Consider the following 57,671-nt stretch of genomic DNA (forward strand, 5'->3'; position numbering starts at 1 on the left):
TTTGCTCATTAAATTAAACAAAGCTCAATTTCAATAAGGCCACCGAAGGAATCGGCGACCTAATTATCGATGATTTAACTATCGTACTCGTTAGCGTATCTCTCTTAATTCCGGTCTCTTTTCGATGAAAACATAGGTTGGGGCGAAGTTGAACAAGAACGTTATTTCAGAAGCCTTCTACTAGTAATATTGTGAGTATAGCTCAAGCATATCATCAGCACAGCCAGCTATGATCGTATTTGCTTGTTCAGCATGTTTTACCGCCTCAGCGTAAAGTTGTAGATTAAAACTAACAGAAGCCATTATTAAATGCCATTCAGCGTCCGTAATTCCCGTATCAGAAACAGTTTGTAGCAGCTCATATGCTTGCTCAAATGGATTGGTCTGGTCGGAATAATCTTGCAGATAATTCAGCGCCCTTGCATATGCTAAAATCATTTCATATGACCACTGTTCCTGAGGGTACTGCTGCAGGATTGATTTTATTTCATTATAATTATCTACAAGCTTCATTATATCCATCTCTGCCTCAAGATCGTATATATACTGCATGTCAATCATTCAGCATCACCTCTGGTTACAGTATACTAACAAACTAGACTATACGTTTTACCGGATTTAAGTGAACCATTAAGAAGTACAAGCATCATACTGCTCTTTTTATATTCATGTGCCAATTTTACCAGTTGTTGATCTTGATGTAAAAGAGGATTTCTTCCGATTTTTTGCACTCTGCCCGTTAGCGCAACAAGATCCTTGCCACATTCTTTGAGCGGGAAAGGCGAAATTTCGCCCTACTTATGATACGGTTCAGCTTAACGGATCTATCGGCGAAATCAAAGGGTACCATCGAGAGTTCCATGGAGTCTCGTGGACGCAACAAAGTCTCAACCGTGTGGTCTCATCGTATCCTCTATGACATCGACCGGATAACGATCTTTGGAAATCCGTTATGGCCACGAAAATATCAATAATGGATGCTTCATTTAGTTCGCTTTTTTCGGAGTGGGTAGTCGTCCGTTTGAAGCCGAGGTACCGAATCACCTCATGTGGAATATAACTGTATTCAAACACTGTTAGTTGTTACCGAATACAAAAAAACTGGCGACTGTTGAATACAGGCGCCAGCAACTTTTTACATATACCCTAGCTTGCCGAGCAAACGGCTCAGCATAAGTGCCATTTCAGCACGGGTCGCGGTTTGGTGCGGCTTAAAATTGCCTACATGGTCGCCTTTAACGATGCCGTAAGCAAGCATTTGCTGCACTGCCTCGGCAGCCCATTTCGACACCTCGCTCGAGTCGTTCAGCAGCGCCGACCCATTTTCCAGGGCATTGGAGGCGGAGACGCTATCGTATGCGATCGCTCTCGCAAGGATGACCGCCAGTTCTTCCCTTGTAACAGAATCATTCGGGCGGAAGCTTCTGTCCTCGTATCCGGTCACCAGCCCGGCCGCTGCTGCGGAAGAAACCGCCGTTTCGTACCATTTCCCCGCAATATCGGATAAAGCTGCGGACTGAGCCGCCGCGGGGATACCTAGCGCCCTGACCAGCAGCGCTGCTGTCTCCGCTCGCGTTAAGCGTGCATTCGGATCGAAGATGCCCTCTCCTTTTCCTTCAAAGATGAGCATGGAAGCCAGCTTCTCCGCTTCGTATCTCGCCCAGTGTCCTTGCATATCGGCAAAAGCTTTCCGGTTAACAATATTCACGTACAAGCCGTCGCTGCTGACGGGAAGCAACGCATAGGCCTTCCCCCCAACATTTTCATATCGGACCGGAACATATTGCAGCTGCCGAAGCTGCTCGTTCCATACCGTTACAATTGTATCTGCGTCGGTATTTGGAACCGCAATGCGTCTTTCTACTTTGCTGCCTAATTGGATAATGGCAATTTCAGCCCCGTCGCCATTGCTCATAACAATCTTAAACTGAACAGGACCAGACAATAATTCTGCACCCCGGGATTTCAACTCTGTCATTAAAGAAGCATCAGCCTCAATCTCTCCAGCATATATCGCAAAGTTGAGTTTATCGCCGTCCTTGCCTGCATATTGCTTATCTGCGGCAGCAGCCAGCTCGGAGACAGGCAGCCTCATTGTGCCGCCGGCCGTTGACACTTGAAACGCAAACGAAGGATTCAACCGGAGCAGTTTGGTTGCCGTTTCTGCGCTCAGCTCGAAATATCCCTTTGCTGTATTCTTAACGACTTCAATCAATCCGGCTTTCACTTGAGACTGCGTAAGTTTAATTCGTTCCTTCTTATTATTCTCGGCGATGAAATCGATATAAAAGTCCGATTGCGGCTGCTCTGGTTGCTTAGGTTGCTCGGGCTCTTTAGGCTGTTCAGGCCCCACAACAATTGGATTATTCCTTAAAACAATCAATTGAAACTGGCGGCTGTCCGATTCCAACCCTTTCGTTACTGTAGCCGTTAACGTAACCGTTTGGTCTCCGGCCCCATAAGATGGCCGTGATACCGAACCATTAGCGGGATTAATCAGCTCCGTTCGACTTGAGGCCCATGTAATGGCAGAGCCGTTCAACCCTACAGCCGGGAGCGTCAGTCCATTGCGCACTTGCGTTTCGTCATCTCCGGCTGCGTAACCGATCGCAAGCAGCGCCATATCTCTTGTTATCGCCTCTTTGTCCGTCATATCGGCAGCGATGATCGTTAAATTGTATTGGACGTTATAGGTTGTCTGATTCGCATCAACCTCTGCTTCCAGCGTTACGGCTGAATCGCCCGCCGAGTAAGCCGGCCGATGCACGGCTCCTGTTGTTGCATCAAGCAAGCTGTTGTCCGAGGACGTCCAGCGGATCGGACGGCCTGCTGCATCTGTGCCCGGCAGCCCAACATTCGATTTCACCTCGCCAGCCGTCTCTCCTGCGGCAAAGACCGGCTGCGGAGTGGCATAGACAGTTAACTTGCCTGTGTCGGTTATGAGCTCATAATTGGACAAACGGTTCAACGGATCGAGAAGCTGTGCAGTAATATCATAAACACCTTCAGCGCTAACTACCGTAGCCGCCGATTCATACTGTGCAGAGATGGCGTCGCCGGCAACAACGCCTGTAAGGTTGCCGGTTAACTGCGGATTCGCTTTGCCGACCCATCGCGATACCGAATCCGTCGCAACGCGAAGCTCGGCTTTCGTAACCGTCAGCTCGCCTTCCTCAAGGGAAACATGATAGTTACTCAGCATGCCTCCCGGATCGGATAAGGCCGGAACGATCGGATACAATCCCACCGGGCTTAATACGGCTGCTGCTGTCGAATAGGACGCCAGAATAGCATCTCCATTAACAAGACCGGTGATCGAACCGGATAGAGATGGATTGCTTTGCCCATATGCCCGTGATTGATCCGCAGCAGTTACGGTTAAGGGCGCTGGCGTCACAGTTAAAGTGCCCGGCGAGTAGATGATTGTGTACTTCGTTGATGTCAAACCGCTGGCTGTTAGGTCATAATTGCCGATTGGGCTGGATGCGTCGGCGTGAGTCGAATACACCGGCTGCCCAAGCGAGGAGGCCGTGTCCCATGCCATCAGTCCGCCAAAGCTCATTGTGAAATTGCCATTAGACGTTCCATAGGGTCTAGTCGCATTGTTAGGCGTTACAGTGAGCGTGGCTTTGTTGACCGTAAGCGTCGTTGTCTGCTCCGCCGCAGGGTAAGGGTACGAAGCTGCTGTCGCTACTTTCAGTTCATAGCTGCCCGCAGCTTGTCTATTTGAATAGCTACCTGAACCATAACCGGCTGCATTCGTCGTTAAGAATCCTACCGAGTTTCCATCAAGGTAGACATTAACTCTCTTTCCTGCAAGCGGCCCTTCCGGAGTTGTCAGCGTCGCCGATATAGTTACCGTTTGGCCGTATGTACCGGTTATAGGAGAAACGGCCAGCGTAGTCGTATAATCCCTTGGAGAATCACCGACATAAGTGATAAAGCCCATGTCATAATCAGACCAACTGGAAGAAGTATAAGCTCTTCCTCCTGCATATACGTCGGTCGCATAGAGCTTCCATGTTGTTTGCGGCGTATCACCGATGGAAGACGTTAAGTGCATCGTATACTGCTGTCCTGCCTGCACCTGTGCCGGCTGATCGAACAAAACGGACAGCCAGCCTCCCGGATTGTACGGAATATTGCTACTGCCAAAAGTCGCTGAAGCAAGCGCCGTTCCGGACACGCTTTGTCCTCCATAGATACTGAGCGTAAACACAATTCCCGAGCTCCCGTAATCCGCCATATACAAGTCAATTTGATTCAAATAGCCGGACTTACCTGCCGTAAAGCTTTGAGCAAGTCCGTTCGCCCGATACGAGCTCCCCGGATCCCCTGCTCCGGATGTTTGGTCAAGCGCATCGGCAGCCACTGCCGATGCAGGCAGCACGGCAAGTATCGGCACAAGCGTAAGTATCAATGCCAGTAAAAAGCGGACCATACAAGACGTCGTCCGACCGTAAACTAATTTCTTATTCTCCGTATGTCCCCAATCCATTGTTCTTCTCATTTCCTCTCTCTCAATGGTTTTCAGTTTATTCTATCGTTACTGCTACTGCGTCAAGTAGCCTATTAAAGATTAATTCCTGAGGGAATTGTAGAATATAGCAAAGCGACAACTAACACAAGCACACCTCCACTTTTCATTGTTCAACTCCTTTGTGTTTAAATCATTATAGTTCGACCCCTAAGAGACTGTAATCCTTCTAAAAATGTACTGCTGATTAAATTTCGCCCTATTTATGGTAGGGTTCACCGTATCATCTATAGGGCGAAATCGAAGGCGCCCGACTGGGTGCCCTCTTTTGCGTAACTATATAACCAATCAGGGCCTAGATGCCGGGTGCTCCGTTTCGATTGGCACCCATTTGCATTGCTTCATGAGTTCAATCGCCCTATGTGTCTCTTCGAAGACTTCCTCGCGCTTCCCATCCGGTACAGGCACTGCCAGCAAGCCTCTGGAGAGCTCCTCCAGTTCGCTCATTCCCTCGAACAGTCGCTTGTCTCGCATGTCATGTCCCTCCTTCTTCGAAGTAGGTATCCACCAGTTGCTTCGCCCTTGGCGTCGCAATGAATAGCCGATTTGCTCCCATCGCCTCTGCGCGAAGCGCACGAACGTAATAATCCACCAATCCCGTGTTCGCGTCGAAGGCAACGCAACCTTCGCATCCCGCCTCGAAGCTACGCTTGCACGCAATGGCAAACAGGTGGGCTCCGACACCTATGAATTCCTGCCGTTCACTTCCAATATTCCACGGCGCGTTCTCGACCAGGTACACTTCCACCCAGCTCACCCTTACGCCGAGGCATACGATCCCTTGCAAGAAAACACCCCAACCAAATAGAATAGAAGCGCAATAGGAAAGCTGCGATTCGACGAAAACACTCTTCTCCACAACCAGCCGGTTATGGGCCGGCTGGCTCGAAGGAACGCGATGAATGATTACATTGTCACTTAAGCGAATCCAACAGCGCCTTCAATTGCGGATTCATCTCCAGCACGTTCAAGATGATCTGCAGCGCTTCCGCGCGGGTGGCCTTGCCTCCGGGATCGAATTTCCCGTTCCCTTTGCCATTAATGACTCCCGCCTGTGCCTCAGCCATGATCTCTTCGGCCGCGTAAGAATCCTTCAGATCATTGAAGTTTCCTTTTGTCGTATCCTTCCTCACGTCGGTCAGATTAATGATCCGAGACAGCATGATGACCATTTCCTCGCGCGTAATCGTGTGATCCGGTCTGAACGTGCCGTCCTTGTAGCCCGTGATTATCCCTGCATAAGCAAGCTTCTTAATAGAGCTGTTCGCCCAATGATTCCCGATATCGCTTAATGCTGCGCTCGTCGTGCCGCTGCCTGGCTGGAAGTCGAATACACGGTTCAGCAGCTCTGCAAATTCGGCACGTGTGATCGTACCATCCGCTCTAAACTTGCCATCCTCGTAGCCTTTCATGAAATGCAGCTTGACGAATAGATGGATCGTCTTCTCCGCCCAGTGCCCTTGGATTTCGGCTAGATCAGCGTTAAGATTTGCTCGCTTAGCCTCCGCGGCTGCGGCCTCGAACCTTGCGATTAATTCGACTAAGTTAATCATGCTGTCGTTATAGGGATTCACTTCCGGCTCCGTAGGCACAGGCCCTGTAGGCGCAGGTTCCGGATCAGGCGTTGCGCTTGGCGTTGGCGTCCATGTCCCCCCGCCGCCGGAAGGCGCGCTTGGCGTTACCGCATTGGAGGCCACGGAAGCCGCGCTGCTGCCCGCTCCATTAATAGCCTTCACCGTGAACGTATACGCGACTCCGTTGGATAGCCCGGTTACCGTGATCGGGCTTGATGTCCCCGTTACGGACCTATTCCCCGGCGAGGCCGTCACCTCGTAGTTCATAATCGCGCTCCCTCCATTCGCCGGAGCCGTGAAGCTGACGGTTGCTTGTCCATTGCCTGCCGTTGCAGTCACGCCCGTTGGCGCCTCCGGAACGGTCCGGGGCGTTGCGCTTACTTCATTGGAAGCTGCGCTATCTCCGGATGGATTCATCGCCTTGACGACAAAATAATAGGTAGTCCCATTCGTTAAACCGACGACATCGTACACCGACCCGCTCACCGTAGCCACCGCATCTTTGTAACTGTCTGAAGCCGTCCGCTGATATACGGCGTAGCTGACTGACCCATATACCTCGCTCCAGGTCAACCGCACGTGGCTGTCCCCAGCTGTAACCGAATCCACAGTTGGCGCAGCAGTGCCAGGCCAAGGAAGCGTGACCGTCGCTCCCGTGATCGGCGACAATCCCGGCGCATCGAAGGCGAGCTGCGCGCCCGTTACCTCGGCTGCGTTCGTGGCGCCGAGGCCCGTGAAGGTAGCGACGCCCGCGCTTGCCGTCGCCGTTGCCGCTCCCGTTAGCGTCCATCCGCCTGCATCTTTCTTGGATGCCGTCACAACCGTGCTGCTGTCACCCGTGCTAACATTGCCGTAAGCATCGAGAAGCTTCACAGCGGGCTGTTGCGCGAATGCGCCCCCATTGACGGTTGGTGCCGCCGCATCTGTAACTATCGCCATCGAAGCCGCGATACCCGCTACCGGCGTGAGGGTTACCATGTTCGTCGCCGGCGTGGCCACGTCAGCCACGCTGAACCCGATCGTCTGCAGTGCCGCCTTATTTAACTGCAAATTCGGCGTAGCTACCCCATTCGTGAACGTGACGCTGATCGTGTTCGGACCCGCCGTCAAGGCCGTCCCGTTAAAGCTGCCGTAAGAGCCGTCCGGCGCTTGTGCGTAGCCGAAGATCGTCACCTCGTGCGCTCCGTTAAACATTGTATTCGTAAGCCCCTCCGAGTTCTTCACCGTCAGCGTAACCGCATCATCCACTCCGACTCCCGGTGTTGGGTCGGCGATGGCTGCGCTCACGGTATATGGACCAGCGCCAGGATAGCTCATTACGGTTGCCTTACCGTTGTGTCCACCATCCATATAGACGACATAAGGGGTGCCGCTGCGGTCTATCGCTATCGATGTATAATTAGACTCAGCTGCCGAAAAGCCCGCTCCGCCTACAGTCACCCAACTATTGGAGGTTCCATCGTATTTCTTCACCGTTGCTCTACTACCGGCAACTGCTTGATCCCGATAGACAATATAGAGAGTTCCACTGCTGTCTATCGCTATCGATGTTTGAGTGGAACTGTAGAAGCTGCCTGCACCGCCTAGGGTCTCCCATTCGCGGGTGGTTCCATTGTATTTCCTCACGATTGGTGCATAGGAGCCTGCGTATCCGATATAGACTACATAAGGAGTGCCGTTTGCGTCTATTACCATTTTTGACGAAAGACCCTTAAGTGTTGAATTAGCCACATTGCCCACGGTCTCCCATTGGCTAGTCGCTCCATTGTATTTAACCACCGATGGATTAGGCTGATCTTGTTGGTGTGCAAGAACATCATTGACAACATAAGGGGTTCCGTTGCGGTCTATCGCTATCGATGTATTTTTAGCGCCAACTCCTGCGTAGCCCGCACTGCCTACCGGTTCCCATTCATTAGTGGTTTTATTGTATTTCATCACAATTAACTTATCGTCGTGTTCAACATCCGCATAGGCAATATAAGGGGTGTCGCTGCGGTCTATTGCTATGGATGTCCCAGAAGCCATACTTGGTGAAAAGCCCACACCGCCTACAGGTTCCCATTTTCTAGAGGTATCATTGTATTTCATCACCGTTGTCTTAATGCCGTTTGCATCATCCACATAGCCAACATAAGGGGTGCCGCTGCCGTCTATCGCTATCGACGAAGAATAAACCATACCATCCGAAAAGCTCGCATCGCCTACAGTCACCCAACTGTTGGAGGTTCTATCGTATTTCTTCACCGTTACTCTGCCGCCGGTTGTATCCTCCTCATAGACAACATAAGGGGTGCCACTGGGGTCTATCGCTATCGATGTGTTGAGAGCCCCTCCATCCGAGAAGCCCTCATCCCCTACGGCCTGCCAATCCACCGCTGCGGCCGCCTTAACTACCGGCTGCTCCATAGGAAGCAGCTGAATGAACAACCCGAAGATCAGCATCCCGATCCAAAGTCTACGATGACGCTTTGCTGCTTTCATTGTTATTCCTCCCTCGTTAGGTCTATATGACATACAAAAATCTCCTATATTTCGCTCTTTGCCATTAGCATAGAGCGAAATATAGGAGATTGTAGTCCTACGAAAGTCGTACGTCCGAAAAAAATAAATGATTACAGCAAGTCTAACGCTTTTGCACGGGCGACGGCTTGCCCGCGCCGCTTCACGCCCAGCTTGCCGAATATCCGGGTCGTATGCGTCTTCACCGTCGTCTCGGCAATGTCGAATTGCTCCGCGATCTCCCGGTTGGATAGACCCGCCGCGATGGCGGACAAGATTGCGGATTCCCGCGCCGTTAGCGGTTCTATGAGAGCATCCGACTCCGATCTTGCCTCTTGAGCAACGTACTCCTCGCTTCTGCCCGCATGTTTATTCGCCACCAGGCTCCGATAGATCTCTCGGGTCGCCAACCACTCCAGCACGCTTACGTCCCGGCTTGCAAACACGTTCGACACATGCCGATTTTCTAAATAGAGAGCGAAGGCTGCCTGCTCCCCTGGCACAGTAAGCGGCATGCTAAGCACCGATCGAGGACCCTTCTCCGTGAAATAGGCATCTTTCGCAAAATAACTCAAATACGCATCGGCAAGCACGACCGGTTCCTTCGTCCCCATCGTGTGTCGCAGTACGCTCTCCGCATACAACGCAGACGCCCCCAACGTCGACATCGCTTCCAGTCGCGCCTCGATTGCGAAGCCATCCTTGCTGAAGCTTACGACCAGCCCCCGCTCTGCCCCCGTCTGGCGCAGCGCCGCCTCCAGAAGACGAGCCGCCCATTCGCCCTCGCTTGCGTCGTTACCTATAACGACCTGTCGCAGCCCTGCATTCTCGCCCGCCGCGATCCCTTGTGCGACCCAATCGTCCGGCTGCGGCAAGCTTAGGCTTGCACGGTCATCTACTCCCCATCCCAACGCATCATGAATCTTGGAAGCGCTAGACGTCAGATCGGGACGTTCCCGCCGAATCTGCGTTACTTTGTGCGTAATGCCCCACTGGGAATAGGCCGCGCAAGCATCCAGCATCGCAATCATGGCTCCCGATCGGCTAAGCAGCTCCTCTTCATAGTAGATGGCCAGCCGTTCGCAAGCGATGCCTTCCAAGAGCCCGTTCTTCTCCACTCTCGCCTGCTTGGCCGCCGACCAGTATTCGCTTAGCACATCGCTAGACTTACCGGCGATCCTCTCCCACTCCGCCCGTAACAGCTTATGCGCGGAGGAGTTCGCTCCGAGGTATCCTTCCCATTTCGTCATCTTGCGTAATTGCTTGCGAAGCGCTTGCCTAATGCGCCTCTGTTCGCGCGAATCCGCGTAAGGATAGGAAGCAGCTAAGGCCAACGTCTCGTGCACGCGATGTTTGCGAATTCTTACCCAGTCCGCCCCCATCTCATTGCCCCGGGCCCGCTTCGCCCAATAGAGGGCCTCCCGGTAACGACCGGACACGACGGCCGCTTCCAGCTTGCAGCAATAACTGAAGTTGTCGTCGGACTGCCATTCGCTTGGCGTGATCACCGAATTAGGAATCGCGATGAACCGCTCCAACTCCGTTTCCTCTCGAAGGGCGGCCGCATAGCCGCTGGCAATGAGGGCGATCTCCGTCGTTTTCTCATTCGCTTTAGGTCGCACGCGCTTGGCGAAGTAATCCAGTAACGCTTCGAGCTTGTACACGTCGCCGGTGTGCGTAATGAAGCAAGTCACGACGGCCATGTTAACGAAGCCGTTATCCCCGGATTCCAATCCCCTGCGCAACGCTTGCTCCAGATAGGACGAGCCTTCTGCGGGATTGTCCATTTGGACGGACATTCCTTTGATGTACGCCAGCCGATACCCGTAGTGTGAAGTCGATAGATTCAGCTCCGGCAGATTCACCAACTCGTTGAACAAGGAGCCCCGCATGAACCCTGGAATCGCCCTTTGCAGGAGAACCTCGTACATCCCGATGAGACAGACCAGCGCCTCGTTAATTCCCTCGCCGATCCCATAACGAATGAATCGGGCGTACAACACCATGGAGGCTGCCGGACTGTACACGATCATGGGAAAAGCAAGCTCCAGCATAAGCCCGCACAGCGCTTCGAATTCCGAATCCGGATGAGCGCGGCGAGACGGAAGTTGACGAAGCTTGCGGGATAATACAAACCGGGTCTGCAGCAATTCCTTGATGGTCAACGGAACGGAAGGATGACCGTTCATCTTCCATCCATATTCTCTTAACGCGTCGCCGACATACCGAATGACGGACCCGTCGTTCTCGAACACATGGAGTTGAATGAGCACCGCCCAAATCTGATCACGTTCGACCCGGCTTAACCTCTCGCCGCGACTCTTCAAGTCCAGCAACAAATCCCGTGCTTGTACCCTCTCGCCGCGCATATACAATGCCCGAGATTGCATGAGCTTCAGACCGAAATAAGCCGATCCCGACTCGATTTCCTTCGGTTCGCCCAACAGCCGAAGTCCGGTTTCGGCATATCGTATCGTCAATGCATAATCGGCATGCTCCAGAACCATCGATCCGGCTTGCAGATTATCCGCCGCCAATTGCCTGGCTTCCCGCTCCGGCATCGCCGCGACGCCCAGATTCAGATGGTCGATCGCCGCTAGCAGCGAGGCGCCTTCTCCCTCCTGCAGATCGCTTCTTAATAACTGACCGATCCGCCAATGCCGCTGCGCGTTGCGCTCTGCATCGTAGGCATAGGCCAATCCCCGTAGATGGTCATGCAAGAATACATACGAGCGATCCCGATCGTTGCCCGGATGCGTCTTCTGATCTTCGCATCCAACGATTCCTTCCGTCTCCGCGACGCGGAGCCCGACCATTGCCTCGTCGGGCAGACACCCGCATGCTTCGGCGAGAAGCAATAACCCAAAAGAGGAGCCGATCGCCGCCCCCATCGCTAACAGTGCCTTCGAATCCTCCGAAAGCTTGGCGTAATTCTCGTTCATCCGCTGCAGATCGGCCTGTGCATCATGCACGCTTCGCACGGCGTCCTCATCCCACGTCCATTGCCGATTCCGATCATCGAAAGCCAGCTTCTTCTCCAGAAACCAGTCTTCCAGCATACGGCGTAGCTCTCTTGGCGAACCTCCTGTACGATTATACGCCGCCCTGGCCAACAAGCGGGTACGGAGGGAGCGATCGTGCAGCGCATCCGCAATGTAACGCCAGACTTCCTCGTAGCCAAGCGGCAGCAACGCTACCCGCTCCTCCGGGTAGTCGTTCATCCGATCCGTAAGCCAAGACGCCGCCGTAGCGTTAGCATCCCGGCGCGCTAGCGCGGTGCCGCAAGCGCCTATAATCAGGAGCCCCGATACGGCCTTCCCATGCGCTAACTCGCGCAAGACTTCAAGCGTGCCTGCATCGGCATGCTCCAAGTGATCGATGAACAGCACAAGGGCAGGAACACATTCCGTCAAGCAACGAAGAAGTCTAGGGAGTATGACACCAAAGCGTCTATTCGCCTCCGCCGCATCTGCGACGACGGATATCGTCTCTGTCGTGCGGAACAGCGGCATGGCTTCGGGCAATAGAACTGCGATTGTCCGCAGTTCCCCGCCGAAATCGGTCTGCAGTCTTTCCTTCGCCCTCTCCAAGACTTCGGCAGGTTCGCTCCACAGTTGCTGAATCCACTGACGCAAGGCTTGAATCAACGGTTCGTAGATATCGGACTGCCGCGATGCCGAAGATAAGCCCCCTTCCACGAAGCGTACCCCATGCCGTATTGCCGTGTGCCGCAAGTCATGAACAAGCGTCGTTATGCCGCTCCCCGCCTCGCCGACGATCCAGCGCAGCGATTGGCCTCCGCCTATGGCCTGCTCCAACCCGGATTCCAGTTGTCTCATGGCATCTTCCCGGCCGTACCGGGCTTCCGAGAAGCGTAACGTACGCCGTGCGTCCAATCGGCCGAGCTCGAATGAAGACAACTTGCCGTCTGCAGTCAACAGCTTCCGGCACTGCTGCAGATCGTCAAGCAACCCGTAAGCGCTCTGATAGCGATCATCGGGCGATTTGGCGAGCAGCTTCGCAATGATCATCTCTATCGATCCGGCCGCATCCGGCCGGAGCTCGGACAGCGGATGCGGCATTTTCGCAATATGCGCGGTTTCCCAATCGTCTTGGTTATCGGGCAAGAATGGCAATCGACCGGTTAACGCCTCGTAATACATAACTCCCAATGCATACAGATCGCTGCGTCCATCCGGAACGCGGCCTAATCTACCGGATTGCTCAGGGGCAAGATACGGCCGTTGCCATTCTAAACTTTCAGCCAAGCGTGCCGAACCGCCGTCCTGCGTCACCATTATATTAGCGGGATTCAAACAGCCGATGATCGGGGTCTGTTGGTGCTCGCGTCGCACCATCTCCGCTAGCCCATTCGCCAGTTGTATAAAATTCGCGATTTCTAATCGTGCGCCACCGAGATAAGAATACAACCGCTCATCGTGTCTTATGATCATGCAATCCTATCTATATAGATATAGAAGTATTCCCTATCCTAATTTAATCACAATAATCTTTTATTTGAAACATTCTCAGAGTTAACCTGAATTACATAAACCTCGCCTGAGCAGCAGAAAGGGACCCTTCCTTTATCTAGAAGAGCCCCTTTCTCTACTATATTCAATACGCAGCACAAGATCATCATGACGATTTTTTGCAGTTACAACAACAGTAACTGAATGCTAGCAGCAATTGTACTGATGGGCATGAATAAACTTATAGATTGTAGTGATTCTAAGGTTATGGCCAACAACGCTACAAATTTCGCTCTATAGATGATACGGTTCAGCTTAATGGGTCTATCGACGAAAAATGCGAAAGGAGCTGCCGTAGGCAGGATCGAACCCCCATAGTTATTGATTGAACATTCATAATAATATACAGAAGGCCACCAAAGTAATCGGCAGCCTTACAATGATGATTGAACTATCGTAACCGTTAGGGTAACCTCTATTTTAAGTGAAAGAGCTTGCAGTTCTAACTGGCGTAATCAAAAACAGGGAAGCAGAAGTGTCCTCCACAGGAAGAATCATGATCGGACTCATGCTTCCCGAATAACTTATCTTGATCGATTCTTTATCGATGCATCGGAGGATATCCATCAATAACTTGCCGTTCAGCGAGACAATGAATTTGTCGCCACTCAAGGTCTGGAGCTGTACCTCCTCCTCCGTTTCTCCGAGCTCCGCCGTTTTGGATGTCAGTTCAACGCTTTCGGGGGTCACCGACAATCTAATGATGTTATCGCCGGCAAGCACACAGGCTCTCTCGACCGCATGAAGCAAACTTGATTTCTCCATGACAACCTGTGATATACAACGCTGCGGAATGATGTTTTTGACGGATGGAAATGCGCCCTCGATTAGCGCAGAATGAATTTGCAAGTTGTTCATGGCAAAACCTATTTGTCGGAGACCTGTTTCGATCTCGATAAGCCCCTCTTCGGCACTGAACATTTTGGCAACTTCCTTGAGGTTATTCGCAGGGATGATTACATTCGATATGTCTGTAGCTTGACCGTTGATCGGAATCGTCAAGGCTGCTAATCGAATGCCGTCCGTAGCCATTAGATGGAGCAACTCATTGCCAAAAACCAGGGAAACGCCAGTTATCACTGGTCTTGTCTCCGACGTAGACGCGGCAAAAGCTGTCTGCTTCACGGCTTTTAGGAAGGACCCGTTTGCAAGACGCAACTTACGTACGGGATCTGGGGATAACGAATGGTTGAAAGACGGAAACTCTACAGGATCCATTCCGCATAAGCGAATTTGGGATTTCCCCGACTCAATGGTTAGAAACCACCTTTCCTTCGCTTCTAATAAGATTGGACCTACACTCAGCTTGCGAATAATCTCGTAAAAATACCGTCCGGGAACGACGATAGCCCCTGCCTTTTGCACAGTAGCCGAGCTATCACCTAACGGAATACGATATTGGATAGCCAAACTTGTGTTGCTTGCCGTCATAATAATTCCATCCTCATTGGTGTGTATTCTCACTCCCGAGAGAATGGGAATTGGATTATTAGCCGATACCGCACGTAAAACGTGCTGTAGCGCGAGCAGAAGCGCATCATGCGCGACTTGGACGAGCATGCATCTCACCTGCACTTTATTTAAAGTTCGCTTCCACTAATCGACGGAGTGCTTCGGAACGGGATACTCTATGCTTCTCACAATGCATATCTAGTCTCTCCCACATTTCATCCGTCAAAGTAAGAGAAACTTTCTTCGTTACGCCGATGCTCTTCCTTCCTGCTCCCTCCCGATGTCCGCCTTTAGTGAACATAAAACCAAGCTGACCTTCTTTATTAGAAACTCCGACTTTAATCGTATTGGCGTTCACACAATTCACGCCCCTTTATTGATTTTGGTAACTAAAATCATACGACGTCAATCTAATTTTAGCATAAAAAAGCCAATCTGCAATATGGCTTCAGAATGGCTTTGGATACAGATATTATCTTAGAGAAGCTTTTATTGTTTTTACTATTGTTCCTCGTTAACGTAACACAATACCCATTAATTCGTTATTGGTTACTGTATACGCTGCGATCAAGCAGATTCACTACTTCCTCTCGCGTAAGTGACATTTGTTTCATCATTGACTCAATCAGTTCTTCCGTGAAAACCATCTTCACATCCCCCCCGAAACGAGCTATATGCTCCGAATAAGCTTGCAGCGCCTCCCCCCTGTCGGTCGGCTCAATAAATGAAATATGATCAGTCTCTAGCTCAAGATATTCGCAGCTAATTCCCCTGATACATGCTTCTATGACAGCTTCATCAATACCTTCACTCGGATACCATACTTCCAATATAAAATCCTTGTTTAAAATCATAGTAAGGTGCTTCAACTTTCGAACGTCTTAAATAATTTTCAAAGTCCAGTGCTAGTGTTCCGGAGCTTCTAATTGGATGTTATGACTGTATTAGTCCAATAGTTGAATTTATGTTTCTCACACGATTCTCTGGGACGATATGATGCGAACCACTAGTAATCTTTGATGCAAGGTTATGCACACTAGTTAATATTGCTTGGTAATCATGAGGCACCTTACTTTCATTCACCACCAAGTGGAAACATGCCGAAAAGAAATTAAATACTAAAGATCTACGGTAGATGATGGATGTAGAAATAATGGATTGCCTGCACTGACAGTATGACGCGTTGGCTGTTAAAGTGGCACACCTTAAATCGTAAAGGTTTATGGGCTATGAGCGTATTTTATCAACTGTGAATCGAGCTCTTAGTGTTCTTAATATTCCTACTAAATACAAACTCCATAAATCTTCTAACGTACTCATAGATCTCCAACATATTTTCGTAAGTTAATATTATAGCTCCATCGATCACAAACACATTTAGTTCTTCTTCATATTTCCGTTTTTTATCTTCTCTCCCTACCATCCCGCAGCGATGTATAAAATCATTTCTTAAATCACTTATTACAGTCATCTTTCCCCATAAAAAGTCTGATTTTATTGTTTCGACATTAACTATATTCTCTAGATATTTTATGCTCCGTCTGATCCCTTTGTCCTTTTCAGAAGTAAAGTCGGAGAATTTACTTGTTAAACTCAAATGATCTTCACAGATATTACAATATCTATCTAAAGAGGCTTCTAATATTGAGAACAATGTCAACAAATAAGATTGATACGCTAAGGGAGTAATTCTATGATAGCTTTGAACAATTTGCATGGATTTATCATACTCTTTCCAATCACTAATATTATCTTGGGCAATTTTTATATTTTTGCTAATAATATCACGAATACTATAATTCGTACTTTCAATTAATTCTTTAAGTCCAAATAATTCGAAATGCCATGCATAGAGAATTAAACTTCGGAAATCTTTAGTGTCATAGTCCTCAAGATTAGGGAAAATAAAACTCACTCCTTGCTTTATTATTTATTTCGAATTTCCGATAACTTCTTATTCATGAACTTCGTGAATACCTATGTTATAAGCCTTGTATCTGAAAACAATTACTAATACCTATCATACTACGATATGGAAAATAGTGGACAATTTCCTGGTCAAAATAAACTAAAAACCCCTAAAACCAAAGGTCTTAGAGGCTCGAAATCTCACTATTCCACACGCCCCACCAACATTCCAAAGCATTTCCCCATGTAAAAATTTCGCCGTCACTTATGGCCCTGCTTCCCGATTAATCTAATCGCCTGATACACCTGCTTCAGCAGAGCACATGCCAGGAAGCTGTCGGCCGCGTCGAACTCACTTTTAACGATGAGACCGAAAAGCCTTTTTTTAACGCAGCCCCTTACTCCGATAGCATGTCGGAAGGAACTTTTCCTTTGGAAGCCCCTGCAATTGACAAGGTATTTTCCATAACAATATAAAAGGTCTCGACCTTAAAAGTCGAAACCGAGTTCGTTTAATCAATATAACAAAAAGATTGAGGCGCTCGAAAACTGCTATCCTGAATAGTGGGATCGTAAGGATGTTCATATTGTACTACCTTTGAGATCTTTATCGCGTAACCTTCCGTTCGATCTCCAAAATAATCCTGAAAATAACTGTAACTAATGCCAGAATCTTTTTGTGTGGATGACCAAATGGACTCAGGAGAATCGTTTAAAATATATTCTATAAATAGTTCCCCTACAATCTTTCCCTCAGGTTTGGTTGAGTACACTACTATTGATTCAACATCTTTTTTGAAAATCGTACGGCGGTACTCGTACTTCTTCTCTCCTGCGAATATCTTTTCAACAAATTCCGGCCTAATCGATAACAAGACTTTCATGTGCATCACCTACCTGCAAGATGGAATCGAACTGATTGTCGGTCAGCTCAAAAAATGTCCAACGATCACTCTCAATCCCAAGTTGTTCTATAAGCTGCCCTCGAGTCAGCTTCTTCCTAAGAGCAATATTATACACCATCTTTATCACGTGATGGCGCTGGTTTTCGAAATAAATACCTTGCAATTCCTCTTTGGTGTACACACTATATTTTTCACAATAATCAAGGAATGCTCCAACATCAATAAAGTTCTTTTTATATTTAACCTCTTCTACAACACAAATAGAAGTGGCCACAGACCTGAATCTCGCTTGACCTGGCCTGTCACTAGTTCTATAAATCACTATTATATCACCAGGTCTAAGCCCAGAAACTGGTGCCGCAGAAATAAAGACTTTATGGATACTGTTTGTGTGTGAAACATCCTCAAGAATGTCAAAGCGCTCATTATTAAGAATTGAGTCTGGAAAAAGTCTGGTGTGGAATTCCGGATAAATGGAGAGAATATGCTTCCTTTTTCCTCTTTGACTTATTCTTGGATAGTCCAAGAGTATACTATTCTTTGTTTCGGTTAAGGGTTTCCACAACACAAGTTCTACACCCATTGCAGACTCCTTAGTAGAACGCTGCGTAAAGCCATATTTCAGAAATAGATTAACCAATCCTTCATGTTTTTCAAATACAGTAACATAAATACCTTCTACACCTGTATTAATCGCAACGTCTATGGCCCTCTTTATAAATCGTTCTCCTAGCCTTGTTCCGTGTGGATTTACTTTCATTGTACCTATTTTCAATACAGATTTCGCTTCTATAGATGGCGTGACATCCTCGATTGGACCCTTCTCTACCTTTAGGTAAAGAAATGCCTCCAATTTTCCCCCAGAATTATACAGCACATATGCCCTTTCTTGAGCTTTCTTTGCAAACCAATTTTCGAAACCCGGATAGTCTCCTTTAAGACTATCGAAAAAGGGGTCTGTAAGTTCGATTTCAGAGAAAAGTTTATGCTGGATATATCCTTCCAAGATAGTCACATCCTTATTGAGTCTGAATCCCCTTCCATGTTACCATATTTTTGAATCATTGGTAGTATTGATTTTGGTATAGTTCATATAAGCCGATCGGGGGATTGAACTTGTGAGAAAAATGATTTTTATTGGAGGCATTCATGGCGTAGGTAAAACCTCTTTATGCAAGGATGTCGCTAAGCAATACGAAATCCCTCACTTTTCGGCGAGCAAGTTAATTTCTAATGAAAAAGAAGAAATCTATTCGCACAATAAATTGATTCCCGATATAGAGCTGAACCAAGATTTCCTCTCAAATTCATTAAATCGCCTTACTGTTAATGGCTGGTTTTTGCTAGACGGTCACTTCTGCCTTCTTAATCAGTCCAGTGAAATTACACGAATCCCTTTAACTACATTTAGTAAATTATCACCTACCTCAATCATTGTACTAGCTGATTTAGTAAGCTCTATTCAAGAAAGATTTTCTCAAAGAGATGGCTACAAATTCAATTCTATCCTCCTTGAAGCCTTTCAAACTGCAGAGATTGAGTATGCTCGTGAAATCAGCAATAGTCTCAATATCCCCTTATTTGTGGCTCAGTCTGGAGACATCAAGAGCATTCATGTATTTATAGATAGGATTATGCAATAAACCAAGTCCCAGCCGAATTTTTCGCCGTCACTTATGGTACATTTTAGCGTCCCCTTTGTCTGCAACATTTATATATATCTTTATGTTATATCCAGATATGCCATCCACCTAAAATATGTTAATATTTACGAATAGATTTGAATTCATAAACAGTGAGGTCGAGAAATGACAGTCGGAATGGGTATACGCGTGGGATCTTCGGCAGTACATTTTGCCGTTTTTAACGTTTTGCCAGACGGCACAGTTGAACCATTTCTTATCGATAAAATTACCGTACCGGAAGCGACGGATAACCCGCATAAACTTTCTTATATCAGGACAAACCTACTTTCAATCATTATGCGCTTTAACGTGACAAATGCCGGGATCAGGATTTCTGAGAATACAGCTCAAACAATCAGTAACTTTAGGTTATATCTCGAAGGCGTCATTCAGGAACTGTTTGTTGATAGCTCCGTTGAAAAGTACTTTTTAGGTAATAAAGCCACTCTCGCTAGACTTCTCGGAGTAACAACTGCCGACATCACAGGTTACATCGACGGCGTTAATGACATCGCCAACATACCAGATATCCCAAAAAGTCATTTGGAGAAACGAGAAAGTATTTTAACAGGACTTGGCTCTTTAGAACTCTAGGAGTGTGAGATCAATGGATATGAGGGTCAGCGAGATATACTTTGAATTAATATCGGAAATTGGCCAGGAAGGCTTAAACTCGAAAACACATATCGCAAGAGATATTCAATTGGATGCAACTCTTGTTATCAAAGAAATTAATAAATCCGATATTCCTAAGGGAACACCTTATTTTACTGAAGCACGTTTTCTTTATGAATCTAGGCACCCAAATGTAATGGAAATTCATTATGCAAGCCAAGATGCGGATAAACTTTACCTTGCAATGCCATACTATAAAAAAGGGTCTTTAAATTCCGTCATTAATAATAAATTCCTTTCAATCCCAGAAATCATACATTTCGGATTGGATTTTTTAAGTGCCCTCCATTTCATTCATTCAAAAGGGTTGATCCACTTTGATGTGAAACCCAGTAACATCATTATCAATGACGCAGGAAAGGCATTATTAACCGATTTTGGATTAGCTGGTCTTACCAACCGTTACGGCTTCGCAACTGTCCAAGCGGCCTACCCAACTCATCTAACACCCGAAATTTTTCAAGCGGGAGCCTTTACAGTACAATACGATGTTTTTCAGGCAGGGCTTACATTATACAGAATGTGCAATGGTAATGCCGACTTTGACTTAAAGCTCCAAATGGGTGGTGTAACTCAAGAAGAAGTTTTACGCGGAACATTCCCCGATAGGAATACGTTTTTACCGCATATCCCTGACTCACTCAGAGCCGTAGTCAAAAAGGCGTTAAAAGTTCACCCTGATCAACGCTATAAAAGCATTATTCACATGATGAATGATTTAGCCTCGCTAAAAGAAAACCTTAATTGGAGTTATAGTTACGATCCAGGAACCGGTCGCCATCAATGGGTGGAAGATACGGAACGAAGTACCAGAACATTGGTTCTGTTCGAAGATAACAGGACTTGGAAAACTGAGGGTTCAAAGTATACCAAAGCATCACAAAATGTGACAAGGGTTCCTGCGTGGTTTACTCGAAGCGCAACAATGGCAGAGGCATTCAACAAGGTGAAACAAGCAATTGACGATTCAAATTAGGGAAAAGAACACTTGTTCTTATTGACAAATAGTTATACAATAAAGTTAGGAGGTGCTTTATCATGAGAAAAATACGTGTTATTGTAAAGGATTTATCTCATGAAGCAACTGCTAACCCCCTTTTTTCTGAAAATATTATGGACAGATACACCAAAGCCAAAGTGGTCGATATGCGAAACAACCACATACTTGAAAGGACTAAAAGTGGTTATGTTTCGATTAAACCAATTGATCCCAATAAAATTTATTAGCTCAAAGGGTTCGGTTGCATCCTTTTCCTTAGGGACTCTATTGAGTCCCTTTTCTAACTCCTTCAACACCTAAGAATAAAAATAACCTAGCGGCATAATTAGGAAATAGATGCTTTTCATAAGTTCCAGAGTCTTTTTCCAACAAGTATTTTTTAAGTAAATTTATATTTTCTTCAGATGGTGATGCAATAAGATCATTCATATTCTTCATTTCACCTTCATAAAAATGCATGTTCCACCTCTGTTTGAAGATTTTACTTACTACTCTTGCATCCGTGAAACCAAGAGCCTTAAGACGCACCAGCGCGGGTCCATCAGGACTTAGGCTCGCAGTGGTTGTCTGTCGGACTCCACTTCCCCGAATTATCTTCCGGCAGACCAAGGTCGGTTTCAACTGGCCGAGAATACGGGTGTTAGCTGATGTTCGGCTCTTCTATGAAGCTACTTATATACGCACCACAATCATACCATAAAATTGGAAATTATTTTCTTTTCAGATCACAAAAAATCCCCCCTAGGGCTCTCTCTGCTAGGGGGAAAAACATCTCTATAGCACCTTACCCCATAACACCTACAAAGCCTCTACACCCTCCTTGTTAACATTATTTTCCGCCGTCACTTATGGTACGGTTCAGCTTAATGGGTCTATCGACGAAAAATGCGAAAGGAGCTACCGCGGTACATAGTTTCGAACCTTTCAATATCCGTTTCTGGCATTCTTAAATCTACACAGAAGGCCGCTTAAGTAAATCGGCGGCCTTATATTGATGATTCAACTATAGTTCCCCCAGTTAGTTTAGCCGATAGCCAAAACGCGTACCGTTACCGAATTAATTCATCCAAACCGAGCCGATCTACCAGAATGTCCCCATCTTGGAGTTTGAGCACAGCGCGTTCAGATTTATAGTCCCAGCCACTGCTAATGGCGTAATGAATTAACTTAGCACAAACCATTGGTTGGCAAAGATTCGTTGCCCAATTGATTTTCCAAGAGAAGAAAATCAAGAAATATGATGTTTTCGTATCGGATGGATAAATCTTAAAACTAATGTGCTCGTTTTCAGACCTTTGGTCGATTACACAAAGAAATGGATAATCGTCGACTAAAATTTTCTTGAATTCCTTTGTAAAAAGCTTCAATAGTATTAATTCTCCAAGTTACATATTAAATTCAGTTGGACTAAGCTGACTGGCCTGCTGCCGTTATCTCGTTTTGGAACTATCCTCTCCCATTATTTCAACGATAACAGCTTGTTTTCTGATTGTTTGAAACTTAATAACGCACCTTTCTCCCTAGGTTTCCAACCTTGTATGATTGCCTCCGAAATAATTAAAGCTATTTGAGCAGGCATCACAATTTTATTATTGAGTGATTCAACATTCGGAAACCCCACCCAGAATTCGTTGATGTCTGACTCTATATCAACTCGGAGCAATTGCCCTTTCACTTCATCATGCTGAACGGTTAACGTAATAATACCTCTTGCTGATGGAGTGATTACCCATCTGAATGGCTCTTGCCCGACAATAATCTTTCTTGACCCTTTTTTGCTAATTGTCATTACTCCAACTCCAAATTATAGTCCCACTCATCTTAACACATATTGGAACTAAACTACCCGTTAGCTTAATTTAGAATTTGATTGGTTATTTTCTTTAAGACTGCCGAAGAAGGAGCTTCAATACTCTTTGAGAAATAGTCTTCAACTACAGTTGTTATTGCACCTGTTATAAGTTTTAAGTCGTAATACCCATTTAAGTTGGCCACATTATGCGTTCCTTTTTGTTTTAGCATTCCTTGGTGCTTGTCATAAACCCAGACACTCGGTTCTCGTGGAGGATTCACCCTCTGATCCAAAAATTCCTTTAGGTAGAACTGTGGTATGTAATGATTATTACGCTTTTCCATCTTTATACTCCTTCCCTTATTTGTCACTTGGGAATTGTAGGGACAGGTATTGGCTATACTTCATTGCGGTTAGGTCGTGCGAGTGTGTCCACCTGAATCCACTTCCTCAAATTGCCTCGGGTGGACCAGGGTTGACAAAATGTCGGCCTGCTGCGCGAATACCGGTGCCATCCGATGCTTCGGCATCCTGAAATACTTTCAATAAATTTCATTATTCATTCTCAATAAATTCGCTTGTAAAGTGGGACAGATTCTTCATTAAGTTCTCTATAACGTTATTAAATTCCTCGGTTTCTACAACACCATGAGAATGATGATTGTGAATAAGCTCTAACTCACTAATTAAGTCTGATGCCCTTTCAATCCCAGCTAACTTTATTTTTAATAGGTAATAATTTTTCACAGACAAACTTCTTATATAATCATCTTTTTTATGTCGACTTGCGTAATAATACCCTGATATATCCGCAATGTATTCCGAAACAATGCGTGCAATATCATCTGTAAAAGCTCTACGCTGACTTTGCCGCTGGAACCTTCTGTCATTCTCAATGTTATCTTGTGTTTTATTTTGAATGGCTCTTGTTTCTTTCGTTGTTACCCAAACAGCTAGTATGGTTCCAATACCACTAATAATTCCGCCTAAATAACTCCCCAAAAATCCTCCCCATTCTCCGTTGGAGAGTGAGGAATATATTTTATTTCTGAAAATAAAGAACTCCAATATAATAGGGAGTAAAACTACCACCATAAAAGCAACAATGAGTATTGCTGTATATTTCTTTGCATCTGTACTATTCTTTTTTGAAATTTCATACATATATTGGAACCCCTTTTTAAATCATAAATAATAGAAAATTCTGTATTGTACTTCTCATAAATCGGAGTTTTCGGATAACGTTTAAGTGTTCTCGACATCATACCACGAATATGGAAAACATTGTCGTATTGAGTCACACAAAAATCCCCCTAGATTTCATTTCCAGAGGGACAAGCATATTTCAATTCCATTCGAATCTTTAGGATTCCCTCTTTTCACGTCCGATACTTATCGGATGTGATCATCTACTTCTAATTTCGTTAAGTTCACCGAACAACAACAGAATTAACTTAAGCATAAACATGATGTCAGCCAAAGTTACAGACTTCAAAAATTCCTTGGGTAATCAATCGTTTAAATAGTAATCATTGCATCCATCGCACAAATAATCACCATCCTCATGCACCTGCACGCCTTCCCAGTCAGCGTCAAACTCATGTCCACATCTTTCGCAAGCCTGTATATTGTATTGTTCCTCACAAAAAACGCATTTTCCATAAGGATAAAAATCTTCAGCAATGCTTATTCCTTCTCTCCCACAATTTCCACATGGAGCATCAAGAACCGCAGAGTACATTCCCTTGGTGGAGTAACTATAAGCATAAATATCTGCTTCAATTGCATCTACATATCGTTCTTCAATAATCTCTCCGAATGGAAGGTCTTTCAACACTCGTCTACATCTTTGATAGTTATCATTAGATATTAATTCTTCTATTTCCATATCAAGTTCTGTTTCTATAAAACGCAAACATAAATGAATTAAAAGGCTGATATTTTTAATATTGTCGTCACCGAAAGAAAATTCATAATGAACTGCGTTATTCCTAAGTCTTTTCAAGATGGCGTATGCCTTAAATTCCCAATCCTCTATTTCTTCATTTAATTCATTCTTGATCCTTTTGTACGCTTCTTCAGCTTTTAATGTGTTTGATTTACTTTTATTTTCGAAAATAGCTTCTTCATCTAAAGATCTCAGTTTCTCAAGAATCAATAAGTCTAAGCCATTGATTAAATTCATTATTGATTGTTTTGCATCAGATAAGGACAGTTCATCAGGATAGTCAGATAAGTGTTGTAAACCATGGTCTATAGAATCAATAGCATTTTCAAATAAATTAAATGTCTGCATTTTTGAACAACCCCCAATAATCGTTTCACCTAACGACTATTCATGATCTTCGTTTCATAAGTAAAAATCTTCCTATCGGTTCATCATATCACAATCACAATTTGAAAATTAATGGCCATGTGTTTATTGTTAGTTCTCATGAAGAGAGCTCCCTAAATCTATCAGTATTAGCGGTAAGAAATCACACTATTTCCTCACGCCTACTAACAGTCCAAAGCATTTCCCCATGTATATTTTTCGCCGTCACTTGTGATATGGTTCCCCCCGAATAATCTTAAACCCCCGATAAACCTGCTCCAGCAACATCACCCGCATCATCTGATGAGGGTAAGTCATCCGCCCGAACGACAGCTTCTTGTCGGCGCGGGCCAGTACGGCTGGCGAGAGGCCCAGCGAGCCGCCGATGACAAAGGAAACAGAGCCGCCGCCATAGACGGCCTGCTTGTCCAGGTGGGCGGCGAGCTGCTCGCTTGTCCAAGTTTCGCCATCGATGGCGAGAGCGACGACGTGAGAACCCTCTCGCAACGCAGCCAAAATGCGCTCGCCCTCCCGGGCGCGAACCTGCTCCTCCTCTGCCGGGCTTAACGAGTCCGGCGTTTTCTCATCCGTCAGTTCCCGAATGTCCAAGCGTGCGTATGCGCCCAGTCGTTTGGCGTATTCCTCGACCGCACCCGTCCAATATTTTTCCTTCAGCTTCCCTACGCATACGATCTGAATTTGCATGATGCTCTTTTCCCTCCGTACGAATCTCTGTTACTTCTCAGCTTATCCTATTTCTGCCGCCAGACGCAAAGGTAGAGCGCACCGTGAGCCGCCCCCACCCCACCCCCCAGAAACTTTTTTATCACTCCCGCTCCATCCCTGACACGCAGATGTCAACAAGGAACCCTTATGATGGTCTCAGATGATTGCACACCAATCAATTCAGGTACGAGAAGGGAATGGGGCTTTGTGGAAAAAATGCACAACAAACTATCTGTCATCGTTGGAGGTCTATTGCTCGCCATACTGATGGCATCGATGGACAACACAATTGTGTCAACGGCGATGGGAACCATCGTCGGGGAGATGGGAGGACTCGACAAGTTCGTATGGGTCACATCTGCGTATATGGTGACGGAAATGGCGTGCATGCCGATTTTCGGCAAGCTGTCCGATATGTATGGTCGCAAGCGTTTCTTTATTTTCGGGATCTTCGTGTTCATGATCGGCTCCGCATTGTGCGGGATGGCGCAGTCCATCGTCGAGCTTAGTCTATACCGCGCCGTTCAAGGCGTCGGGGCCGGGGCGATGGTATCCATCGCGTTCACGATTTTGTTCGATGTCGTGTCTCCTAAGGATCGCGGCAAAATGATGGGGGCGTTCGGCGCGGTGTTCGGACTATCGAGCGTTCTTGGGCCGCTGCTGGGCGGGTATATCACCGATCACGCCAACTGGTCGTGGATCTTCTATATCAATCTGCCGCTAGGCTTTATTGCCCTGTTCCTGATTGCAGCGTTTTACAAGGAGTCGGCAGAGCACTCGAAGCAAAAGATCGATTGGGCCGGAGCCGTTTTGCTCGTCGGGGCTGTCGTCTGCTTCATCTTCGGACTTGAGCTTGGCGGCAAAACTTATGCGTGGGACTCCCCGCAAATTATCGGCCTGTTCGCCGGTTTCGCGGTCCTCGCCCTACTGCTCGTCATCGTGGAGAAGAAAGCGGCAGAGCCGATCATCTCCTTCGGCTTGTTCCGCAGCAGACTATACACAACGAGCAACCTGGTCGCCATGCTCAGCGGCGCAGCGTACATGACGGCAGCCATTTTCATCCCGATCTATGTGCAGGGCGTGCTTGGCGGATCGGCATCCAATTCGGGTCTGACGCTATTGCCGATGATGATCGGCTCGGTCGTCACCGCGACGCTTGGCGGATTTCTGATGACCAAGCTGCAATATCGCACGATCATGATCGGAACGCTAACGATACTACTGACCGGCCTTGCTCTCCTGTCGCAAATTACTGTAGAATCTTCTCGACTTCTCATTACCGTGATTATGATTCTAATCGGCCTGGGGATCGGCGCCACCTTCTCGGTGCTAAGCACTGCCGTGCTTCATTCGTTCCCGCCGAATCAGCGCGGAGCCGCAAGCGCGACCTTGAATTTCAACCGCTCGCTCGGCATGGCGCTCGGCATCACCGTCTTCGGAATCGTACAAAGCCATAGCTTGATCTCGAAGCTCACGCAGTCTCTTGGAGCTGGTAATTCCACAGCCGCGGCCGGCTTGGATTTAAGCGACCCTCATGCGCTGCTGATTCCGGAGTTCCGTCAATCCGTCGACACGCAGCTGCTTGAGACCATTACGAACGGGCTGTCCAATTCCATTGGAACAACCTTCGCATGGAGTCTGATTCCCGCTGCCTTGGCCCTGATCGCCGCCTTCCTGATGACGAAGGATAAGATGGATCCGGTTGCCGAAGGGGAAGGACTCGCAACAGCGCATTAATGAATATTATCGGCTAGCGCCAGCCATGCCGGTCTAGGAGAGATAACGATGAAGCTTGAACGACTGATGACCATTACCATTCTGCTGCTCAATCGGAAGAGAATCCAGGCGCAGGAATTGGCGGATCGCCTGGAGGTGTCTCTGCGCACTGTATATCGCGATCTGGATACGCTTGGTCAAGCCGGTATTCCCATCGTTTCCTATACCGGCATGGAGGGCGGCTACGAAATTATGGACAGCTTCCGGCTGGACCGGCAGCTGCTGTCCTTCGATGAACTGACCGCCCTATCCACCGCGCTCCGCGGCCTTGAATCGACGAAAGCCTATGACGACTCGAATATGGATTTGCTGCTCAGCAAAGTAGGCGCGATGGTGGCGCAAGCCGAGCAAGGACGAGCAGGCGCAGGAGAAGGCGAACGCATCCACATTGATTTTACCCCTTGGAAAAACAGCAATGAGGACCGAACCCGCTACGACTCGCTGCGCCAAGCGGTGAACGACCGGAAGCTTCTTCGCTTCAAGTACACGAGCAGAAAAGGAGAGGAGCAGGAACGCGAGGTCGAACCGATGACGCTTGTGCTCAAAACCTACTCCTGGTACCTCCATGGCTATTGCCGCCTGCGCGGGGACTATCGGATCTTCAAGCTATCTCGAATCCGCGAGTTGGCCGTACAGTCCGAAACCTTCGTTCGTCGAGCGGAGCCGCTTGCGCAGATAAAGGACCAATGGGTTAATCCTCAAGAGAGCGACAAACAGGAAGTGATTTCGGTTGTCTTTCGGTTTAAGGCATCCGCCGCCGTGTCCGTGATGGATCGTTTTGACGAAAGCGAAATTGAACGGCTGCCGGACGGAACGTTGATTGTGCGATCCATCTACCCGAACGAGAAATGGCTGATCACAAGCGTGCTTCATTATGCGACAGACGTCATTGTGCTCGAGCCAGCCGATATTGCCGCGAAGATCAGACAAGCTGCGCTGGATATCGCTGCACAGTATGCCGCACCCGATCCAATCTAAGGGAGGAGAAACCATCATGTCCTTAAGCGGAAAAGTAACCATCGTGACCGGAGGAGCTAATGGAGTAGGAAGAGCGACATGTATGCAGTTGGCGAAACGGGGCGCGAAGGTCGTTGTCGTCGACTTGGGGAACGATGCGGCAGCCGAATCCGTCGTGTCCGAGATTGCAGCCGCCGGTGGAGAGGCCGTATCGATTCAAGCGGATGTTCGCAGCGCGGAGCAGATGAACAGACTCGTCGAAAACGTAAGAGAAATCTACGGACGCATAGATGTGCTCGTATGCAATGCCTGCACGGATGCGGAAGCCTCAGCCTTCGCCGAGCTCTCTTGGGAGCGATTCGAACGACAGCTGACAGAGGAATTGAAGGCAGCCTTCGAGCCGACGAAGGCGGTCATTCCGACGATGACGGAGCAGCACTTCGGCCGGATCGTGTACCTGTCCAGTACCGAGGGCCGGGATCCCACGCCGCTGCACATTGCATTCGGCACAGCCAAAGGAGGGCTCGACACCTTCTCCCGCTATATTGCCCAGGAATTCGGCCCCTGCGGCATCTCGGCGAACGTCGTCGCTCCCGGTTTCGTTAAATTGCATGAGCCTCTGACGATCTCCGACGACGAGAGCCGCGTGATCGGCAGCTTCACGCCGCTTGGCCGGATCGCCGAGCCGGAGGATGTGGCGGGAGTCATTTCTTTTCTCGCCGGGGATGATGCGCGATTCCTAACCGGAACCTACACGCCTGTTACCGGCGGGCTGGTTATGGAATAGCTATGGTCGGAGCCAATGTCTCGGGCATGCCGTCACCCTCCAGGTGCCCGAGACGAGCGGCGAGTAGCCTCTAACGATTGGAATGAATAACGGGAATTCGCAGGGTAAAAGCAGTGCCTTCCGAACTGCTATGGGACAGAATCAAATCCCCGCCCAGCGAGCTTGCAATCAATTTGCTGAAGGGCAGCCCAATGCCAAGCCCGTGTACATGCGTCCGCTTTTTTTGCCCTCGATAGAAGGCTTCAAACACCGCCTCCTGCTCTTCCGGAGGAATTCCCTCGCCGGTATCTTGAACTTCAATCCGATAATGCGACGGACCGGCAAACAAGCGAATGGTGATGCTGCCTCTCTCGTCTATCGCCTCTGCGGCATTGTTGAGCAGATTAACCATAATTTGTTCCAGGCGGGCCGGATCGGTGAACGCCTGCCAGTCGTCCCGCTCTCCCGCCGTTTCAACGATGGGATAGACATCTCTTTTCTCCTGCGCCCGCATCCAGCGGACGACCATCTCGTTCAACTCTGTTCGCAGATCCACCTGCTGATGGGCCACGGTTACCGTCTTTGCCGCAAAACGGTTGAAATCCAACAAATCCTCTACCATCTTCTGAAGTCGACCGGTTTCCTTCAGGCTCATTTCGAGGAATTCCTTCGCCTCTTCATCGGCCACTATTTCATCCCTTACCGCTTGAACCAGACCGCTGATCGCTGCAATGGGCGTTTTCAACTCGTGCGTCACTCCGAGAAACAGCTGGTTGCGAAGCGATTCCAGATGTTCCAATCGTTCGGCCATTTCCTTAAAGGCCACCATCAGTTCATAGATTTCTTTCTCGTCGTGATTATTATTGAACTCGATCCGATAGTTGCCCGCCACGATTTGTTTGGCGGCGTCCGCCGTCTCCTGAATCGGTTGCAGCAACCGGCGGGTCAGCAAGAACAGAATGCCCCAACCGATCACAAACGCGACGGCCACGATACTGAAACGCATAATCCGATGCTGCATCGGCGTCGTCTTGACAACCGTTTGTTTTTGCACCAGATACACCACATAGCCTGTAGTCTCCGCGGGATTCCCGATCGGTCGAACCGCCGCCAAATACGATAAATGGTCTTGATCCGATTGGAGCTCCGTTATGTCGAGACCGCCTGCTATCATGTCCGGCAGCCGCTCGGCCAACTGCTCCTCCTCGAACGGCGCATACAGAGGAAACTGTCGCACTAGGCGACGATCCGCATCGAACACAAAAACAAACGACCGATCCCACAAGTCGTTTTGGCGCGCGTATTGATCCAGCAGGCGTCCAAGCTCAGCTCCCTCCGGCAGTTTTCCTCCCCGATTGGTCGCTTCGGCGGCTACATCGTGAATCGTATTCTCCAGCCCAAGCCGCTGCTTCCCTTTGGCATCCCAATAGATCAAAAAAATAGTGGCAGCGCTTGCAATTACAATGCTGATAAGGAGCACGATGAAATATCGAATCGACCAATAGTAAAGCAAGCTTTTTCGCTGTTTATTTGACACGGAATTGATACCCCAGTCCTCGAATAGTCGCAATCTCTCCTTCTTCTTCAGACCAGTCGCTTAATAGATGGCGTACGCGCTTCACGGACAAGTCGACGGCTCTGTCGCTGCCCTCGTAATCTATTCCCCAGACCGAATCGATGAGCTGTTCGCGGCTAATGGATTGATTGGGATGCTGAGAGAAAAAGATCAGAAGATCCAGATCCCGCGGAGTCAGGGCTACGGCTCGGCCCTTCACGGAGACTTTCCGGGAAGCGTAGTTGATCTTGAGCTGACCGAATATCGCGGCGTCTTCCGTTACGACATGGGATTGTCGCCTTAGCACGGCTTGTACGCGCGCAACCACTTCTTCTCCGACGAAGGGCTTGCACAGGTAGTCGTCAGCCCCCTCCCGCAGTCCCTTCAAGCGCTGCTCCACATTGTCCAGGGCCGTCAGCATAATGATCGGACAAGCGCTGCTTTGCCTGATTGTTCTAAGAATCATCCAACCGTCCCGGTTCGGCAAGAGCACGTCCAGAAGGACAAGCGATGGCTTCCACTGTTCAAACACCCGAATAGCCGCCCCTCCATCGTAGACCTGTTCGACTTCGTACCCAGCCTTGACGAGATACGCCTTCAGCACTCTGGAGATGATGCGATCATCCTCGACAATCAGTATTTTGCTCATGGCTAACCCTGCCTTCGACGATATAGTACCTCTTGCACTCTCCCCACGACCTCTTCTCCGAAAAAAGGTTTGCACATGTATTCATCGGCCCCGGCGTCTATCCCCTTCGCTCTGTGGTCGTCGCTGTTAAGAGCCGACAGGATGACTACCGGGCAATCGCTTTGCCGTCTGATCCACTTCAAGAGGGACATTCCGTCTATGCCGGGAAGCATGAGGTCCAGAAGGACAAGCGAAGGCCGTTCCTGTTCGAATAAAGCCACTGCGCTGTAGCCGTCATAGGCTTGCTCTACGGAATAGCCTGCTTTTCTGAGATACGCCTTGAGCACCATAGAGATGCTTTTTTCATCTTCGACGATTAATATCTTCTCCATCGCCTTCTCCTGGTCGACACGCCGATGTGATTGCTAATCCTTTATCACAAACCTGGCTTTTAACTTATAGTATACGGCTCAATCGTGTCGAGGTTATGTCGGGAGACTGCAATTTCTTTCCCGGGGGAATGAGGGGACAACCCCTTCCATTCTACTCCGTCACAATATTCTGTACGCGCCCAACCTGTCCATCCTGAAGCCGTACTTTAATTCCATGGGGGTGCTGAGGCGAGTTCGTCAACAGCTCTTTCACAATCCCCCTCGTCAGTTTGCCTGTTCTCTGATCCTGCTTCAGCACGATGTCGACTTGCAATCCCGGTTTCACGTCGCTGCGCAGCTTTCCGTTGCCTGCCATTTCTATTCGCTCCTGCCGTAATTCGATGTTTTCCCTATTGTACTATAAACCTCATTCAGAGCCTAAATTGAAAACAGAATGATGCTTCTATTCAGCCTCGACCCCCGTTGCGAACAAGCTCCTGACACTCCCCCAAATTCCGTCCATCCAAAACTGACAAAAAATCCATTGCTCCCCGCTGCCGAACGGAGTAAGATGTAAAGCGATTATCTAAATGAGAATCATTATCAACTCAAGGGGAGATTCATCTATGCCAGCCTCGTTTCTTAGAAAAACAGCTATCCCGCTTCTGATCCTATTGCTGACGGCAGTGTTGCTACCCGCTTGCGGACCGAGCGACAACGCTGCTTCCCCCTCGCCTTCCGCCCCGTCCTCCACGTCCGATTCGTCTCCAGCCCAGTCGCCCGCCGCGACCGAATCGGCTTCTCCCGCGGTAAGCGAGCCGACGATGCGCACCTACAAGGACGCGGTCGATAGAACCGTCGAAGTCCCTGTCGCGCCGAAGCGAATTATCGCGCATTATTATGCCGCCGAGATGCAGGCGCTGGGCGTGCCGATCGTCGGAACGAACTTCATCAACGCTAAGCTGGCGCTGACAGAGGAGCAGCTTCAGGGCGTAGAAGATATCGCGGGCGACGGCCTCGTGCCGAATCTGGAGAAAACGTTAAACCTCCAGCCCGATTTGATCGTTGTCCCGGACTTCCTCCAGGCGGCCGATCTCGATGCGCTATCTAAAATTGCTCCGACGGTTGTCATCGGCTACGGCGCCGACGCTCTTACCCGGCTGAGCGTACTGGCCGAACTTGTCGGGCAGCCGGAGAAAGCGACGGACTGGATCGCCCGCTACGAAGCGAAAGCAGCGGAAAAACGCGCACTCGTGCAATCGTCCATTAAAGAAGGCGAGACGGCCTCGGCCTTCATCCTCTATTCCGACGATCAGTTCTATGTATACAACAAACAGAGACTCGGGCCGACTCTTTACGACGCGTTCGGGTTCGCGATTCCTCCCAAGGTGGCCGAGCTGTTCGCGAACAACCCGGACGAGCTGTGGGCAACAATCTCCCTGGAGAAGCTGCCGGACTATGCGGGAGACCGCCTCTTCCTTATTGCCCAGAACGGCACGGAGGAAGGCAAGAAAGCGGCCGAGGAGCTGCTGCAAGGTCCAATCTGGAAAAGCCTGCCGGCCGTCCAAAACGGCAAAGCCTATGTCGTAGAGGACCGCTGGGCGATGAACGACCCGCTGACGCTTGACTGGCTGCTCGACGAGATGGCCGCTCTGCTCTCCAAGTAGTGCCGATTCTGACAAGAAGCCCCCACGGAAACTCTCCGTTGCGGGCTTCTTTTTCGTTTCGCGCGCCTTTATAATGGAAATATATATTGATAACGATTCTCATTGGAGGCTGGACGCCCATGTCGCAGCTTGAACATACGCCCCCGATTCTCGTGCTGAATGAGATCGAACGCCGTACAACGATCGATCGCGAAGCTTCGTACTGGCTCGATCTGCACGCGCTCCTGTTCATCTCCGGCGGCAACGGCGAGGTGACGCTCGACGGCTGGCGTCAGCACGCCTCCCGCGGCAAGTGCTTCTTGCTTCGAGCGAATCAGACCCTGCATCTGCATAATGGAGAAACCGAGCCTCTCGCCTACTTCTTGGTCCTCTTCTCCATTCAACAGGACACCGCCGAATTGTTAGCACGCAACGAGACGTTGGTCTTCGAGCCTTGTTCTCGCTTGGAGGACCAACTGGAGGAGCTGCTTGTTTCCTCACGTCGCCGGAATGACAGCGACGAAGGCCGGTTGAACGACTTTCAGCTCCATATCCGCTTTCAGACGATGCTTTACGAGGTGCTGCATAAGCTGCATTCCGACAAGCAAGGCGCAGAGAACGCCCGACAATCCGTTGAGCGCACGATCGACTACCTTCACCGCGCTTATCGGGAGGAGATCGAGATTGGCCGGCTCGCTCATGAAGCTAACATGAGCCGCTGGCAGTACGGAAGCCTCTTCAAGTCTCTGACCGGACAGACGCCGGCCCGTTACTTGAACTCCCTGCGAATCGAGCAGGCCAAGACGCTGCTTGCGACTTCGTCCGCCCGAATCCACGATATCGCGGCCCGAGTCGGCTTTCGCGACGAATACTACTTCAGCCGGCGCTTCAAGCAGACGACCGGGATGTCGCCGACCCAATTCGCTCATAGCCGCGGACGATCGCCGCGCATCTTCTCGATTCAGTACTTGGGAGAGCTGCTGGCGCTCGGCATTCGCCCGATCGGAACGAACCGCTCCATGCTGTCCGCCCTGCCGGAAGCGTGTACGGACGTCCTCCCTGTCGACGAGCCGCTTGACATCGGACAGCTTACGGAACTCAATCCCGACCTGATCCTCTACCCTAGCTTCGTGCCCGACGAGCTCGCCCGGCAGCTCAAAAACGTAGCGCCGGCCATCGAGATCGACTGGAATGCCGATGTCTATACCCGGCTTCAGCAGCTAGGATTACTGCTGGACAGAGCCAAGGAAGCCGACGAGTGGATCGACCGCTATAAAGCAAAAGCCCTCCGAGCCAAGCGGCTGCTGAAAGACACCGTGCGCGAAGGAGAGACGGCCTCCGCGTTTATCGTTCATGCGGACGGGTTATTCGTATATGCGGGGCATCATTTCGGCCATACGCTTTACCAAGGTCTTGGATTCGAGCCTTCTCCGGGTGTCTTTGCGCTCATGGAGCGCAACCGCAACGTCAAGTGGCAGGAGATTAGACTGGAGGACATCCCTTACTATGCGGGAGATCGTATTTTCTTCGCCCTGCCCGGCCAAGGCGGCGATGCTCGCAAAGGTCGGGAAATGCTGCGTCATCCCATCTGGAGAAATCTGACCGCTGTCCGCGAAGGAAAAAGCTACATCGTAAAGGACTACTGGGCCAACTACAATCCCGTTACGCTGGACAAGCATCTAGACGACACGGTTCGGCGTCTGCTTCGCAGTCCTTGATATGGACCGATCGTTTCTTCCGGAATAAGAGCCGCCCGCGCGGCTAATCGACCGAAAATGACAACTTTCTCCGTTTTCCGATAACAATCTTAACAATTATAGCTTAAACTGGTTGTATCGCTACTAACATGGATCGCATCCGGGGTGACCTAGCTCATGTTCAACACCATCTCCGCAACCGAACGATTTACCGCCATACCGGCGAAGATTTGGCTCACCCTGGCATGCGTAACGCTGGTTTTGGGCAGTCTGGTCGCTTATGTATCCGACATCTATCGGAGCAATCTCCACCGGGAAATCAATCGCGATACCGCATACGAGCTGTCCGCCAACGCCTCGGCCTTGACCGCCGCTATCCAAAGCAGACTGCTGCTTACCAATGGAGTCCAGGCTTTCGTCGTCAATGAACTTACACATGCCGGCGCCATATCCCAGCCACGATTTCGGACCTTTGCCGAGAATTTCATGAACCATATTCCCGGCATTCGAAATCTCTCCATCTATCCGGATGGAATTGCCCAATTTGTATATCCCTATGAGGGCAACGAGAACATTATGGGTCTGGATGTATTTCATCATGAGGACCCGGAAGTCCGAGACAACGCAGAACGAGCCAGACAATCCGGCGAAATGACGATTCTCGGTCCGCGCGTGCTGACCCAGAACGGCCTGGGTCTGCTCTCCAGACAAGCTATCTTTCGTAACGGCCATTTCTGGGGCTTCGTATCCGTCGTGCTCGATATCGCTCCGATGCTTCAAGAAGCCAATCTGTACAATGGAGATAAAGGCATCGATTTCGCCATTAAAGGCAACTCCCTTCGTCTGATGGGCGATCCCGATCTGTTCGCAGAGGCCGCTGTCGTCAAAACGATCAAAATCGGCGACGGAGTCTGGGAGATGGCAGCCGTCCCTAACCGCGAGAAGCTCGAGTCCGTGGCGTTCAAGGTACGCGTTTTCCAGTCCATCTGCGGCGGCTCGCTGCTCCTGGTTATCTACTTTCTCTATGTGCAGCTGACGCAGAAAGCCCGACTGCAGCAGTTGGTGACGGAGCGCACGCACAATCTCGAGATTGCCAACGAAAAGCTGGAAGCCACCTTCGAACAGCTAACGGAGGCCGCATACCGGGACGCCGTTACAGGGCTGCACAACCGAACTTATTTTAACGAACAGTTAGTGGAAAAAATCGAGCAGTGCCGCTTGGCCGGGGAAACCTTGGCTCTTCTGTACCTCGACCTCGACCATTTTAAAATGATCAACGATACGTTAGGCCATATTCACGGGGATATGATGCTCAAGGAGACGGGAGAGCGGTTGGCCGAGCTCTCTCTTCCCGAAGCGGAGATTTCGCGCATCGGCGGCGATGAATTCACGATCATCATTCCCCGCATCGAGAACATGGATCAGATTCGCCGGATCGCGCATCAGGTTCAAGAGCTGTTCCAGTCGCCGTTTATCCTTCGGGGCGCAGAGCATTTTATGACTACCAGCATCGGCGTAGCTCTCTTCCCTTTGCATGCCCAAGACAGCGCTTCGCTGATCCGCAATGCGGATCTAGCCATGTATCGGGCCAAGGACGAAGGCAAAAACCAATTCCGCGTCTATGACGTGACGCTTAACCCGAATGCCGAAGAAACCATAGAGATCAAGAACAGCCTTCGGGTAGCGCTGGCGAATGACGAATTTATCGTCTATTACCAGCCCCAGATCGCCGTTGACACCGGCCAAGTCGTAGGCTTGGAAGCGCTGGTGCGCTGGGTGCATCCGACGCGAGGGCTCATCCCGCCCAACGATTTCATTCCGATCGCGGAAGAGACCGGGCTGATCGTCCCCATCGGAGAACGGATATTGCAACTGGTGTGCAATCAGAGCAGAGCCTGGCAGGATGCCGGATTTCCCCCGATTCGCATCGCGGTTAACCTATCGGCCAGACAGTTCGCGCAGAAGGACCTTTCCCAGCGAATCTCTTCGATCGTCGGGAAGCATCGGCTTGACCCGCAATACATAGAGCTGGAAATTACCGAAAGCCTGGTCATGAAAGAAGGCATGCAGCCTGCGTTGCATTCGTTGCGAGAGAAAGGCTTCACCATTTCGATCGACGACTTCGGCACCCAGTACTCCTCCTTGAATTATTTGAAGCTTCTGCCCGTGGACAAGATCAAAATCGATCGGTCCTTCGTCAAAGGCATCGCACGAGATCGCAAAGACGAAGCCATCATCGTCGCCATGCTGCTTATCGCCAGCAGGCTTAATCTGACCGTCATCGCGGAAGGTGTAGAGACCGTCGAACAGCTGTCATTCCTTCAGCAGAACAATTGCCACGAAATCCAAGGCTTCATCTTCCATAAGCCCAAGCCCGCAGAGCAGATTACGGAGCTTCTGGCGTCGCAATCGCATCGCAAAGGGACTGTCTCCTAAGCAAAAAGAGTCGTACAAGATATTCGATTATCTTGTGCGACTCTGCTTTTGAGACAGCTTTTTTTATGTTATCTTCCTCGTTGTGGGTCTGTTTACCCGCCTATCTGCGCTGCCGCTCTATATGCTGCGATAAGCTCAGTCAGTGCATCGATATACTCCTGTCCAGTCGAAGCCGGGTTCGATTGCACGCTTTCAGCGTCGGCGATTTTGGCAGCCAAAGCGGCATTGTTTACCGTTGCCTGCCGCGACCCTGCAAACAACAACATATCCTCCAATGCGCTCTCAACCGTCGGGATCGTCACGCTGACCGTCTTAGTTGTCTTATTTTTACCGCTGACGCTCACCTCGATCTCGACCTCGTACTGAAGATCGGAGCCGGTCGTATTATAGTTGTTCAGCTTCAGATAGCCGTTACCTTCTCCTGTAACCTCCAAATAAGTCGCATCCGTTACAGAAACCAGCGGTGTTATGCTCTTAATGGTGAAGTCCGTTTTCGAGCCCAATGCCCCGTTCGCTTGCAGATAGACGGTATCCGTAACTGAAGTATAGGCATCTAGCGTAAAATCGACGAATTTATTCGCCTGCTCGGCCGCATAGTTGGCTTCCGACGAAATGTCGTAATAAAGCACCGGACTGATCTCTTTATTCACGCTTTTAACAGATATGCGGATCGTGCTTGCTTTCTCTCCGAAATCCATGGGATCAAACTCTGCCGCGGTTTCCCCTTCCGCTACAGTATAGGAAGTATGCCGATACTCGCCCACATCCGCATATACAACATCTCCGGCAGAAAGGTTTTTTACCCGCAGCACATCTTGAGCTCCAGAGTTATTCTCGTAATAGATGTCTCCCGGCTGCGGCGTTTTGCTGATCGCCTCTGCGTATTTCGGCGTCGGCGGAGTGTTCGTCATTTCGTTTTTCTCCGCGAACGTCACACTCGCTCCGTCTATCGTCATTTCGAAGACGTTCCAGTAAATCTCGGTGCCTTCGCCCGTCGGAATGGCATAAGTCGCCGACGGGGTCGTTTCCGAGCCTACGTATACTTCTACGCGAGCGTTCGACTGGCGAAGCGTGCTGATGCCGGAGAAATGGTGCACATAGAACTGATACGTACCGTTTACGCGCTGGCGAATCGTCGTTGTTTCCGGTCCGTAGGAAGTGACATCGTCGATATCCAGATCCGCGTACACTTCTCCGTTATAACGATGAACCTTGTCTCCATACCAGGTATGGAAGCCGCTGCCCGCCGGCGTCGGTCCGAGCAGATGAGAGTCCTCGTCTCTTGGGTTCTCTCCCCAAACCAATACGATCCGAATTTCTCCTGACTTCGGAATCGTCACGGCCGTAGCGTCTTGACCGGGATTGTAGCCGCCGGCAGACAAAGACACCCCTACAACGAAAGTCGTCAAGTAGCCTTCCTTAATGATTTCCCCCAGATAGACGCCGGGAGCCACTTGAACCACATAATAACCTCTCTCGTTCGTTTCGGCCGTTGCCACCACATCGCCCGTCTCATTGTTCACGCCGCGGCGGAACTTGATCTTCGCGCCCGCAACCGGGTTGCCTTGGGCGTCAATAATCGTTCCCGCAAAGCCGTAAACCGTCGGGGATCCGCCGCCGTTAGACCCGGAACTGCTGCTGCCTGTGTTCGAGTTGGTTCCGGTCGTAGCCGCCGTTCGGCCGTTTACCGTCGCCTCCACGTTATCGGCTACAACGACTCGCCCCGGAGTCTGCGCGATCGTAGCTCCGCTGGCATTAATCGTCGCCGTGCCGATCGAGCCTTGTCCGGTGACTTTAGCAATGGCATTCAAGACCAACGATGCGACGTCGGCGCCGTTGCCGATCTCCAGATTCGTATTTCCTGCCGATTGCCCGACTAGAAGCTCCGCGATCGCGCCCGATTCCAAGTTAATATTCAGAGAAGTCGCGATAACGTCTACCGTCTCGAATCTGCCCGACAGCTCCACGTTAGCGTTGGCCGGGATTGCTTGGGACAGGACCAGGTCTCCGAAACCGCTGCCGGTCAAGTTCGACTCCACGAGCCGCGCACCCGATTGCAGCGTAATTTCCTCCACCGTGGTCGAACCTTCGGCAACGATTCGGATGCTTCCGTCCTTTTTGTTGACGATCACGGTCAACACGACCGAGTCTTGAAGGTGGATACTGTTTTTGCCGCCTCCGTTGATCGTCGTTTTGCCTTTGACCGTTACTTGATTCAGATACACGTCGCCCTCGCCGATGCTCTCGGCAAGAAGCAAATCTCCTTCAATGACCATATTGTTCAGAGTAACTCCGCCTGCGGTAACCGCGACGGAGCCCTTAACCGTCGTCGTCTGCGACTTGGAGCCGTATACGCCAGCCTTATCGTAAGTCGCTTCGTAGACTGGCTGCTTAACAGCCGATTTGGCCACGATACGATCAATAACCGTGACAGCCTCTGCGCGGGTCAACCCGTCATGCGGGCGGAACTTGCCGCCGGACGCGCTCATCAATCCGTCAGCGATGACGGCAGCGATAGCCGCCCTGCCTTGGGAGGATATACCGGCAGTATCTTTAAGCGCTCCCGCTCCTGCCGCTTGCTTCAGCTTGCCGATTCGGGAGATCATGATTGCCGCTTCAACGCGCGTAATCGTCTTATTCGGCTTGAAGGTTTGATCCTGGTAACCGTTTATGTATCCTGCGGCTTGCGCCTTTGCCACATCGGCATAGTACCATGCCGTAGACGATACGTCTTTGAACGCGATTCCCGCCTCTTCGGAATAAGCGTAAGCCCGGTTAACGAAGCTTGCAAACTCCGCTCGCGTAACCGTCTGATCGGGCTTTAACGAGCCGTCTCTGAAGCCTTTGATATAGCCTTTGTCCGCCCATTCCTTCATCACCTTCTCGGACCAATGCCCTACGACATCGGCTCCAACCGGCTTCTGGTTCGCCCCTGCGGAATCGGTCGCCGCTGCAGCGGTACCGACAATGCTTAGCATGAGACAGAAGGATAATAATAAAACTGCAATTTTCTTGCCCGCAACGCCAATTCTCATTCTCCGCCAAGCCTCCGTATCCAAATAACTGCTTGTCCGAACATTTTACGACATTTGCCCTATGAAATAGTCTAAAAGTTCGACATATCGAGTATAACCCTTGGCATATACTGGGTAAATAGGTGCTTTGCACCTTTAACTAAATTTAAGGCTCAAATCCCCGAACCCTAACCGACTAGCCCCATTTTTAGAGCGACTAAAGATGGACTAATAAAAAAGCCTCCGCTTCATCGAAGAAGCAGAGACTTTTTTTAGTTGATAGGACTACACTCGATGGCTTATTTCCGTTTGGCCGCTTATCTTCCCCGCTGCGCTCCGCGGCCGCCACGGCCGCCCGTCGGACCGCGCTTGGGGCCGCTGCCGCCTGCGCCGAACTTACCGCCGCCTCCGAATCCCGGAGCGGATCTCGGACCGGACTTCTGACCGCCTTTCGGGCTTGCCGCCCGTCCGCTCCCAAAGCCGCCGCTCTTAGGCTCGGCAGAACGATCGCCCCGCGGAGCCTTCGCTTTCGCCGCGCCGTAACCCGGGCCGCCGCCACGCTCGAATCGCTCGCCTTTAGCCCCGCCTCCCGAGCGGCTTCCTCTCCCGGCTTGCGCTTCGGACGCGCCTCTTCGTCCCTGCCGGCCGGACGAACCGCCGCCTCCAGCCGAACCCCCGCGTGAGCCGCCGCGAGCCGAGCTCGTGCGGGCGCCTTCGCCGCGCGGGCGATGCTCGCTGCCCGGCCGTCCATACCCGCCGCTGCTGCGCGGGCCTTGCAAGCTCCCGCCGTCCAGCGGCGCGCCTTCCGGACTTCTGCGCTCCATCGCCATCTGGATGCCGTTCTCAATGTCCCCGAACTCCCGGCGATCCTTCGGCGCGATCAGCGTAATCGCCAGCCCTTTTTCCCCGGCGCGGCCCGTCCGGCCGATTCGGTGGATGTAGCTTTCCACATCAAGCGGAACATCGTAGTTGAACACATGCGTTACGCCTTCGACGTCAAGCCCCCGCGCCGCAACGTCCGTAGCGACCAACAGCTGCAGCTTCGCGTCGCGGAACCTTTTCATCACCTGTTCCCGTTTCGCTTGGGACAAATCCCCGTGCAGCTCGTCCGACGCGTAGCCCATCTCCTGCAGCGCGACATTCAGCGTATTGGCCCGCCGCTTCGTCCGGCAGAAAATAATGCTCAAATACGGCTGCGTCTCCTCCAGCAGTTGGACTAACGTGGTCTGCTTGTTCCGATCCGTCGTCTCCACGACCCATTGACGAATATCCTTAACCGTGATGCGCTCAGCCTTCACCGTTATATGCTGCGGGTTACGCAGAATGCGTCCCGCCAGCTCGCGAATAACCGGCGGCATCGTCGCCGAGAACAGCATCGCCTGCTTCTTATAAGGCGTCTGCCGCAAAATCTCCTCGACTTCCTTCAGGAAGCCCATATGCAGCATTTGATCCGCCTCGTCGAGCACTAGCATCTTCACGCCGTCCAGTGAGATCGTCTCGCGGCGCAGATGATCAAGCAGTCTTCCCGGCGTCGCCACGATCAGATGCATGTCGCCTTTCAGCTTATGCAGCTGAGCCTCCACGTCCTGACCGCCGTACACGGCCAGCACCTTGATGCCGTCCTCCCGCTTCAACAGCTTCTTGATCTCTCCGGTAATCTGGATCGCAAGCTCGCGAGTCGGCGTCAGAATAAGCCCCTGCACCTGGGGCACATCCGTTCTGATCTTGTCCAGCATCGGCAGCACGAACGCCAGCGTCTTCCCGGTTCCGGTCTGCGCCTGGCTGATCACGTCATGGCCGGCCTTGACGACCGGAATCGTCTCCTCCTGCACCGGCGTCGGCTTCACAATGCCCATCGCCTTCAATATTTCCACGCGTCCCTCGGACACGCCCAATCCCGTAAAATCCGTCACCCGGTCCACTCCATCCTGTTAGTCCCTCTGACAGCTCTGCCCAACGTATAATCCGCTCATTCAAGCTGATATCCTTGGTTCAACTTAAATAGCCACTGGAACTGTCAGCCCCGTTCACGAGGTGTTACTCTCTATCCTACCACAACGGGCCGCCCGACATGTAGTGTGTCCCTTATGCCAGGGGCAGCGGCTTCAACGTTCCTCCGAGCGGACAGTTGCCTGCGTCTAGACCGAGAGCATATTCCCGCAAAACTCGCATTCTTTCCGCTCGCCGGGAACAACCTCAGAGCTCGATCCGCAGCCGGAGCAGATGACGGCTACCGTCTGCGCCCTTGGCGTCCGTACGGCAGCTCCTCTTTCCGTGCTTGCCGCGGCTTCCGAGGACGATGAAGCCGCGGGTGAACTGCGACGAGTGACCGTGATCCTTCCTGCCGAGTCCAAGCTGGCGTTCCGAAATAAACCTGAAGCAATCATGAAGCTGATGTCCTGCGTAACGTTCTTTGAGCTTTCGCCCGTAAACTGCGCCAGACCGCTAACCGTCTGCACGCCGTCATCCAGCGTCAATTGCTTGTATCTTGTATAAAGCAACTGCATCTTCTTATTCCGGGCATTCGCCAGCACGTAGAAGACAATCCCCGGCGTTACGAGGATAACAGCCATCACGACCGCCACAAGAATCAAATCCACGACAGTCGTGGTAGGATCGCTCGACAGGGCCAGTATGAGAATGAGCACGCACAACGCATAGAAGGTCATAAACGCATGCCCGACAACTCGATAGTCCTGCGCACGCAAGTGATTTACCGGACTATGCAGCGCAAACCGGATCAAGATCAGCAGAATAGCCACCGGAAAGAAGATCACCGTGGCGGCGATAATGAATGCGCTGTGGATTTTAGGAGAATTGATTTTCATAACAGTCTTGCCTCGCTTTTTCTTCTTCTTGTCTGCCTGCGAATCTGCAGCCTGTCAAATGCTTAATCTTCCGATTGCCGCCGCTTATGTTCCTTGCTCCTGTCTGGCGGCATTTCTCAAATAGATCGTCAGCAAACCCAATAGGATCGCCGCCGCGCCCACTACGATAAACTGGATCAGCCCATAATAGAAGGACGATATATTCAACGCCACGGAAAAGACCAGCATCAACACCAAAGTCCCAACCCAGGACAGTCCCGCAACAATTCCCATGGCGATATACACGGGGAGCAGCCTGCGCGATGCGGGGCGATTGCCCAAATAGTGCACCGCGATCCCGTACAAGAAAGTCTCCCCCAGAACCAACGTCGACAGCGTAATCCAGATGTGGTTGGCTCTGCTGGAAGGCAGTCCGAGCAATAGCACCAGAGCCGCAGTAACGAGCAAAGCCGCTGCATAGATGAACGTCGCGATGCGAGCGAAGCTCTTGGCCGAGTCGTCATCCTTCTGCAAGCTTGTCGTATTCATCCCTATTCGTTCCCCCCTTTCTATTCGATCAGCTTAGTGCCGCATTCCAGACAGAATTTCTGGCCCGGCTTTACCTCATGCTGGCAGTTACCGCACTTCAACGCCATGCTCGTGCCGCAGTTGGGGCAGAATTTAGCCGCAGGATCGCTCACCTTGGTTCCGCACTGGCGGCATGCGACGCCACCGATGGCTTGCCCGCACTTCGCGCACTGGGTTGCTCCTTCCGGATTGTCCGCTCCGCACTTCTCGCAAGCATTATTCGGATCGCCGCAGTGCAGGCAGAACTTTGCTCCGACAGGAAACGTCTTGCCGCAGTTGCTGCATGCTACCTCTTCCGCAGAGGGAGCCGCCGCATAATTATGCCCGCAGGAGAGACAAAATTGGGCATCCTGGCGATTCATCGTCTGACATCTCGGACAGGCTTTGTTGTAGCCGCCGCCCACGTTCATCTGACCGGCCAAACCCGACACCTGGTTGCCCATCGCGCCGCCGATGCCGAAGCCCATGCCGAGTCCGATTCCCGCACCCATCACGTTCGCACTGCCGCTCCCCTCGTTCTTGGCTGCTCCCTCCAGCGTATCGAAGGTGCGCTCCTGCTGATACGTATAGCCGAGAATGTCCATCTCCGCCCGCTTAGCCAACGCTTCTTTCAGCCGGACCGTCGCCGGATCGTCGTCCGGAATATTGATGGAATCGATGAAGAAATTCAATATTCGGATGCCGAACTCGGCAAATATCGGCTGAATGCGTTCCTCGACATGCTTGGAGATTTCCGACATATACGCGTTGATCTCCAAAATGCTGATCTTCTTGAAGACCAGGTAAGAGGAAATCAATTCCTTAATATTCATCATCAGCACGCCGCGAAAATGACGAATCATCGCATCCTTGTCAAACAACGGGATTGTACCGATCAGCTTGAGCAGAAACTTCCGCGCATCCTCGATCTGCAGACCGAACTGGCCGAAAGAACGCACCGATACGATTATTTGATATTTCGGGTCCTGCAGTTGCAACGGAGTCGCCGTACCCCATTTCACGTCAAGCGCATGAAGCTTGTTCACATACCAGACCTCTGCGGTGAACGGCGAACGACCGCCGAACGGGAGATTTACGATCTCCTGCAAGAACGGGATATTGGCCGTACTCAGCGTATGGCGGCCGGCCAGGAACGAATCCAGCGCTCGGCCCCCCTTGAACAGAATTGCTTCCTGCGATTCGTTCACAATCAACTGGGTCCAGGTTCCCAGCTCCTCATTCGGATATTTCCACGCGAACACGTCTCCGGGTCCGTCGAACTTAACCACTTCAATAATAGCCATCTTGCACCCTCCCCTGTGACTTTAACAGCGACTTCATCCGATTCGCGCTGTTTCTCTATCCGTCACGATTCTCCATTATCCGACTATTGAACTATTCTACGTCAAGAAAATTTTTCCTCTTCCTCCGCTTCCATTTCCCGAAAGTTTTCCCTGGTGGCCTCAAGCTCAATGTCGCGCACGCACGCACAAAAACCCCGTAAACCGTCCCAACGGGAAAGTTTACGGGGTTCAGCACGTATAAAGCCATTCGGATGGACCATCCTAATGAAAGGAGGTGAGCATACTATGGCCAAAGACGTTCTGTGCGAAGTGAATTCGTGCAAGTACTGGGGACCCGGGAACGAATGTCACGCCTCTTCGATCTATGTCGTGAACAACCGGAACAAGCAAGCGTCCCATTCCGAAGAGACCGACTGCAAAACCTTCGAGCCGAAAATGTAATTCGTGCGACTACACGGAGCATTTACGGTTTGAGAGCCAAGGGCTTTCCTTTCCGGCGCTTTCTGCTGAGAGGAGAGCTCTTCTCTTATTCCCTCGGAGGAGGCCCCGGCTTTAACAGTCGGCCCGCCTTCTTGTCCGGCTCCTCAGTATTGTGCCCAACAATGAGAATTATTATCACTCACAAGCCCCAACTTTGTAGAAATTCGCTTCTACCGCTGCGCGCGCCTACGGTTACAGCGAACGCCGCTGAAACTGCGTCAATTCGGCGAACCGCTCCAGCAGCCCGTCGCGCGAACGCTCATAGATCGCGAACAGTTCCCGATAGACCGCATGCCGCTGCGAATCCGGCTGCAGCCGCTGCGCGATCGGTGCCCATTCCTTGGCGCTGCTCAGATCCGCCAGCTGTCCCAGCCCCTGCATCGCCATCATCGCCGCCCCGAACGCGGAAGCCTCCGTCACGCGAGGGACGGCCACCTCCTGCCCGAGCATATCGGCCAACATTTGCAGCCATAACGGCGATTTGGCAAAGCCCCCCGAAGCGCGAATCTCGGATGCCGGACCGGCCAGTTCGCGCAGCGATTCCGCGACCGACAGCACCGCGAACAGCACGCCTTCCAGCCCGGCCCGTACGAAGTGCGCCTGACCATGGCCGAGATTCGCGCCCAGATACGTGCCTCTCGCTTCCGCATTGTAGATCGGCGCCCGCTCCCCGGACAGGAAGGGCAGGAACAGCAGCCCGTCCGCACCCGCGGAGACGCCAGCTGCCGCCTTCAACAGCTCTTCGATCGTCTTGCTCCCTCCGAACAGGCTGTCCCGCATCCACTGCAGCACGATCGCTCCATTGTTTGTAGCGCCCCCGATCACATACGAGCCATGCGCCACGCTATAGCAGAACGTGCGCATTCTCTCGTCGGTCAACGGCTTGTCCGTAATCATTCGCATCGCCGCGCTCGTGCCGATCGTGACCGCCGTATCGCCCGGGCCGACCGCTCCGACGCCCAGATTGGCCAGCGCCCCGTCGCTTGAGCCGAGAAAAAACGGCGTATCCGGCCGAAGCCCCATATCGTCCGCCAGCGCACGATCCATTCCTTGCAGTCGGTACGTGACCGGCCGCACGTCCGACAGCTTGTCCGCGTCCAGCCCCGCAGCCTGCAGCGCTTCTTCGTCCCATGTGAGAGTATCCAGGCTCAGCAGACCGGTCGACGATGCCAACGACGGGTCCACGGCCCACTCCCCGAACAGGCGGTAGATGACGTACTCCTTAATCGATACGAACCGGCGCGCTTCCGCCCACACCTCGGGCCGGTGCTCCCTAAGCCACATCAGCTTCGGAAGCGGCGACATCGGATGAATCGGCGTGCCTGTCCTTCGGTAGATCGCCAGACCGTTCAGCTCCTCGCGAATCCGCCGAACCTGGGGCTCGCTGCGCCCGTCCGCCCATGTAATGCTCCTGGTGAGCGGGCGACCGTTCTCATCCACGGCTATTAAAGAATGCATCGCCGTGCTAAAGCCAACAGCGGCGACATCTTCTCCGCTCAAGCCGCTCTGGGCTAGCGCTCCGCGGACGCTCTGAGCCAGAGCGCGCAAAATCGTCTCCGGCTCCTGCTCCGCCCAGCCCGGCTGCTCCTGCAGCAGCGGGTATTCAACCGCCAAGCTGGCAAGCTGACTTCCGCCCTCTCCAAATACTACGCTTTTCGTGCTGGTCGTGCCTATATCGATGCCGATGATCGCTTTTCCGTTGTGCATGGGGCCTATTCTCCTATCTCTTCTTTGCTGCTTTAGGTATCGTTCTCCGCTTCCTATCTCATTCGCTACTTCCTGTGCATCTTGAATTCCAGGAATAGCTCGTTGTAATGCGACAGCATCTTTTTCCCCAGATTCTCGTACACCTCAAGCTTGTCGGTCAGCTCCGGCGACGGGTAGAAGCGCTCATCCTGCGCGATATCCTCCGGCAACAGCTCAAGCGCCTTCGCGTTTGGCGTCGAGTACCCGACATATTCGGTGTTTCGCGCTGCAACTTCAGGGTCCAACATAAAGTTGATGAATTGGTGCGCCCCGTCCAGATTACGCGCCGAATTCGGAATGACCATATTGTCGAACCACAGGTTCGAGCCTTCCTCCGGCACGACATAGTCCAGACTCTCGTTCTCCGACATAATCTCGGATGCATCGCCGGACCAGACGACGCCAACCGCCGCCTCTTCCCCGGCCAACAGCATCTTGATCTCGTCGCCGACAATCGCTTTAATGTTCGGCGTCAGCGTGCTCAGCTTGCGCTTGGCTTCCTGCAGATGCTCCTCGTTCGTATCGTTAAGCGAGTAGCCCAAGCTGTTCAAGCCGAATCCCATAACCTCGCGCGCCCCGTCCACAAGCAATATCTGATTGCGCAGCTCCTCGTCCCACAGGTCGTCCCAGCTCTCGAACGTCTGCCCTTCTCTCAGCAGCGTCGGATTGTAGATAATGCCGACCGTGCCCCAGAAATAAGGAATCGAATATTCATTCTCCGGATCGAAGCTCAGACCGAGAAAACGTTCATCGATATTCACCAGATTCGGAAGCTTGGAGTGGTCGATCGGCAGCAACAGCTTTTCTTCCTTCATCTTGCTGATCGCATACTCCGAAGGAATCGCGATGTCGAACACCGTGCCGCCCTGCTCAATCTTCGTCATCATCGCTTCGTTGGAATCGAACGTCTGATAGATCACCTTGATCCCCGTCTCCTCCTCGAATTCGGCGATCAAGTCCGGGTCGATATAATCTCCCCAGTTGAAAATCGTAATGGTATTTCCACCCGAATAGCCCTGCGACGAATTGAGCTGCGACGTCCAGTACATCAGCCCAAGCGCTACCGCAAACACGCCCGCAAACAACCTGACCAGCTGCTTCATGGCTGAACGACCCCCCACTTCGTCTTGCGGTTGTCGCCGCGCCGGGTCAAGAAATAGTAGCCGAGCACGAGCGTAATCGTAAACAAGAAGATGAGCGTCGACAGCGCATTAATCGAAGGCGAGATGCCTTGGCGCGCCCACGAGTAGATTTCCACCGACAGCGTCGTATAGCCGTTGCCCGTGACGAAGAACGTTACCGCGAAGTCGTCCAGCGAATAGGTGAGCGCCATGAAGAAGCCCGCGAAAATCCCCGGTCGGAGGAACGGGATAATGACCTTCGTGAGCACGCCCCAACCGCTCGCGCCCAAATCCCGGGCGGCGTCGATCAGCGTCGGACTCATCTCCTGCAGCTTCGGCAGCACCATCAGTACGACGATTGGCACGCTGAACGCAATATGCGACAGCAGCACGGAAGTAAAGCCGAGCTGAATGCCCAGCATCGTGAAGAAAATCAGGAACGAGGCGCCGATAATGACGTCCGGGCTGACGATCAGTACGTTGTTCATCGCCAGCAGCGAGTTGCGCTGCCTGATTTTCCGCACCCGCTGGATGGCGAGCGCGCCGATCACGCCGAGAATCGTGGAGATCGCCGACGACAGCAGCGCGATGACGACCGTATTCAGCACGATGATGAGCAGGCGCGTATCCTGGAACACTTCCTCGTACCATTCCAGCGTAAAGTTTTCGAAGCCGTGCATCGTGCCCGCGCTGTTGAACGAATAGTACATGAGATAAAGAATCGGCGCATACAAAATGACGAACACGGCGACCAGATACACATTGGCGAGCTTTCCGTTTTTCATTTTCATCGGATTCGATTCCTCGCTCCCCGGTTGCCGGTCATCAGCATAATGACGGCCATGACAATAATGAGCAGCACGGCGATCGCCGAGCCCATGCCCCAATCCTGCGTCACGAGAAAATGCTGCTCGATCGCCGTGCCCAACGTCACGACGCGATTGCCCGCGATGAGCCGGGTGATCATGAATAGCGACAGCGCCGGAATGAATACGGCCTGGCAGCCCGCCTTCACTCCTTCAAGCGTCAACGGAAACACCACGCGGCGGAACGTCATCCACGGCGATGCTCCCAAATCCCGAGAAGCGTACAGCAGCGACGGATTGATCTCCTCCAACGCGTTATAGATTGGCAGGATCATAAACGGAATGAAAATATAGACCGACACGAACACGAAGCTGAAGTCGGTAAACAAAATCTGCTGCGTGCCGATGCCGACGGCTTCGAACACCGCATTGACGAAGCCGTACGTCCCGAATAGGCCGATAAAAGCGTAGGTTTTCAGCAACAGGTTGATCCAGCTTGGCACGATGATCAGCAGCAGCCAGAGCTGCTTGTGCTTCGTCCGCGTCAGCCAATACGCCGTCGGATACGCGACCAGCAGCGAAAACGCCGTAATCAGCAGCGCGTACCAGAACGAATTAAACGTCATGCGCAAATAGACCGGGGTTAGAAACTTCTCAAAATTTCCCCAAGTAAAGTTGCCATCGACATCGAAAAACGAATTGTAAACGATCAGCACGATCGGAGTCGCAACAAACAGCACCATCCACGCCGCGTACGGAATAAGGTAGAGATTCCGCGTCCGGGTCATCGACCGTCACCAGCGGCGCCCGCCTGCGCAGGATCCGAGTAAGCTTCGAGCCGCTTGTCGAACTCCTCCTCCGTCTCGCCGAAGCGCATGACGTGGATCGCTTCCGGATCGAAACGCAGCCCGATGCTGCTGCCGACGACCGCCTTCTTCGTCGAATGGACGAGCCATTCGTTGCCGGCCTTGTCGTAGCCGCTAATCTCGTAATGGACTCCGCGAAACAGTTGGCTGTCGACCTTGATCTCCAGATTGCCCTGCTCCGGCTCCGTGATCTCCAGGTCCTCCGGACGGATCATGATTTCCACCGGCTCGTTCGGGGAGAAGCCTTGGTCCACGCAATCGAACTGCTTCCCGGCGAATTCCGCCCGGAAGTCGGCTATCATGCGTCCCGGCACGATGTTCGATTCGCCGATGAAGTCGGCCACGAACCGGTTGATCGGCTCGTCGTAGATGTCCGTCGGCGTGCCGCTCTGCTGGATATCCCCTTCGTTCAGCACGAAGATTTCGTCCGACATCGCCAACGCCTCCTCCTGGTCGTGCGTGACGAATACGAACGTGATGCCGAGCCGCCGCTGCAGCTCCCGCAGCTCGTATTGCATCTCGGTTCGCAGCTTCAGGTCTAGCGCCGATAACGGCTCGTCCAACAGCAGCACCTCCGGCTCGTTGACGATCGCCCGAGCGATCGCCACCCGTTGGCGCTGCCCGCCGGACATCTCCGTAATTTCGCGATCCTCGTAGCCTTCCAGGTTCACAAAGCGCAGCGCTTCCTTCACTTTGTCGGCGATGACGGCATTTTTCAGCTTCTTGATGCGCAAGCCGAAGGCGACGTTCTCAAACACGTTCAGGTGGGGAAACAACGCGTAATCCTGGAATACCGTATTCACTTGACGCTTGTCCGCCGGAACGTTGTTGATCACCTTGCCATTGAAGTAAATGTTCCCTTCCGTCGGTTGAATAAACCCCGCAATCAAGCGCAGAATCGTTGTTTTCCCGCATCCAGATGGCCCGAGCAGCGTGTAGAACTTGCCTCGCTCGATCTCGAAGCTGACCCGGTTCAACACCGTACTCCGATCGTATTGCTGCTTCACGCCCTCGAACCGAATGATCGTCTTGTCCGTCATCTCCGATTATCGTCCTCTTTTCCGGGCTATCTATCGCCTCTAATCAATTGACTTCATTATACAAAATTATTACTCAAAATAAATGCGGATGGCCGTCTTGTCGTCAGCGACTTTAAGTCGCGTATATTTGCCTTGCTGCGATTCGTCGTATTCGTTGGCAATCAGCCAGTCGACATAACCGGACAAGCCCTTCTCGTCGATCAGCGCAACCATATCGGACATCGAGGGGGTCGGCTCGCCGGACTTGCGGGGCAGGAACAGGCCGTCCGTCAATACAAGAAGAGAGGATAGCTGGATCCGATTGAGTCCCCCGTGCTCAACGTAATGCTCCAGCTCGGGCTCGCCGTTCAGAATCGCGTAGCCTTCCGAAGTATTCGTCTTCAGCCGATTTTGCTTGATCGTCTCGTACACGCGCGAGCGGACTTCGTCCGGGGGCAAGCCCTCCTTCGAGTACCGTTCCCAGAGAAGGCGCGACTTCTCGTCGAAATGATCGACTTGATCGTGCGTCACCGTACGAACCGTACCGTCCTTGTAGACGGCCACCAACATGCAATCCCCTGTCTGAGCGTACTCGATCTGATGCTCGCCGATGCGAACGACAACGATTCCCGCCGCCCACAGCGCATTTTTATCGTTCACGTCGACTCCGCGTTCCAGCATCGCCGTCCGAATCCGCTCATTGGCCATTAGCACCAAGCTTCTCAGAGGCGCACAGCCGGCCGGCAATTCCGAAGTCTCGAATACTTCCTTGGCGATCCGCGAGGCCAGATAGCCTCCCGTTTCAACGCCGACGGCGCTCGACAGCGAGGTCGCCCCGTCCAGCACGCCGTAGATCCGCTCCCGCTCGTTCAGAATGAGAGCGTCCTCGTTCCATTCGTTGCACCCTTGCACAGTAAGATGTTCGATTTTCATATCGTATCCCTCCGCTCGTTACACGTTCTCTTTTTCTTTGCTTTCGCTAAATCCATACACTATCTATTATTGCTCTCTTCCCTGATCGTACAAGTGCTTTCTGGATCAAAAGACCTCGGATCCCATAGAATCGGATTCCGAGGTCTTTGTCCAGTAGTACCACTAATTACGCCACACCCTCAGCCGAGCCCAGCTGCAACTGATACATAGCGAAATACTTGCCACCCTGCTGCATTAGCTCGTCGTGGTTGCCTCGCTCTACGATCTTGCCGCGGTCCAGCACAAGAATCTGGTCGGCCGCGCGGATCGTCGACAGTCGGTGCGCGATGACGAACGTCGTCCGGCCGCGCTTCAGCACATCAAGCGCCGCTTGGATGATCGCTTCCGTCTCGGTGTCGATGCTAGCCGTCGCCTCGTCGAGAATCAGAATCGCCGGATCGAACGCCAGCGCCCGAGCGAAGGAGATCAGCTGTCGCTGTCCGGCGGACAGCGTGCTGCCCTTCTCGATAACCGGCTCGTCAAGGCCGCCGGGCAGCTGCATGAACATTTCGTACGCGCCGACATCGCGAAGCGCCTGCTCCACCTTCTCGCGCGTGATCGACGGATCGTCAAGGCTGACGTTCGACGCGATCGTCCCCGTGAAGAGGAACGGATCTTGAAGCACGATACCCATGTGCTGTCGAAGCTGCTGCTTCGACAGCTCCCTTACGTCGATGTCGTCGATCGAGATCGTGCCGCGCTCCACGTCGTAGAAGCGGAACAACAGGTTGAGTATCGAGCTTTTGCCCGAGCCCGTATGACCGACCAGTGCAACCGTCTCGCCCTGCTTAGCGGTGAACGAGATGTTCTTGAGCACGTCCTCGCCCGGCTTGTAAGCGAACGAAACCTCTTTGAACTCGACATTCCCTTTGTAGCGCTCCAGCTTGGCGTTGGAAACTTTGATCCCCGGCTCATCAAGCAGGGAGAACACCCGCTCCGCCGATACCCGCGCCACCTCCAGGTTGGACAACTGGTTGACGATCCCGACAATCGGCTGCATCATCCGGTTCATATAATCGATAAATGCGTACAGTACCCCGACCGTTACGGCCGCTCCCAGCCAGTCTCCGGCAAACATCCAGACCACCGCCATAAACAGCACGTTCCGCAGGACGTTGACCAGGTTATGAGAGGTGATGGAGTTAAGAGATAGCAGTTTGTTCTGGTATTTAAAGTATTCGTCGTTCATTTCGTGGAACTCGCCCATCGTTTCCTTTTGCTTGCGGAAGGCTTGGATGATCGGCATCCCTTGAATCGACTCGTTAATCATGCCGTTGATGTCGCTCAGTCGCGAGCGAATGACATGATTGTACTTGGCCGCAAACTTGCGGTAGACGATAATCCAGACGTACAGGATCGGAACGAACGGCAGCGCGATCAGAGCAAGAGTCGTATCCAGCACGAACACCGCGCCGAGGATCGCGACGATGTAGATGATGCCGGAGAAGAAGTTCGCCAGCACCGATACATACAACTCGCGGATCGCTTCCGTATCGTTCGTCACCCGGGCCACGACTTTGCCCGCAGGCAAATTGTCGAAGTATTGCACCGGCAGGCGCTGCAGATGCCGGAACACATCGTTGCGCATCTGGCGTACGATCCGGTTCGCGGATACTTGCAGCAGCAGCCTCTGCCAGTAAGCGAGCACGCCGCCGAGCAGCAGCAAGCCGATATAGGTAATCGCCAGCAGGAAAATGCTGCGGAACTCCGGCTTGTAGAAATCGTAAACCTCGTCCTTCGTGAGCTTCGCCGCGGGGTAGCCCAGGACGGTGCCGTCCTCTCTAGCGATCGTAAGCACGCCATCCGCGAAAGTCCGTTTGCCGGTATTCGGAATATCCGCCGCGTCTACAAAATAATAGCTGCGGCCCGATTGCAGAATACGGACCTCTTCCCCTTTTGTCTCGCCCGACGAGAAATGATCTTCCCGTTTATACCATCCCTCCCCGTAAGGGACGGCGTATTTCTCATCCTGCTTCGTTTCGTACCAAGGCTTCTCAATGCCCATAATATTTGTATCGATCATTCGCTTGGCCAAGAACGGCCCGACCAGCTCAACGCCGACTGCCAGCAGCAGCAACGCCAGCGCCAGTAGAATCGGCCTCTTATAGTTCCAGGCGTATCTGAACAACCTTTTCCCGTTAACTCCCATTTCGATGCTTCACCCGCATTCCTTGTTTAATTCTCTACGACCGAAGCCAGTTGCTGCCGATCGTACTGCTCTTTATACCATCCGCCCAATTGGAGCAGTTGTTCGTGTGTTCCCTCTTCGGAAATCCGGCCTTCGTCGAGAACGACAATCCAGTCGGCGTGCTGCACGGCGGACAGCCGGTGCGTCGCGATGATCGTCGTCTTCCCGGCCCGCTCGGTGCGAATGCCCTCTAGAATTTCCGTCTCCGTCTTCGCGTCGACCGCCGACAGCGCATCGTCCAGCATGAGAACTTCCGGATCGGAGATGACCGCCCGCGCGATGCTGACCCGCTGTTTCTGTCCTCCCGACAACGCTACGCCCTTCTCGCCGACGAGCGTCTCCAGTCCGTCCGGCAGGAACGCCACGTCCTTGCGGAACGAAGCCAACTCCAGCGCTCGGTTCAACCGCGCTTCGTCGCCCGCTTCATCCTTCGTACCGAACCAGATGTTCTCGCGGATCGTCTTGCTGAACAGAATCGGCTGCTGCGGAACGTAGCCGATCCAGCCGCGCAGCCGGTTCAGTTCGACCTCGGTCACCGGCACTCCGCCGACCGTCAATTCGCCAGCGCCCATCGGATACTCGCGAAGCAGCTGTTTAAGCAGTGTTGTTTTCCCGCTTCCCGTGCGGCCGACGACGCCAAGCGTCTGCCCGCGGCGCAGAGTGACGGAAACGTCGACGAGATTGTCGATGGACGAAGAAGGGTAGCGGAATGTAACACCGTTGAAAACAATCGATTCCGGCACCTCAACCTCTATCGGGTCCTCCGCATCCGTGACGTTCGGTTTCACGCCAAGCGTCTCGCTGATCCGATCGAGCGACGCATTGCCTCGCTGCATAATGTTAATCAGCTCTCCGATGGCGAACATCGGCCAGATAAGCATGCCGAGGAACATGTTAAACGATACCATCTCGCCGAGCGTAATATCTCCTTGAAACACCAGCACAGCTCCGTAGCACAGACCGATCAGGTAACTGGCACCCACCAGTATTTTGACGGTCGGCTCGAATAGCGCATCGATCTTGGCGACGCGTATGTTGTTTTCCAGAACGTGATCGGCAGACTCGCTGAACCGCTTGCGGTCGGCCTGCTCCTGCACGAACGCTCGAATGACGCGCACACCTGATACCGATTCCAACACCTGGTCGTTCAGATTGCCGAAAGCATCCTGAGCCTTCATGAAACGATCGTGAATCTTCTTGCCGAAATGCTGCATCAGCAGCGCCATGATCGGAAGCGGCAGCAGCGCGGCCAGTGTCAGCTTCCAGCTGATCGTACCCGCCATAACGATGAGAATCGTCAGCATGAACAGCGTCGAATCGATCAGCGTCAATATCCCGAATCCGGCCGTCACCGCCACCGCGCCGAGATCGTTCGTCGCTCGCGCCATCAAGTCTCCCGTGCGGTTGCGCTCGTAGAACGTCGGGCTCATTTTCAGAAAATGCCGCATTAGCCGCGAACGCAATTTCCGCTCCAGTACGAACGCCCCACCGAACAATTGATAGTGCCAAATATAGCTCAGCCCGTAGCTGGCAACCGTCAGACCGCCCCAGAAGAGCATCAGCTCCACCAATCTGCCTGCCGTCAGCGTCTCTTCCTGAATCCCGTCGATCGCCACTCCGATCAGCTTCGGAGGAACGATATCGATGATGCCAACGATTGTCAGCAGGACGATCGCAACCGTGTACCTTTTCCAGTGCATTTTGAAAAACCAGCTTAACTTCTTCAGTACGATAAACATCTATAAACTCACACCCTTCTCGATAAGACGTCTTGCCGCCCAATGACGAACAAGCCGTCGCACAACCTTGTGAACAAAAAAGGCATACCGCCCGTAAGCGATACGCCTTCAAGGATGATGACTCATCCTCCATCGCCAACGGAGCTTATGTCGACTTGTCAAAGACCGCCGCAATTGCTCCGAAAGCGATAAAAAAGGCGCACGATTACGTCACGTAACCATGCGCCCTGCCGCTAAAGCTAGAAGAATCATGCCATTCTTCCGGCTTTAGCAGTCGTTTGCGAGAGGGTTACGGGAATGAATGCCGACAACACCGCCATGATTGGCGATGAATCCAGTAAAGTGACCGTTTCTCATTTCCGTACCCCCCTTTCCGTTCATTAAGAATCTATTTGACACTTTAACATCGGCCCCCGAGCACTGTCAACAGGCTAACGAAAAATAACTTGAATTTTTTTACTTCCGTCCTTATCGAGTCGAGAGAGGCTGAAACAACAGTTGGACTCTATCTTAATCCGGCTATAATAGAGTTAGTTGAAGAACGGGAGAGAGCCAACCTTGATTACCTATCCGGATTCCCATGGTCGTACTATTTCGGAGCTATGCTTATTGGCCGGAAAAATTATATTGCAGAGCGGCGGGGAGACGCAGCGGGTCGAGGATACGATGACCCGGATTGCCGCGGCCAACGGATTTCCCAAATCGCAATGCTATGTGACGCCGACAGGGCTTTTTTTCGACCTCGGCGGAGCGAATCCCGTCACCCGGTACGTTCGTATTTCGGAACGATCGACCGACCTGAGCAAGGTGACCCTTGTCAACGAGGTTTCCCGCAAAATCAGCCTTGGCGAGCTGAACGCCGAAGATGCGCTGGTGCGGCTCCAGCATATCGAGCGGGCGCGCGTCGTCTACCCGGCTTGGCTGCAGATCGCCTCGGCCGCGGTGGCGAGCGGCTGCTTCCTCATTATGTTCAAGGGGGGCTGGAGCGACTTCGTTCCGGCCATGCTGGCGGGAGGCATTGGATTTGCTTTGCTGCTTCTGCTTCATCGGCTCGTGCAGATCAGATTTTTCGCCGAGTTTCTATCCGCGACAATTATCGGAGCACTGGCGATTGCATTCGTTCACACAGGCTTCGGGCATGAGCTCGATCGAATCATTATCGGTTCGGTCATGCCGCTCGTCCCGGGATTGCTCATAACGAATGCCGTACGCGATCTGATGGCCGGGCACCTGGTATCCGGGCTGTCTAAGGGGGCCGATGCGCTGCTGACGGCTTCGGCGATCGGCGCGGGCATTGCCGTCATGCTGTCCGCATGGAGCTAGAGAGGAGGAACCGCGTATCATGACAACCCTATTTGAACAGCTGGCGACGAGCTTCGTGGCTTCGGCGGCGTTCGGCCTGATTTTTAACGTGCCTAAGCGCGGCCTCGTCCAGTGCGGCATCGTCGGCATGCTCGGCTGGGCGCTATATGTCGTGCTGACGCAGCAAGCGGTGAACGCCACGATCTCTACCCTGATCGCTGCCGGCTGCGTCGCCGTGCTGAGCCAGATTATGGCCAAGCTGTACCGGATGCCGATCATCGTATTTAACGTATCGGGCATCATTCC

48 protein-coding genes (1 of these 48 cut by a window edge) are annotated in these 57,671 nt (G+C 51.7%); 13 read left to right on the top strand and 35 right to left on the bottom strand.

Annotation, left to right across the window (positions count from 1 at the left end):
- Window positions 1-180 precede the first annotated feature (180 nt).
- The 12 genes from DFP98_RS12205 to DFP98_RS12265 form a co-directional block, all read right to left on the bottom strand.
- Window positions 181-561 carry a hypothetical protein gene (locus DFP98_RS12205; RefSeq protein ID WP_116060870.1) on the bottom strand — a complete coding sequence of 127 codons (381 nt, stop codon included), beginning with the start codon at window positions 559-561 and terminating at the stop codon, window positions 181-183.
- 574 nt (window positions 562-1,135) lie between these two features.
- A complete protein-coding gene (locus DFP98_RS12215; protein WP_116060871.1) occupies window positions 1,136-4,510 on the bottom strand; it encodes an immunoglobulin-like domain-containing protein in 3,375 nt (1,124 codons plus the stop codon).
- Window positions 4,511-4,825: 315 nt separating this feature from the next.
- A complete protein-coding gene (locus DFP98_RS12220; RefSeq protein ID WP_116060872.1) occupies window positions 4,826-5,011 on the bottom strand; it encodes a hypothetical protein in 186 nt (61 codons plus the stop codon).
- Window position 5,012: 1 nt separating this feature from the next.
- Window positions 5,013-5,324, bottom strand: coding sequence for a hypothetical protein (locus DFP98_RS12225; RefSeq protein WP_220377086.1), 312 nt, complete (start codon window positions 5,322-5,324; stop codon window positions 5,013-5,015).
- Window positions 5,325-5,451: 127 nt separating this feature from the next.
- Entirely contained in the window at window positions 5,452-8,595 is a 3,144-nt protein-coding gene (locus DFP98_RS12230; RefSeq protein ID WP_181917647.1) for an S-layer homology domain-containing protein, read from the bottom strand.
- Between the two features lie 131 nt (window positions 8,596-8,726).
- Window positions 8,727-12,881, bottom strand: coding sequence for a helix-turn-helix transcriptional regulator (locus tag DFP98_RS12235; RefSeq protein ID WP_220377087.1), 4,155 nt, complete (start codon window positions 12,879-12,881; stop codon window positions 8,727-8,729).
- A gap of 684 nt (window positions 12,882-13,565) precedes the next feature.
- Window positions 13,566-14,705, bottom strand: a complete 1,140-nt coding sequence (gene dnaN, locus DFP98_RS12240; protein WP_116060876.1) for a DNA polymerase III subunit beta — start codon at window positions 14,703-14,705, stop codon at window positions 13,566-13,568.
- A 16-nt stretch (window positions 14,706-14,721) separates the two neighbouring features.
- Window positions 14,722-14,955, bottom strand: coding sequence for a ribbon-helix-helix domain-containing protein (locus DFP98_RS12245; RefSeq protein WP_116060877.1), 234 nt, complete (start codon window positions 14,953-14,955; stop codon window positions 14,722-14,724).
- A gap of 184 nt (window positions 14,956-15,139) precedes the next feature.
- Window positions 15,140-15,451: a hypothetical protein gene (locus DFP98_RS12250; RefSeq protein WP_116060878.1), complete on the bottom strand. Its 312-nt coding sequence runs from the start codon at window positions 15,449-15,451 to the stop codon at window positions 15,140-15,142.
- A gap of 389 nt (window positions 15,452-15,840) precedes the next feature.
- The gene (locus DFP98_RS12255; protein ID WP_116060879.1) at window positions 15,841-16,512 is read right to left on the bottom strand and encodes a hypothetical protein; all 672 of its coding nucleotides are present in this window, start codon (window positions 16,510-16,512) and stop codon (window positions 15,841-15,843) included.
- A 505-nt stretch (window positions 16,513-17,017) separates the two neighbouring features.
- Window positions 17,018-17,389 (bottom strand): ASCH domain-containing protein, encoded by a 372-nt coding sequence (locus DFP98_RS12260; protein ID WP_116060880.1) that lies wholly within the window; start codon window positions 17,387-17,389, stop codon window positions 17,018-17,020.
- Window positions 17,367-18,416, bottom strand: a complete 1,050-nt coding sequence (locus tag DFP98_RS12265) for an N-acetyltransferase (protein WP_116060881.1) — start codon at window positions 18,414-18,416, stop codon at window positions 17,367-17,369. Before DFP98_RS12265 ends, DFP98_RS12260 begins: the two co-directional genes overlap by 23 nt.
- Window positions 18,417-18,537: 121 nt before the next feature.
- On the opposite strand from DFP98_RS12265, the gene DFP98_RS12270 reads away from it, so the two are divergent.
- From DFP98_RS12270 to DFP98_RS12285, 4 genes are all read left to right on the top strand, one after another.
- Window positions 18,538-19,053, top strand: coding sequence for an ATP-binding protein (locus DFP98_RS12270; RefSeq protein WP_246016517.1), 516 nt, complete (start codon window positions 18,538-18,540; stop codon window positions 19,051-19,053).
- Window positions 19,054-19,218: 165 nt separating this feature from the next.
- Window positions 19,219-19,689, top strand: a complete 471-nt coding sequence (locus DFP98_RS12275) for a hypothetical protein (protein ID WP_116060883.1) — start codon at window positions 19,219-19,221, stop codon at window positions 19,687-19,689.
- A 13-nt stretch (window positions 19,690-19,702) separates the two neighbouring features.
- The gene (locus DFP98_RS12280) at window positions 19,703-20,746 is read left to right on the top strand and encodes a serine/threonine-protein kinase (RefSeq protein ID WP_116060884.1); all 1,044 of its coding nucleotides are present in this window, start codon (window positions 19,703-19,705) and stop codon (window positions 20,744-20,746) included.
- A gap of 62 nt (window positions 20,747-20,808) precedes the next feature.
- Window positions 20,809-20,997 carry a hypothetical protein gene (locus tag DFP98_RS12285; RefSeq protein WP_116060885.1) on the top strand — a complete coding sequence of 63 codons (189 nt, stop codon included), beginning with the start codon at window positions 20,809-20,811 and terminating at the stop codon, window positions 20,995-20,997.
- 37 nt (window positions 20,998-21,034) lie between these two features.
- Here DFP98_RS12285 and DFP98_RS38635 read toward each other — a convergent pair whose 3' ends face one another.
- The 6 genes from DFP98_RS38635 to rlmH form a co-directional block, all read right to left on the bottom strand.
- On the bottom strand, window positions 21,035-21,229 hold the full coding sequence (locus tag DFP98_RS38635) for a hypothetical protein (RefSeq protein WP_220377088.1): 195 nt from the start codon (window positions 21,227-21,229) through the stop codon (window positions 21,035-21,037).
- A gap of 1,000 nt (window positions 21,230-22,229) precedes the next feature.
- Complete coding sequence (locus tag DFP98_RS12295; RefSeq protein WP_116060887.1) at window positions 22,230-22,559, bottom strand: hypothetical protein; 330 nt, start codon at window positions 22,557-22,559, stop codon at window positions 22,230-22,232.
- A 65-nt stretch (window positions 22,560-22,624) separates the two neighbouring features.
- On the bottom strand, window positions 22,625-22,906 hold the full coding sequence (locus DFP98_RS12300; RefSeq protein WP_116060888.1) for a DUF4238 domain-containing protein: 282 nt from the start codon (window positions 22,904-22,906) through the stop codon (window positions 22,625-22,627).
- A 211-nt stretch (window positions 22,907-23,117) separates the two neighbouring features.
- Complete coding sequence (locus tag DFP98_RS12305; RefSeq protein ID WP_116060889.1) at window positions 23,118-23,726, bottom strand: hypothetical protein; 609 nt, start codon at window positions 23,724-23,726, stop codon at window positions 23,118-23,120.
- A 346-nt stretch (window positions 23,727-24,072) separates the two neighbouring features.
- Window positions 24,073-24,858, bottom strand: coding sequence for a hypothetical protein (locus tag DFP98_RS12310; protein ID WP_116060890.1), 786 nt, complete (start codon window positions 24,856-24,858; stop codon window positions 24,073-24,075).
- A 243-nt stretch (window positions 24,859-25,101) separates the two neighbouring features.
- A complete protein-coding gene (rlmH, locus tag DFP98_RS12315) occupies window positions 25,102-25,581 on the bottom strand; it encodes a 23S rRNA (pseudouridine(1915)-N(3))-methyltransferase RlmH (RefSeq protein WP_116060891.1) in 480 nt (159 codons plus the stop codon).
- Between the two features lie 237 nt (window positions 25,582-25,818).
- On the opposite strand from rlmH, the gene DFP98_RS12320 reads away from it, so the two are divergent.
- From DFP98_RS12320 to DFP98_RS12330, 3 genes are read left to right on the top strand one after another with little or no spacing between them, the layout of a single operon-like run.
- A complete protein-coding gene (locus DFP98_RS12320) occupies window positions 25,819-27,339 on the top strand; it encodes an MDR family MFS transporter (protein WP_116061004.1) in 1,521 nt (506 codons plus the stop codon).
- 48 nt (window positions 27,340-27,387) lie between these two features.
- Entirely contained in the window at window positions 27,388-28,356 is a 969-nt protein-coding gene (locus DFP98_RS12325; protein ID WP_116060892.1) for a helix-turn-helix transcriptional regulator, read from the top strand.
- A gap of 16 nt (window positions 28,357-28,372) precedes the next feature.
- Window positions 28,373-29,122 carry an SDR family NAD(P)-dependent oxidoreductase gene (locus tag DFP98_RS12330; protein WP_116060893.1) on the top strand — a complete coding sequence of 250 codons (750 nt, stop codon included), beginning with the start codon at window positions 28,373-28,375 and terminating at the stop codon, window positions 29,120-29,122.
- 70 nt (window positions 29,123-29,192) lie between these two features.
- Here DFP98_RS12330 and DFP98_RS12335 read toward each other — a convergent pair whose 3' ends face one another.
- From DFP98_RS12335 to DFP98_RS12350, 4 genes are all read right to left on the bottom strand, one after another.
- Window positions 29,193-30,638, bottom strand: coding sequence for a HAMP domain-containing sensor histidine kinase (locus DFP98_RS12335; RefSeq protein ID WP_116060894.1), 1,446 nt, complete (start codon window positions 30,636-30,638; stop codon window positions 29,193-29,195).
- On the bottom strand, window positions 30,628-31,305 hold the full coding sequence (locus DFP98_RS12340; protein ID WP_116060895.1) for a response regulator transcription factor: 678 nt from the start codon (window positions 31,303-31,305) through the stop codon (window positions 30,628-30,630). Before DFP98_RS12340 ends, DFP98_RS12335 begins: the two co-directional genes overlap by 11 nt.
- Before the next feature lie 2 nt (window positions 31,306-31,307).
- Entirely contained in the window at window positions 31,308-31,676 is a 369-nt protein-coding gene (locus DFP98_RS12345) for a response regulator transcription factor (RefSeq protein ID WP_116060896.1), read from the bottom strand.
- 151 nt (window positions 31,677-31,827) lie between these two features.
- The gene (locus DFP98_RS12350) at window positions 31,828-32,031 is read right to left on the bottom strand and encodes a YwbE family protein (protein WP_116060897.1); all 204 of its coding nucleotides are present in this window, start codon (window positions 32,029-32,031) and stop codon (window positions 31,828-31,830) included.
- Window positions 32,032-32,281: 250 nt separating this feature from the next.
- Here DFP98_RS12350 and DFP98_RS12355 point away from each other — a divergent pair, with 250 nt between their 5' ends.
- From DFP98_RS12355 to DFP98_RS12365, 3 genes are all read left to right on the top strand, one after another.
- Window positions 32,282-33,322, top strand: coding sequence for an ABC transporter substrate-binding protein (locus DFP98_RS12355; RefSeq protein WP_181917650.1), 1,041 nt, complete (start codon window positions 32,282-32,284; stop codon window positions 33,320-33,322).
- A 119-nt stretch (window positions 33,323-33,441) separates the two neighbouring features.
- Window positions 33,442-35,019: a helix-turn-helix domain-containing protein gene (locus DFP98_RS12360; RefSeq protein ID WP_116060899.1), complete on the top strand. Its 1,578-nt coding sequence runs from the start codon at window positions 33,442-33,444 to the stop codon at window positions 35,017-35,019.
- A 156-nt stretch (window positions 35,020-35,175) separates the two neighbouring features.
- Window positions 35,176-37,434, top strand: a complete 2,259-nt coding sequence (locus tag DFP98_RS12365; protein WP_116060900.1) for a putative bifunctional diguanylate cyclase/phosphodiesterase — start codon at window positions 35,176-35,178, stop codon at window positions 37,432-37,434.
- A gap of 92 nt (window positions 37,435-37,526) precedes the next feature.
- Here the strand turns inward: DFP98_RS12365 and DFP98_RS12370 are convergent, their stop codons facing one another.
- The 5 genes from DFP98_RS12370 to DFP98_RS12390 form a co-directional block, all read right to left on the bottom strand.
- Entirely contained in the window at window positions 37,527-40,469 is a 2,943-nt protein-coding gene (locus tag DFP98_RS12370; RefSeq protein ID WP_116060901.1) for an S-layer homology domain-containing protein, read from the bottom strand.
- Between the two features lie 296 nt (window positions 40,470-40,765).
- Window positions 40,766-42,361, bottom strand: a complete 1,596-nt coding sequence (locus DFP98_RS12375) for a DEAD/DEAH box helicase (RefSeq protein ID WP_246016505.1) — start codon at window positions 42,359-42,361, stop codon at window positions 40,766-40,768.
- A gap of 225 nt (window positions 42,362-42,586) precedes the next feature.
- Window positions 42,587-43,276, bottom strand: coding sequence for a hypothetical protein (locus DFP98_RS12380; protein WP_116060902.1), 690 nt, complete (start codon window positions 43,274-43,276; stop codon window positions 42,587-42,589).
- An 84-nt stretch (window positions 43,277-43,360) separates the two neighbouring features.
- Window positions 43,361-43,804 (bottom strand): hypothetical protein, encoded by a 444-nt coding sequence (locus tag DFP98_RS12385; RefSeq protein WP_116060903.1) that lies wholly within the window; start codon window positions 43,802-43,804, stop codon window positions 43,361-43,363.
- A 20-nt stretch (window positions 43,805-43,824) separates the two neighbouring features.
- On the bottom strand, window positions 43,825-45,126 hold the full coding sequence (locus tag DFP98_RS12390; RefSeq protein WP_116060904.1) for an SPFH domain-containing protein: 1,302 nt from the start codon (window positions 45,124-45,126) through the stop codon (window positions 43,825-43,827).
- A 285-nt stretch (window positions 45,127-45,411) separates the two neighbouring features.
- Between DFP98_RS12390 and DFP98_RS12395 the strand changes: the two genes are divergently transcribed.
- Window positions 45,412-45,567, top strand: coding sequence for a DUF1540 domain-containing protein (locus DFP98_RS12395; RefSeq protein WP_094047117.1), 156 nt, complete (start codon window positions 45,412-45,414; stop codon window positions 45,565-45,567).
- 231 nt (window positions 45,568-45,798) lie between these two features.
- Here DFP98_RS12395 and DFP98_RS12400 read toward each other — a convergent pair whose 3' ends face one another.
- The 8 genes from DFP98_RS12400 to DFP98_RS12435 all read right to left on the bottom strand — a co-directional run bounded on the left by DFP98_RS12400 (window position 45,799) and on the right by DFP98_RS12435 (window position 56,063).
- On the bottom strand, window positions 45,799-47,313 hold the full coding sequence (locus tag DFP98_RS12400; RefSeq protein WP_116060905.1) for a gluconokinase: 1,515 nt from the start codon (window positions 47,311-47,313) through the stop codon (window positions 45,799-45,801).
- A 65-nt stretch (window positions 47,314-47,378) separates the two neighbouring features.
- Window positions 47,379-48,455, bottom strand: a complete 1,077-nt coding sequence (locus tag DFP98_RS12405; protein ID WP_116060906.1) for an ABC transporter substrate-binding protein — start codon at window positions 48,453-48,455, stop codon at window positions 47,379-47,381.
- Window positions 48,452-49,264, bottom strand: a complete 813-nt coding sequence (locus DFP98_RS12410) for an ABC transporter permease (RefSeq protein WP_116060907.1) — start codon at window positions 49,262-49,264, stop codon at window positions 48,452-48,454. Before DFP98_RS12410 ends, DFP98_RS12405 begins: the two co-directional genes overlap by 4 nt.
- Window positions 49,261-50,067, bottom strand: a complete 807-nt coding sequence (locus DFP98_RS12415; RefSeq protein WP_116060908.1) for an ABC transporter permease — start codon at window positions 50,065-50,067, stop codon at window positions 49,261-49,263. Before DFP98_RS12415 ends, DFP98_RS12410 begins: the two co-directional genes overlap by 4 nt.
- On the bottom strand, window positions 50,064-51,185 hold the full coding sequence (locus DFP98_RS12420; protein ID WP_116060909.1) for an ABC transporter ATP-binding protein: 1,122 nt from the start codon (window positions 51,183-51,185) through the stop codon (window positions 50,064-50,066). Before DFP98_RS12420 ends, DFP98_RS12415 begins: the two co-directional genes overlap by 4 nt.
- Window positions 51,186-51,254: 69 nt before the next feature.
- Window positions 51,255-52,097 carry a protein phosphatase 2C domain-containing protein gene (locus tag DFP98_RS12425; RefSeq protein ID WP_116060910.1) on the bottom strand — a complete coding sequence of 281 codons (843 nt, stop codon included), beginning with the start codon at window positions 52,095-52,097 and terminating at the stop codon, window positions 51,255-51,257.
- 166 nt (window positions 52,098-52,263) lie between these two features.
- The gene (locus tag DFP98_RS12430) at window positions 52,264-54,285 is read right to left on the bottom strand and encodes an ABC transporter ATP-binding protein (RefSeq protein ID WP_116060911.1); all 2,022 of its coding nucleotides are present in this window, start codon (window positions 54,283-54,285) and stop codon (window positions 52,264-52,266) included.
- A 26-nt stretch (window positions 54,286-54,311) separates the two neighbouring features.
- Window positions 54,312-56,063 carry an ABC transporter ATP-binding protein gene (locus DFP98_RS12435; RefSeq protein ID WP_116060912.1) on the bottom strand — a complete coding sequence of 584 codons (1,752 nt, stop codon included), beginning with the start codon at window positions 56,061-56,063 and terminating at the stop codon, window positions 54,312-54,314.
- Window positions 56,064-56,672: 609 nt separating this feature from the next.
- Between DFP98_RS12435 and DFP98_RS12440 the strand changes: the two genes are divergently transcribed.
- Together DFP98_RS12440 and DFP98_RS12445 are read left to right on the top strand one after the other, a co-directional pair.
- Complete coding sequence (locus tag DFP98_RS12440) at window positions 56,673-57,386, top strand: threonine/serine exporter family protein (protein WP_246016506.1); 714 nt, start codon at window positions 56,673-56,675, stop codon at window positions 57,384-57,386.
- 19 nt (window positions 57,387-57,405) lie between these two features.
- Window positions 57,406-57,671, top strand: the 5' portion of a protein-coding gene (locus DFP98_RS12445) for a threonine/serine exporter family protein (protein ID WP_116060913.1). Its footprint extends 169 nt past the window's final position; the window shows 266 of its 435 coding nt (coding positions 1-266); it begins with the start codon at window positions 57,406-57,408; the stop codon falls past the right edge of the window.

The organism is Cohnella phaseoli (genome assembly GCF_003386235.1).
Lineage (GTDB): Bacteria > Bacillota > Bacilli > Paenibacillales > Paenibacillaceae > Cohnella > Cohnella phaseoli.

What these genes read in the sequence shown, in the direction of transcription:
- DFP98_RS12205 (WP_116060870.1), bottom strand. Translation starts at nt 561, where the DNA reads ATGATTGACATGCAGTATATATACGATCTTGAGGCAGAGATGGATATA.
- DFP98_RS12215 (WP_116060871.1), bottom strand. Translation starts at nt 4,510, where the DNA reads ATGAGAAGAACAATGGATTGGGGACATACGGAGAATAAGAAATTAGTT.
- DFP98_RS12220 (WP_116060872.1), bottom strand. Translation starts at nt 5,011, where the DNA reads ATGCGAGACAAGCGACTGTTCGAGGGAATGAGCGAACTGGAGGAGCTC.
- DFP98_RS12230 (WP_181917647.1), bottom strand. Translation starts at nt 8,595, where the DNA reads ATGAAAGCAGCAAAGCGTCATCGTAGACTTTGGATCGGGATGCTGATC.
- dnaN (WP_116060876.1), bottom strand. Translation starts at nt 14,705, where the DNA reads ATGCTCGTCCAAGTCGCGCATGATGCGCTTCTGCTCGCGCTACAGCAC.
- DFP98_RS12250 (WP_116060878.1), bottom strand. Translation starts at nt 15,451, where the DNA reads ATGATTTTAAACAAGGATTTTATATTGGAAGTATGGTATCCGAGTGAA.
- DFP98_RS12260 (WP_116060880.1), bottom strand. Translation starts at nt 17,389, where the DNA reads ATGAAAGTCTTGTTATCGATTAGGCCGGAATTTGTTGAAAAGATATTC.
- DFP98_RS12270 (WP_246016517.1), top strand. Translation starts at nt 18,538, where the DNA reads ATGATTTTTATTGGAGGCATTCATGGCGTAGGTAAAACCTCTTTATGC.
- DFP98_RS12275 (WP_116060883.1), top strand. Translation starts at nt 19,219, where the DNA reads ATGACAGTCGGAATGGGTATACGCGTGGGATCTTCGGCAGTACATTTT.
- DFP98_RS12280 (WP_116060884.1), top strand. Translation starts at nt 19,703, where the DNA reads ATGGATATGAGGGTCAGCGAGATATACTTTGAATTAATATCGGAAATT.
- DFP98_RS12285 (WP_116060885.1), top strand. Translation starts at nt 20,809, where the DNA reads ATGAGAAAAATACGTGTTATTGTAAAGGATTTATCTCATGAAGCAACT.
- DFP98_RS38635 (WP_220377088.1), bottom strand. Translation starts at nt 21,229, where the DNA reads ATGCATTTTTATGAAGGTGAAATGAAGAATATGAATGATCTTATTGCA.
- DFP98_RS12295 (WP_116060887.1), bottom strand. Translation starts at nt 22,559, where the DNA reads ATGACAATTAGCAAAAAAGGGTCAAGAAAGATTATTGTCGGGCAAGAG.
- DFP98_RS12300 (WP_116060888.1), bottom strand. Translation starts at nt 22,906, where the DNA reads ATGGAAAAGCGTAATAATCATTACATACCACAGTTCTACCTAAAGGAA.
- DFP98_RS12305 (WP_116060889.1), bottom strand. Translation starts at nt 23,726, where the DNA reads ATGTATGAAATTTCAAAAAAGAATAGTACAGATGCAAAGAAATATACA.
- DFP98_RS12310 (WP_116060890.1), bottom strand. Translation starts at nt 24,858, where the DNA reads ATGCAGACATTTAATTTATTTGAAAATGCTATTGATTCTATAGACCAT.
- rlmH (WP_116060891.1), bottom strand. Translation starts at nt 25,581, where the DNA reads ATGCAAATTCAGATCGTATGCGTAGGGAAGCTGAAGGAAAAATATTGG.
- DFP98_RS12320 (WP_116061004.1), top strand. Translation starts at nt 25,819, where the DNA reads ATGCACAACAAACTATCTGTCATCGTTGGAGGTCTATTGCTCGCCATA.
- DFP98_RS12325 (WP_116060892.1), top strand. Translation starts at nt 27,388, where the DNA reads ATGAAGCTTGAACGACTGATGACCATTACCATTCTGCTGCTCAATCGG.
- DFP98_RS12330 (WP_116060893.1), top strand. Translation starts at nt 28,373, where the DNA reads ATGTCCTTAAGCGGAAAAGTAACCATCGTGACCGGAGGAGCTAATGGA.
- DFP98_RS12340 (WP_116060895.1), bottom strand. Translation starts at nt 31,305, where the DNA reads ATGAGCAAAATACTGATTGTCGAGGATGATCGCATCATCTCCAGAGTG.
- DFP98_RS12345 (WP_116060896.1), bottom strand. Translation starts at nt 31,676, where the DNA reads ATGGAGAAGATATTAATCGTCGAAGATGAAAAAAGCATCTCTATGGTG.
- DFP98_RS12350 (WP_116060897.1), bottom strand. Translation starts at nt 32,031, where the DNA reads ATGGCAGGCAACGGAAAGCTGCGCAGCGACGTGAAACCGGGATTGCAA.
- DFP98_RS12355 (WP_181917650.1), top strand. Translation starts at nt 32,282, where the DNA reads ATGCCAGCCTCGTTTCTTAGAAAAACAGCTATCCCGCTTCTGATCCTA.
- DFP98_RS12360 (WP_116060899.1), top strand. Translation starts at nt 33,442, where the DNA reads ATGTCGCAGCTTGAACATACGCCCCCGATTCTCGTGCTGAATGAGATC.
- DFP98_RS12365 (WP_116060900.1), top strand. Translation starts at nt 35,176, where the DNA reads ATGTTCAACACCATCTCCGCAACCGAACGATTTACCGCCATACCGGCG.
- DFP98_RS12370 (WP_116060901.1), bottom strand. Translation starts at nt 40,469, where the DNA reads ATGAGAATTGGCGTTGCGGGCAAGAAAATTGCAGTTTTATTATTATCC.
- DFP98_RS12380 (WP_116060902.1), bottom strand. Translation starts at nt 43,276, where the DNA reads ATGAAAATCAATTCTCCTAAAATCCACAGCGCATTCATTATCGCCGCC.
- DFP98_RS12385 (WP_116060903.1), bottom strand. Translation starts at nt 43,804, where the DNA reads ATGAATACGACAAGCTTGCAGAAGGATGACGACTCGGCCAAGAGCTTC.
- DFP98_RS12390 (WP_116060904.1), bottom strand. Translation starts at nt 45,126, where the DNA reads ATGGCTATTATTGAAGTGGTTAAGTTCGACGGACCCGGAGACGTGTTC.
- DFP98_RS12395 (WP_094047117.1), top strand. Translation starts at nt 45,412, where the DNA reads ATGGCCAAAGACGTTCTGTGCGAAGTGAATTCGTGCAAGTACTGGGGA.
- DFP98_RS12400 (WP_116060905.1), bottom strand. Translation starts at nt 47,313, where the DNA reads ATGCACAACGGAAAAGCGATCATCGGCATCGATATAGGCACGACCAGC.
- DFP98_RS12405 (WP_116060906.1), bottom strand. Translation starts at nt 48,455, where the DNA reads ATGAAGCAGCTGGTCAGGTTGTTTGCGGGCGTGTTTGCGGTAGCGCTT.
- DFP98_RS12410 (WP_116060907.1), bottom strand. Translation starts at nt 49,264, where the DNA reads ATGAAAATGAAAAACGGAAAGCTCGCCAATGTGTATCTGGTCGCCGTG.
- DFP98_RS12415 (WP_116060908.1), bottom strand. Translation starts at nt 50,067, where the DNA reads ATGACCCGGACGCGGAATCTCTACCTTATTCCGTACGCGGCGTGGATG.
- DFP98_RS12420 (WP_116060909.1), bottom strand. Translation starts at nt 51,185, where the DNA reads ATGACGGACAAGACGATCATTCGGTTCGAGGGCGTGAAGCAGCAATAC.
- DFP98_RS12425 (WP_116060910.1), bottom strand. Translation starts at nt 52,097, where the DNA reads ATGAAAATCGAACATCTTACTGTGCAAGGGTGCAACGAATGGAACGAG.
- DFP98_RS12430 (WP_116060911.1), bottom strand. Translation starts at nt 54,285, where the DNA reads ATGGGAGTTAACGGGAAAAGGTTGTTCAGATACGCCTGGAACTATAAG.
- DFP98_RS12435 (WP_116060912.1), bottom strand. Translation starts at nt 56,063, where the DNA reads ATGTTTATCGTACTGAAGAAGTTAAGCTGGTTTTTCAAAATGCACTGG.